This is a genomic window from Agrobacterium sp. (assembly GCF_032092815.1).
In the GTDB taxonomy this organism is placed as follows: domain Bacteria; phylum Pseudomonadota; class Alphaproteobacteria; order Rhizobiales; family Rhizobiaceae; genus Agrobacterium.
Map to the genome: position 1 here is coordinate 33,551 of NZ_DAMDBP010000010.1, position 56,441 is coordinate 89,991.

The 56,441-nt window shown below is 55.9% G+C and carries 48 protein-coding genes and 3 tRNA genes; 14 read left to right on the forward strand and 37 right to left on the reverse strand.

Annotated features, from left to right (window positions below; all coding sequences use genetic code 11):
* Window positions 1–360: 360 nt before the first annotated feature.
* From RT613_RS07945 to RT613_RS08015, 15 genes are all read right to left on the reverse strand, one after another.
* Window positions 361–1,299 (reverse strand): EamA family transporter, encoded by a 939-nt coding sequence (locus tag RT613_RS07945; protein ID WP_313614366.1) that lies wholly within the window; start codon window positions 1,297–1,299, stop codon window positions 361–363.
* On the reverse strand, window positions 1,296–1,886 hold the full coding sequence (locus RT613_RS07950) for a helix-turn-helix domain-containing protein (RefSeq protein ID WP_313614368.1): 591 nt from the start codon (window positions 1,884–1,886) through the stop codon (window positions 1,296–1,298). Before RT613_RS07950 ends, RT613_RS07945 begins: the two co-directional genes overlap by 4 nt.
* A 117-nt stretch (window positions 1,887–2,003) precedes the next feature.
* Window positions 2,004–2,801: an EamA family transporter gene (locus RT613_RS07955; RefSeq protein ID WP_313614370.1), complete on the reverse strand. Its 798-nt coding sequence runs from the start codon at window positions 2,799–2,801 to the stop codon at window positions 2,004–2,006.
* A 215-nt stretch (window positions 2,802–3,016) separates the two neighbouring features.
* Complete coding sequence (locus RT613_RS07960; protein ID WP_313614372.1) at window positions 3,017–3,943, reverse strand: carbohydrate kinase; 927 nt, start codon at window positions 3,941–3,943, stop codon at window positions 3,017–3,019.
* A gap of 87 nt (window positions 3,944–4,030) precedes the next feature.
* A complete protein-coding gene (locus RT613_RS07965; protein ID WP_313614374.1) occupies window positions 4,031–4,729 on the reverse strand; it encodes an orotate phosphoribosyltransferase in 699 nt (232 codons plus the stop codon).
* A gap of 56 nt (window positions 4,730–4,785) precedes the next feature.
* Window positions 4,786–5,823, reverse strand: coding sequence for a dihydroorotase (pyrC, locus tag RT613_RS07970; RefSeq protein WP_313614376.1), 1,038 nt, complete (start codon window positions 5,821–5,823; stop codon window positions 4,786–4,788).
* Window positions 5,824–5,956: 133 nt separating this feature from the next.
* On the reverse strand, window positions 5,957–6,994 hold the full coding sequence (locus RT613_RS07975) for a 4-hydroxyproline epimerase (protein ID WP_313614377.1): 1,038 nt from the start codon (window positions 6,992–6,994) through the stop codon (window positions 5,957–5,959).
* A 128-nt stretch (window positions 6,995–7,122) separates the two neighbouring features.
* Window positions 7,123–8,445, reverse strand: a complete 1,323-nt coding sequence (locus tag RT613_RS07980; protein WP_313614555.1) for an alpha/beta hydrolase — start codon at window positions 8,443–8,445, stop codon at window positions 7,123–7,125.
* 127 nt (window positions 8,446–8,572) lie between these two features.
* The gene (locus RT613_RS07985; RefSeq protein WP_313614378.1) at window positions 8,573–10,069 is read right to left on the reverse strand and encodes an acetyl-CoA hydrolase/transferase family protein; all 1,497 of its coding nucleotides are present in this window, start codon (window positions 10,067–10,069) and stop codon (window positions 8,573–8,575) included.
* A 219-nt stretch (window positions 10,070–10,288) separates the two neighbouring features.
* Window positions 10,289–12,370 (reverse strand): penicillin-binding protein 1C, encoded by a 2,082-nt coding sequence (gene pbpC / locus RT613_RS07990; RefSeq protein WP_313614556.1) that lies wholly within the window; start codon window positions 12,368–12,370, stop codon window positions 10,289–10,291.
* 25 nt (window positions 12,371–12,395) lie between these two features.
* On the reverse strand, window positions 12,396–17,849 hold the full coding sequence (locus tag RT613_RS07995) for an alpha-2-macroglobulin family protein (RefSeq protein ID WP_313614380.1): 5,454 nt from the start codon (window positions 17,847–17,849) through the stop codon (window positions 12,396–12,398).
* 139 nt (window positions 17,850–17,988) lie between these two features.
* Window positions 17,989–18,177, reverse strand: a complete 189-nt coding sequence (locus RT613_RS08000; protein WP_313614381.1) for a Trm112 family protein — start codon at window positions 18,175–18,177, stop codon at window positions 17,989–17,991.
* Window positions 18,178–18,192: 15 nt separating this feature from the next.
* Window positions 18,193–18,867, reverse strand: coding sequence for an LON peptidase substrate-binding domain-containing protein (locus RT613_RS08005; protein ID WP_313614383.1), 675 nt, complete (start codon window positions 18,865–18,867; stop codon window positions 18,193–18,195).
* 105 nt (window positions 18,868–18,972) lie between these two features.
* On the reverse strand, window positions 18,973–19,941 hold the full coding sequence (trxA, locus tag RT613_RS08010) for a thioredoxin (RefSeq protein WP_313614385.1): 969 nt from the start codon (window positions 19,939–19,941) through the stop codon (window positions 18,973–18,975).
* Window positions 19,942–20,017: 76 nt separating this feature from the next.
* Entirely contained in the window at window positions 20,018–20,527 is a 510-nt protein-coding gene (locus tag RT613_RS08015; RefSeq protein WP_313614387.1) for a prolyl-tRNA synthetase associated domain-containing protein, read from the reverse strand.
* Between the two features lie 262 nt (window positions 20,528–20,789).
* Between RT613_RS08015 and RT613_RS08020 the strand changes: the two genes are divergently transcribed.
* A tRNA-Gly gene (locus RT613_RS08020) sits at window positions 20,790–20,864 on the forward strand.
* Window positions 20,865–21,106: 242 nt separating this feature from the next.
* Window positions 21,107–21,181: transfer RNA gene (locus tag RT613_RS08025), tRNA-Gly, on the forward strand.
* 60 nt (window positions 21,182–21,241) lie between these two features.
* Here the strand turns inward: RT613_RS08025 and RT613_RS08030 are convergent.
* From RT613_RS08030 to RT613_RS08040, 3 genes are all read right to left on the reverse strand, one after another.
* Entirely contained in the window at window positions 21,242–22,024 is a 783-nt protein-coding gene (locus RT613_RS08030) for an endonuclease/exonuclease/phosphatase family protein (RefSeq protein WP_313614558.1), read from the reverse strand.
* A 71-nt stretch (window positions 22,025–22,095) separates the two neighbouring features.
* The gene (gene cls, locus RT613_RS08035; RefSeq protein WP_313614389.1) at window positions 22,096–23,556 is read right to left on the reverse strand and encodes a cardiolipin synthase; all 1,461 of its coding nucleotides are present in this window, start codon (window positions 23,554–23,556) and stop codon (window positions 22,096–22,098) included.
* Between the two features lie 96 nt (window positions 23,557–23,652).
* The gene (locus RT613_RS08040) at window positions 23,653–25,086 is read right to left on the reverse strand and encodes a M20 family metallopeptidase (protein WP_313614391.1); all 1,434 of its coding nucleotides are present in this window, start codon (window positions 25,084–25,086) and stop codon (window positions 23,653–23,655) included.
* A 215-nt stretch (window positions 25,087–25,301) separates the two neighbouring features.
* Here RT613_RS08040 and pdxY point away from each other — a divergent pair, with 215 nt between their 5' ends.
* Both pdxY and RT613_RS08050 read left to right on the forward strand, forming a co-directional pair.
* Window positions 25,302–26,177 (forward strand): pyridoxal kinase PdxY, encoded by an 876-nt coding sequence (gene pdxY, locus RT613_RS08045; RefSeq protein ID WP_313614392.1) that lies wholly within the window; start codon window positions 25,302–25,304, stop codon window positions 26,175–26,177.
* Between the two features lie 161 nt (window positions 26,178–26,338).
* Window positions 26,339–26,980, forward strand: a complete 642-nt coding sequence (locus RT613_RS08050; protein WP_313614393.1) for a carbonic anhydrase — start codon at window positions 26,339–26,341, stop codon at window positions 26,978–26,980.
* A gap of 24 nt (window positions 26,981–27,004) precedes the next feature.
* Here RT613_RS08050 and RT613_RS08055 read toward each other — a convergent pair whose 3' ends face one another.
* Both RT613_RS08055 and RT613_RS08060 read right to left on the reverse strand, forming a co-directional pair.
* Window positions 27,005–27,820, reverse strand: coding sequence for a lytic transglycosylase domain-containing protein (locus tag RT613_RS08055; RefSeq protein ID WP_313614394.1), 816 nt, complete (start codon window positions 27,818–27,820; stop codon window positions 27,005–27,007).
* A gap of 195 nt (window positions 27,821–28,015) precedes the next feature.
* Window positions 28,016–29,050 (reverse strand): aspartate-semialdehyde dehydrogenase, encoded by a 1,035-nt coding sequence (locus RT613_RS08060; RefSeq protein ID WP_313614396.1) that lies wholly within the window; start codon window positions 29,048–29,050, stop codon window positions 28,016–28,018.
* Between the two features lie 499 nt (window positions 29,051–29,549).
* On the opposite strand from RT613_RS08060, the gene RT613_RS08065 reads away from it, so the two are divergent.
* A complete protein-coding gene (locus RT613_RS08065) occupies window positions 29,550–31,436 on the forward strand; it encodes an MFS transporter (protein ID WP_313614398.1) in 1,887 nt (628 codons plus the stop codon).
* A gap of 102 nt (window positions 31,437–31,538) precedes the next feature.
* Here the strand turns inward: RT613_RS08065 and RT613_RS08070 are convergent, their stop codons facing one another.
* Complete coding sequence (locus tag RT613_RS08070) at window positions 31,539–32,534, reverse strand: nucleoside recognition domain-containing protein (RefSeq protein ID WP_313614400.1); 996 nt, start codon at window positions 32,532–32,534, stop codon at window positions 31,539–31,541.
* 121 nt (window positions 32,535–32,655) lie between these two features.
* Here RT613_RS08070 and RT613_RS08075 point away from each other — a divergent pair, with 121 nt between their 5' ends.
* The gene (locus RT613_RS08075) at window positions 32,656–33,108 is read left to right on the forward strand and encodes an Lrp/AsnC family transcriptional regulator (RefSeq protein ID WP_313614402.1); all 453 of its coding nucleotides are present in this window, start codon (window positions 32,656–32,658) and stop codon (window positions 33,106–33,108) included.
* A gap of 12 nt (window positions 33,109–33,120) precedes the next feature.
* Here RT613_RS08075 and RT613_RS08080 read toward each other — a convergent pair whose 3' ends face one another.
* From RT613_RS08080 to rutA, 6 genes are all read right to left on the reverse strand, one after another.
* Window positions 33,121–33,645, reverse strand: a complete 525-nt coding sequence (locus RT613_RS08080; protein WP_313614404.1) for a flavin reductase — start codon at window positions 33,643–33,645, stop codon at window positions 33,121–33,123.
* Between the two features lie 117 nt (window positions 33,646–33,762).
* On the reverse strand, window positions 33,763–34,353 hold the full coding sequence (locus tag RT613_RS08085; RefSeq protein ID WP_313614406.1) for a malonic semialdehyde reductase: 591 nt from the start codon (window positions 34,351–34,353) through the stop codon (window positions 33,763–33,765).
* The gene (gene rutD, locus RT613_RS08090; protein ID WP_313614407.1) at window positions 34,337–35,158 is read right to left on the reverse strand and encodes a pyrimidine utilization protein D; all 822 of its coding nucleotides are present in this window, start codon (window positions 35,156–35,158) and stop codon (window positions 34,337–34,339) included. The genes RT613_RS08085 and rutD overlap by 17 nt, the downstream gene beginning before the upstream one ends.
* Before the next feature lie 5 nt (window positions 35,159–35,163).
* The gene (rutC, locus tag RT613_RS08095; RefSeq protein ID WP_313614409.1) at window positions 35,164–35,553 is read right to left on the reverse strand and encodes a pyrimidine utilization protein C; all 390 of its coding nucleotides are present in this window, start codon (window positions 35,551–35,553) and stop codon (window positions 35,164–35,166) included.
* Between the two features lie 35 nt (window positions 35,554–35,588).
* Window positions 35,589–36,329, reverse strand: coding sequence for a pyrimidine utilization protein B (gene rutB, locus RT613_RS08100; protein ID WP_313614411.1), 741 nt, complete (start codon window positions 36,327–36,329; stop codon window positions 35,589–35,591).
* Window positions 36,326–37,417, reverse strand: coding sequence for a pyrimidine utilization protein A (rutA, locus tag RT613_RS08105; protein WP_313614413.1), 1,092 nt, complete (start codon window positions 37,415–37,417; stop codon window positions 36,326–36,328). The genes rutB and rutA overlap by 4 nt, the downstream gene beginning before the upstream one ends.
* 464 nt (window positions 37,418–37,881) lie before the next feature.
* Between rutA and RT613_RS08110 the strand changes: the two genes are divergently transcribed.
* The gene (locus RT613_RS08110) at window positions 37,882–38,331 is read left to right on the forward strand and encodes a hypothetical protein (protein ID WP_313614415.1); all 450 of its coding nucleotides are present in this window, start codon (window positions 37,882–37,884) and stop codon (window positions 38,329–38,331) included.
* Between the two features lie 64 nt (window positions 38,332–38,395).
* Here RT613_RS08110 and RT613_RS08115 read toward each other — a convergent pair whose 3' ends face one another.
* From RT613_RS08115 to RT613_RS08125, 3 genes are all read right to left on the reverse strand, one after another.
* Complete coding sequence (locus tag RT613_RS08115) at window positions 38,396–39,010, reverse strand: biliverdin-producing heme oxygenase (RefSeq protein WP_313614417.1); 615 nt, start codon at window positions 39,008–39,010, stop codon at window positions 38,396–38,398.
* 442 nt (window positions 39,011–39,452) lie between these two features.
* A tRNA-Ala gene (locus tag RT613_RS08120) sits at window positions 39,453–39,528 on the reverse strand.
* Between the two features lie 151 nt (window positions 39,529–39,679).
* Window positions 39,680–40,063: a TIGR02300 family protein gene (locus RT613_RS08125; RefSeq protein ID WP_313614418.1), complete on the reverse strand. Its 384-nt coding sequence runs from the start codon at window positions 40,061–40,063 to the stop codon at window positions 39,680–39,682.
* A 227-nt stretch (window positions 40,064–40,290) separates the two neighbouring features.
* Here RT613_RS08125 and cmk point away from each other — a divergent pair, with 227 nt between their 5' ends.
* Window positions 40,291–40,926, forward strand: a complete 636-nt coding sequence (cmk, locus tag RT613_RS08130; protein ID WP_313614419.1) for a (d)CMP kinase — start codon at window positions 40,291–40,293, stop codon at window positions 40,924–40,926.
* Window positions 40,927–41,092: 166 nt separating this feature from the next.
* Window positions 41,093–42,793: a 30S ribosomal protein S1 gene (gene rpsA / locus RT613_RS08135; RefSeq protein WP_313614420.1), complete on the forward strand. Its 1,701-nt coding sequence runs from the start codon at window positions 41,093–41,095 to the stop codon at window positions 42,791–42,793.
* 110 nt (window positions 42,794–42,903) lie between these two features.
* Here rpsA and RT613_RS08140 read toward each other — a convergent pair whose 3' ends face one another.
* From RT613_RS08140 to RT613_RS08155, 4 genes are all read right to left on the reverse strand, one after another.
* Entirely contained in the window at window positions 42,904–44,514 is a 1,611-nt protein-coding gene (locus tag RT613_RS08140) for a hypothetical protein (protein WP_313614422.1), read from the reverse strand.
* Window positions 44,515–44,833: 319 nt separating this feature from the next.
* On the reverse strand, window positions 44,834–45,145 hold the full coding sequence (locus RT613_RS08145) for a hypothetical protein (protein ID WP_313614424.1): 312 nt from the start codon (window positions 45,143–45,145) through the stop codon (window positions 44,834–44,836).
* Window positions 45,146–45,193: 48 nt separating this feature from the next.
* Window positions 45,194–46,405, reverse strand: coding sequence for a hypothetical protein (locus tag RT613_RS08150; RefSeq protein ID WP_313614426.1), 1,212 nt, complete (start codon window positions 46,403–46,405; stop codon window positions 45,194–45,196).
* 195 nt (window positions 46,406–46,600) lie between these two features.
* Window positions 46,601–47,227, reverse strand: a complete 627-nt coding sequence (locus RT613_RS08155) for a ribonuclease D (RefSeq protein ID WP_313614428.1) — start codon at window positions 47,225–47,227, stop codon at window positions 46,601–46,603.
* A gap of 176 nt (window positions 47,228–47,403) precedes the next feature.
* On the opposite strand from RT613_RS08155, the gene RT613_RS08160 reads away from it, so the two are divergent.
* Window positions 47,404–47,973: a nucleoside 2-deoxyribosyltransferase gene (locus RT613_RS08160; RefSeq protein WP_313614430.1), complete on the forward strand. Its 570-nt coding sequence runs from the start codon at window positions 47,404–47,406 to the stop codon at window positions 47,971–47,973.
* 62 nt (window positions 47,974–48,035) lie between these two features.
* On the forward strand, window positions 48,036–48,788 hold the full coding sequence (locus tag RT613_RS08165) for an SDR family oxidoreductase (protein ID WP_313614432.1): 753 nt from the start codon (window positions 48,036–48,038) through the stop codon (window positions 48,786–48,788).
* A 411-nt stretch (window positions 48,789–49,199) separates the two neighbouring features.
* Here RT613_RS08165 and RT613_RS08170 read toward each other — a convergent pair whose 3' ends face one another.
* Together RT613_RS08170 and RT613_RS08175 are read right to left on the reverse strand one after the other, a co-directional pair.
* A complete protein-coding gene (locus RT613_RS08170) occupies window positions 49,200–49,499 on the reverse strand; it encodes a hypothetical protein (RefSeq protein WP_313614434.1) in 300 nt (99 codons plus the stop codon).
* A gap of 592 nt (window positions 49,500–50,091) precedes the next feature.
* Window positions 50,092–51,255: a M20 aminoacylase family protein gene (locus RT613_RS08175; RefSeq protein WP_313614436.1), complete on the reverse strand. Its 1,164-nt coding sequence runs from the start codon at window positions 51,253–51,255 to the stop codon at window positions 50,092–50,094.
* A 111-nt stretch (window positions 51,256–51,366) separates the two neighbouring features.
* On the opposite strand from RT613_RS08175, the gene RT613_RS08180 reads away from it, so the two are divergent.
* From RT613_RS08180 to RT613_RS08190, 3 genes are all read left to right on the forward strand, one after another.
* The gene (locus RT613_RS08180; protein WP_409558784.1) at window positions 51,367–52,527 is read left to right on the forward strand and encodes a D-alanyl-D-alanine carboxypeptidase family protein; all 1,161 of its coding nucleotides are present in this window, start codon (window positions 51,367–51,369) and stop codon (window positions 52,525–52,527) included.
* A 26-nt stretch (window positions 52,528–52,553) separates the two neighbouring features.
* Window positions 52,554–53,714, forward strand: a complete 1,161-nt coding sequence (locus RT613_RS08185; protein WP_313614438.1) for a GTP-binding protein — start codon at window positions 52,554–52,556, stop codon at window positions 53,712–53,714.
* Window positions 53,715–53,873: 159 nt separating this feature from the next.
* Window positions 53,874–55,019 (forward strand): GNAT family N-acetyltransferase, encoded by a 1,146-nt coding sequence (locus RT613_RS08190; RefSeq protein WP_313614439.1) that lies wholly within the window; start codon window positions 53,874–53,876, stop codon window positions 55,017–55,019.
* Window positions 55,020–55,068: 49 nt separating this feature from the next.
* On the opposite strand, the gene RT613_RS08195 is transcribed toward RT613_RS08190, so the two are convergent.
* The coding region (locus tag RT613_RS08195) for an ABC transporter ATP-binding protein (protein ID WP_313614440.1) at window positions 55,069–56,441 on the reverse strand (1,373 nt) is incomplete at its 5' end.

Genomic DNA, 56,441 nt, shown 5'->3' on the forward strand with positions numbered 1-56,441 from the left:
TCTGTACGAGCCAATTCGGACCGGCCTCTGTCGGGCCGATCTGGCGCGCGATGTAGCCAAGAACCAGGCCCACGGCCATGGCGACGAACACCTGAAAGCCGAACGAGGCGTAAAACGGCCTCTGCGCCCGCGAAGCGGATGTTGAACTAGACATGTTGCATTCCATTTGAAGGAGATAAGAAGAAAAGTGGCAGCGGGCAAAGAAGGCCACGCCGCGATCTGCCCATATATTTGGCATTTCGCCTTAAATTTCAACAGATACAATTGCGCGGAACAGGCACATCGCGAAAATTCATTCCTCCTTTCGCGATATCAACAACAGGTTTTGGCGTCAGCGCCGAAAGTGCTGGCGCTCAACCCTCATGGCTGGCCCGACATGACACTGCTTTGCCGCCTGGAAAACTTCAATGGCACGGTAATCACCACAAGGCAGCAGATGATCAGCGTCACGCCAAACCATCCCAGCAACGGTAAGCGTTCACCGATGATGGCAACAGCCAACATCGCCGCCACAACGGGTTCGATGAGGGTAATGGTTGTTGCCATGCTGGCAGGTATGCGCGCCAGCCCCATGCCAAAGCAGATGTAACCCAAAAACATCGGCACCAGAGCCATGTAGATGCCAACCGCTGCATTGTTCCAGGAGGCGAGAAACGGCCCACCGGTGATAACAAGCACTGGCATCAGCAACAGACCGCCAATGCCGAAGGTTGCGCCCATCGCCGCAGAAGATCGAATGCCCTGCAACATCAAACCACGTGCCGTCCAGGAATAAAGCGCATAGGTCAGACCACCGATCAGGCCGAGCGCAATACCGGCAACCGTGGAGTGACCACCTGAAAACACCTCCGTCGAGGAACTTTCTGCGATACACAGCAGCAACATGCCAATAAGACCAAGCAGCGCTCCGCCCAGCCAGCGTTTCGACAGTCGCGCGCCATCAAACATATTCTCGATCAATGCAGACAAAAGAGGTGCCGAACCAATGGTCACCACGGTGCCGATGGTCACACCAGCCAGCCGCATGGAACCATAAAAGGCCAGCGGATAAAGAGCGACCGCCAGTCCACCCAACACAAGTTTGCGCCAATGTAGAGCAAGATCAGGCACAGCCCGGCGAATGTTTTTGGCGGCAATCGCTGCCTGCAACAGCCCGCCAATGCCCATGGCGGCTGCGCCAATGGCCGCCGCGCTGACATCAGGTGCAAAACTTGCAGCCGTGCCCGTCGTACCCCAAACCACTGAAGCAAATAGAACGGCTGCCACGCCAATTCTGAAATCCCTTGGCGCCGTGCTCATAATGTCTCCAGTAGATCAGATGCCATGCCGCGCGCCTCGACAACGAGGCCACTGTTGCCTTCCAGTCCGGCTCGGGTAATTGCGCCCTCAAGAAGGAACGCCAGTTGTCTTGCGATCTTGACTGAACGTGACCCATCACCACCGATCAGATCACTGACATGATCGACAAGAATGCGCTCCACCTCTTCCTTGTGAACACGCACCGCCTGCCGTCCGATATCGCCAACCGTCAGTTCAGCCGCTGCATTCAACAGGCCACAGCCGCGAAATCCGCGTTCATAGGCATATTCGGCATGGTCCTGATAGGCATCAAAGACCGCCATGATCCGGTCTTTCGGCGAATGCGCCTTGGCCAACCGGACATCATATAGGGCAAGCCATTCGGCATGGCGGACCTGCAGATACTGGTTCACCAGATCGGCCTTGGAGGCAAAATTGTTGTAGAGGCTTTTCTTGGCAACGCCAGCCCGCGCCACAATGGCATCGATGCCGGTTCCGGCAATGCCGTTTTCATAAAACAGCACGGCTGCCGCCCGCAAAAGACGATCACGTGCACTTTCAGGCACGGTTATCTGCGCATCGCTCATCGGTTACCTCATCAGTAGGTAGATCGGTCTACCTACTGATTATAGAAACGTCAAGTCTGCTGCGGTTGCTGCCAGCTATCGCCGACACACCGTTGCCGCCTCAAAACGAGGCATTCGTCAGGAGCGTTTGGCTATTACATCGATCAACTGAAACAGGGTGACCACGCCGATCCCGGCCGCCGTCAGCCACGACCAGGCATAGAGCGGCGAAAAACCTTCAATAATGAAGGTCAAAACAGGCAGCGCTGCCATCGTCAACATCACGGTATAGGCATCGCAACGTCCGATACCAACCTGCAAAAGATAAAGCGGCGCCAGAACCCCGATCACTGTCACGGCCAGCAGAGCCGCAACCAGATAGACGGACCACTCAATGGCCGGCAGGCCTGTGCTGATCGTCATGACAAGTGAAATCGGGATGATGAGATAAAACCGATGCGCCAGCACCGACTCGAATTTCCAGCCACGGGTAATCAGTGTCTTGGAGGCCATGGTGATCAGCACTGCACCGACACCAGCAACCACACTTGCAGCCAGACCAAGCCAGGCATTTTCTCCAATGGAAGCAAGACCGCTGCCACTCACCGCAGCAAGCGCGAGAATGCCACATCCGGCAAGCACCCCTAGACACACAACGGCGCGGATCAGTGACGGACGTTCACCGGTCATTACAAAGGTCAGGATAACGGCGAGAACCGGTCCGATGCCGATATCAACCGCGCCGACGATGGCCGGCTCGATCAGCTTGAGTGCATAAAAGAAACTGAGGAATGTCAAAGCCGTACTGGCATTCAGCAGGATGATCGGACCCCAGGTTTTTTGCCCAACACTGCGACGTGACAGAAGCAGGAAAAACACTGAAGTGAGCGTGAAACTGACGAACAAAAAAAATGCGACGGCACGGCCGTCAGCCATGTGCCGAACATCACCTTGCCGACCGCTTGAAACAACACGGCCAGAAAAATCATCAACCGGCCAAAGCCGACACCTGCCACGGACCCCAATGCCTCCTCCACCTGCCCTTACATCAGGGCAGCCCCCTACCCCTAGAACGCGCACATATGATCTGCGTGCCTCCAGACAGTCTCCGTAGGCACGCTGCACATTGCAAAAAGCATCAAAAACTTGTTTTAAAGGCCGATTTCCTTGGCCCATGGCGGGTTCGCACCCGCGCGGGAAACCGTGACAGCCGCAGCCTTGGAGCCGAGCGCCAATGCCTTGGTAATGGCCTCTTCGCTCAGCGTCGCAACGTGCGCCTTGGTCAGCAATCCCTGGAGTTTGAGCGAGGCCAGAATACCGGCATCAAATGTATCGCCGGCACCGACCGTATCGACGACCTCAACCTTCTGGCTTGGCACGAAAACCTTGCGATCTCTCGTGTAACCGACAGCACCTTCGGCACCCTTGGTCACCACCACCAGCTTGGTATCATCCTTTAGCCAATGCGTGGCCATGGCATCAAGGTCACCATCCAGACCAAACCACTCAAGGTCTTCATCCGAAAACTTGAGGATATCCGACATCGCCGCCATACGGGTGATACGGGCCAGATGTTTTTCCTTGTCCTTGATGAATCCCGGACGGATATTCGGGTCGAGCGAGATGACGCGACTGGCATGTTCGCGCTTCATCAGCGCTTCATAGGTGCTGCCGCATGGTTCAGGAATGAGGCTGATGGCACCAAAATGCATGGCCTCGCAGTCATCACCCAGCACTGGCAGATCATCCTGCGACAACATTCTGAGCGCAGTGCCTTCGTCATAAAAAGCGTAGGTCGCATGGCCGTTGACCAGCTTCACAAAGGCAACGGTGGACGGACGATCCGAAAAAGCGCAGAAGCTGTAATCGACATTGGCAGCCTTGAGGCTTTCAATCAGCACATCGCCCAGCATGTCCTTGGCAATGCCACAGAAAAAGCCGGAGGGAACACCAAGCCTTCCGAGCGCGATGGCCGTATTGAACACTGCACCACCGGCATAGGGGGCATAACCTGCCTCCCCTTGCGTCGTTTGACGTGGCAGCATGTCGATCAGAGCTTCGCCGCAGCACAGGATCATTCGGTCCTCCTCACCCATATGAAAAATGAATCTGAAAATTCTTTGCGCTTTAAATCGATTTAACCGATGTAAAGCAGAAAAACCAGATCAAGACGTTGGCAATTCGCTGACACCACCATTGCGGCCAGACCAGGCCAGTGGCGCATCCAGAAACGCTTCGACCTCAGCCAAAGTCTTGTCATCGAACAGCTTGTCAGCCTTGGCAACAGCCAGCACATCGCGCCATGTGGCGATGTAGTGCAGCTTGACATTACCGGCTGCAAAACGCTGCTCCGCTTCCGGGAAGATGCCGTAATAAAACAGCGCAATGCCATGATCGACAATGCCGCCGGCCGCACGGATCGCATCGATGAAAGTGAACATCGAACCACCGGCGGTCGTCAGATCTTCAATGACCAAAACACGCGAACCCTCAGGCATGTTGCCCTCGATCTGGGCGTTGCGGCCATGGCCCTTCGGCTTCTTGCGGCAATAGATCATTGGCAAGGAAAGACGCTCGGACAGGAAAGCGGCAAAGGGAATACCAGCCGTTTCACCACCGGCCACACAGTCGAACTTTTCAAAACCCGCGTCGCGCATCACCGTTGCCGCGGCAAAATCCATGGCCGTTGAGCGAATGCGCGGGTAGGAGATCAGCTTGCGCATGTCGATATAAACAGGGCTCGCCATGCCGGACGCGAACTTGTACGGCTGATCGGCAGAAAAATGCACAGCCTTGATTTCCCAGAGCATCTTGGCGACGATTTCTGCCATGACGGCGCGATCTGTAAAGTTGGCATGGATCATCTGGCTCTCCTTGGGCGTCTTTGGCTTTTCAAAATTCAGTGAATGGGTGTTGCGGCTCAGGCCACATCCCAATGCAACGGGAACATCGGGTCAAACACCGTCACGATGCCGGCTCCGGTTTCCCGCTTGGTCGGGAAGGCCACAGGCTCATCACGCTTGACCAGCGTGATTGTCTCATCATTCGGGGCAAGGCCATACCATGCCGGACCGTTGAGAGACGTGAAGGCTTCCAGCTTGTCGAGTGCATTGTCCTGTTCAAACACATGGGCAAGGCAGCTCATGGTGTTGATCGAGGTGTAAACGCCAGCGCAACCACAGGCGCATTCTTTCAGCGGATCGATATGCGGCGCGGAATCCGTGCCAAGGAAGAAACGTGCATCACCGGATGTTGCCGCAGCACGCAGCGCAAGACGGTGTTCTTCACGCTTGGCAACCGGCAGGCAGTAATAATGCGGCTTGATACCGCCGACCAGAATGGCGTTGCGATTGATGATCAGGTGGTGTGTGGTGATCGAACCGGCCAGATTGGCCTTGGAGGACTTGATGTAATCCACGCCATCTTTTGTGGTGACGTGTTCCATCGTGACTTTGAGTTCTGGCAAACGCTTGCGCAGCGGCTCAAGAACCGTTTCGATAAACACGGCCTCGCGGTCGAAAATATCGACTTCCGGCGTTGTCACTTCACCATGCACACAAAGCGGCAGACCGATCTTGGCCATACGCTCCAGAACCGGCATGGCCTTGTCCATATCGCGCACACCGCCGTGAGAATTGGTGGTGGCACCGGCTGGATAAAGCTTTACGGCGGTGATCAGGCCGCTGTTCTTGCCAGCCTCAACATCATCCGCCTCGGTGTGCTCGGTCAGATACAATGTCATCAGTGGCTGGAAATTATGGCCAGCCGGAATAGCCTTGACGATGCGGTCCTTATAGGCCTGCGCATCCGTGGTCGTGACAACTGGCGGCACGAGGTTCGGCATGATGATCGCACGGGCGAAATCTTTCGACGTATCACCAATCACGCCTTCGAGCATGGCGCCATCGCGCAAATGCAGGTGCCAGTCATCAGGGCGGCGAAGGGTGATCGAATTCATCGTGCGGACCTCGGGTGCTGTATGGAATGCGGCAACCGCTTAGCACCTTTTGCACCGGGGATACAGCCGCTGAACGGGTTTCCGCGGCTGTAAATGCATTTTTTCGACAGGGGTCGTATTTATGCGACCGGTGTTAGATGCCGCCTGCTTCTGGCCCCCAGACATCGGTCATCGCGAAACCCTCTGCCAGCGGATCAAACGGGTCCAGACCCACCTGATGCAAGCCGAAGGTAAAACCGCGACCGGCAATGGTCGGGATGACAGCCGGGCGACCGGCAACTTCAGTCAGGGCAGACAAGCCCACCTCGAATTCCGAGCCAATGATCGAACGCGATATGTATTCATCCCCGAGCTTGACCTTGCCGCGTGCATAAAGCGTCGCGAGATTGGCCGAGTTGCCCGTGCCGCAGGGTGAGCGGTCTGCGCGGCCCGGCCACATAGTGGTGCAGGTGCGGATCGATCCGTCTGCATCGACATCGCGGAACATCACATAGGCAACACCGGAGATTGCCGGGATTTCCGGATGCACAACCGGCACCGCCCGGTTGACGATATCTTTCAGCACCATGCCAGCCGCAACCAGCTTGGCCGCATTGGCCTTTTCGATGGTCAAACCGATCTGGCGCACATCCACCAGCGCGTAGAAAATACCGCCATAGGCGATATCCATCGTCACGCGACCCCAATCCGGCGTGTCGACGCTGACGTCAAGCTCGTGCACGAAGGACGGCACCATGGTCAGCTTCACCTTTTCACAGCGCCCGTCACGGCAGGTTGCAGTGGCCTTGACCAGGCCCGCCGCAGTTTCCAGAATAACCACCGTTTCCGGCTCTTTGATCTCCACCATGCCGCTTTCCAACAGTGCGGTTGTGGCGCAGATGGAATTCGAACCGGAACTGGCATGGGCCTGATCCGGCTGGAGAATAACAAATGCGGCATGGGCATCCGGGTGTTTCGGTGGCAACAGCAGGTTGACCGAGCCCATAGGCGTGCCACGAGGCTCAAGCGTCAGGAAACGACGAAGCTCCTCACCCTTCGGGTCGGTGTTCATCCAGTGCAACTGTTCTGCAATGCTGTTGCCAGGGATTTTCGGCGCGCCGCCCACAACGACACGGCCGATTTCGCCTTCACAATGGACATCGAGAAGTTGAAGTGTGCGCTTCCAACGCATGGCATTTCTCCGAAAATCAAACGGGCGGACAGACCGCTCTTCACAACACGCAAACTACACTAAGCAATAGCGATCTGCATGCAATTTGTATATTTAATAATTGCCGTTCGACTTTCCGTTTGACGGGATCAGCGGCGGTTACAAACCGCTCGATCCCGGTTAACGGAAAGATCACAATTCACGCCGGAAGAACTCATACCCGAGGTGTCCACCACGCTACCGGCCGTATCTCCGACAGAACCAATGGTATTGCCAAGCGAACGACCGAAACGTTCGACCTGCTGACCGTAATTGTCACGGGTGCGGGGATCAAACACCGCAATCGGCGCACTGACCACCACGCTGGCTGCCGTACCAACGGTTTGAGCAGCACCGATACCGACAGCACCCAATGCCTCACCCAGACCAACATCGGAATCCGTCACAGTCTGCCCGGCAATCAACCGATCGCCAATCAGCCGCACCACTTCGGGACTTTCAGCAAACTTGCCGTGGTTGAGACTGTCACCCGATTTCAGTTTGGTGAGGTCAAGAACGGTAATGCCAGCCTTTTCAAGCTGTGAAGCATAGGGTTCAACCGTCGGGTCAATCTGCCCGAGGCGATCCACATTGCCGGATATACGACGGGAAAGGGTCAAGGCGCGGTCGTCCTGCGACACGAACAGTGTGAACTTCGGTGGCATCGTGCCAAGCGCCGTGTACTGACGGCTGAACACATCCACATCCAGATCCGGTGCAGCAAGGATGACGTTGGAAATTTTCGGATTAACGCGACCATGGCGAATGGCCATCTGCCGCAACGATTCCACCGCAAGCCATGTACCCATGGAGTGCGCCATCACAGTGATTTCGCTAACCGACTTGTCCTTGGCAAGGCGGGTCAGCATCTCCTCCAGCGCATCGCGGGAATAGTTGGTGCTTTCCTTGTCGTAATTATAATCAAAGATGCTGGCACGGGATGGCCATGTAAACACAACAGGCACCACGTCAGTACCGGAATCATGCACGATTTGCGCAAAACGATAGACCGATTCTTCGTAGCGGTTGTTGAAACCATGCACAAAGACCAGCACTCTTCGATCCTTGGACAGGTGCTTCTTCACCCAGGAAAACCCGGCTGCCTCACCGATCACAGGCTCAACTGAAACCGTGGTAAAATCCTTGAGCGGGTTGGGAGGTAATTTCTTTGGCCACTGCACCTGCCCGACCTTGCGGTTTGCCTCAGGTGGGATGGACACGGTCACGGCATCGACCTTGAGGCCGGTGCCACGCTCACCGCCAAACAGGATTGCGGTATTTTCCGAAGGGGCGCGGGTTGTCGCAACGAGAAGATTGACTTCAGACGTGCCCGGTACTGTCGTTCCTGTCGGGGTCATCACGCCGATTGGGCGCCCACCGCATCCGCTCAACACGGCCAATACCATAAACACTGCCGCACATTTTGTGCGCATTCCAAAGGGCATAGATTCATTCTCCCCGAACCATGGAGCCTTCGTCAAAACAGCATCCGGCCGGGTCCCTTCTATAGCAAAGCCAAAAGAAGCGGAATTGCTTTTTACAATCCCGCATTTTTGGTGATCAGGTTGAAGGCAACATGGTGCCCTTTTCCCGCAGTGCCGTGTGCCAGGAGAAGGCCTCTTCGAGGATATGTGGTGTATGTCCGCCACGTTTGACGGCCCGCTCATAATAATCCGCCAACTGGTCGCGGTAGAGCGGATGCACGCAATTGCGGATAATGACCGGTGCGCGCTCACGCGGCGCAAGACCACGCAGGTCGGCAATGCCCACTTCCGTCACCAGAATATCCACATCATGTTCGGTATGGTCGACATGGCTTACCATCGGCACAACGCTGGAAATCGAACCGTTTTTGGCAATCGACTTGGTGACAAAGATCGACATGTACGCGTTGCGGGCAAAGTCTCCCGAACCACCAATGCCGTTCATCATGTTCGTGCCACCAACATGGGTGGAATTCACATTGCCGTAGAGGTCAAACTCCAATGCGGTGTTGATTCCAATAATGCCCAGGCGACGAATGACCTCGGGATGATTGCTCACTTCCTGCGGGCGCAAGATCAGCCGGGACTTATAGTCCATCAGACGCGGCATGACCTTTTCATTCATCTCTCCCGAGAGAGTGATCGATGAGCCGGATGCAAAAGTCAGCTTGCCACTGTCGAACAGCTCAAAGGTCGAATCCTGCAACACTTCCGAATACATTTTCAGGTCATGGAACGGCGTATCGATAAAACCATGCATCACCGCATTGGCAATGGTGCCGATGCCGGCCTGCAACGGCTGCAGCTCATACCCCATGCGGCCCTGTTTCACCTCGTTCAGCAGGAAGTCGGAGAGATGGGAGGCAATCGCCTTGGTCTCGTCATCTGGAGGCAGAACGGTCGAGAAGCTGTCTTCCTTTTCTGTGACCACGATTGCAGCGATCTTTTCCGGCGGCACCGGAATATAGGGCAGACCAACGCGGCTATCCGGCGTCACCACCGGAATAGGCATGCGGGTAGGCCGACGCGCCGGAATGAAAATGTCATGCAGCCCCTCCAGAATGACGGACTGCGAGAGGTTGATTTCAACGATGATCTTGTCGGCCAGAATGGCAAAACTTGCCGAGTTGCCGACGGAGGTGGTTGGAACGATGCCACCTTCCGAGGTGATTGCCACCGCCTCAACAATGGCAACATCAACGCCGTGGATCTGGCCCGAACGCAGCTGCTCCACCGTTTCCGACAGGTGTTGATCGATGAACATCACCTCGCCGGCATTGATGGCCTTGCGCAGTGCCGGATCGGACTGGAACGGCATGCGCCGCGCCAGCATGTGGGCTTCGACCATGGTTTTATCGAGATCATTGCCAAGCGATGCGCCGGTCATCAATGTAATGGAGAGTGGGCTTTTTTTCGCACGTTCCGCCAGCGCCAGCGGCACGGCCTTGGCCTCGCCAGCACGGGTAAAACCGCTCATACCAACGGTCATGCCGTCCTTGATGAGCAAAGCAGCCTCGTCCGCACTGACCACCCTATCGAGTAGGGCGGTGTTGCGAATACGATCCTGAAGCATGAAACTCTCCTAAAAAACGCACCTATGCCATCGTCAAGATGACAATATATTGCACTGCAGCAGACATCGCGCATAGTTCGCACCAGCGCAACTTGGCAATAAGTATGGGGTAGTTTTGGTCACTCAGAACTGATCCATGTCAAAAAGAAGCAAGTTCACAGACGATAGTCGCATCATTAAAACAACGCTAAAATGTGGTGCGAGATTTCAGACATCGTCCTAATCGACAAACACACGTACACTGGACGCCCGCCCATCCGCATCAATCACGGTCAGCGTCGAATATCCGGCACCGTCAGGCAGCCATTGGCTGGTGCGTTTGCGCGACAGGTCACGAATGGGTTTGCCATTTGCCAGCCAGCGAAATGGTGCGCGCCCACCCTGCATTTTCAAAACCAGCGGCGACATGTCCCCACCCTGCCCAGACAGTTCCACCTTTGCCCCTTCGGGCGGGTAAACGATGTGCGGTGCAGCTTCACGCGTGGAAGCGGTCACGAGCCCAGTTGATGTCACGCTGAAACGACGTTGCGCAGCAGGCAAATCCTGCGCCGCCAGCCGCACCGCACCTGTGGGTGCTGAAGGCAAAGGTGTGATCGCCACACCGGATTTTTCAAATGCTTCAAACAGAATGGGGGCAGCAGAGGCATAACCGGCAATACCGGGCACTGCACCATTATCGGCACGACCGACCCAGACCCCAATCACATGACGGCCGTCATATCCCACCGACCACGCATCACGGTAACCGTAGCTCGTACCGGTTTTATAGGCGATGCCGCGTTGCTTCATGCCAAGCGGCGGCAATACGCTGGCGAGAACATCGCTGACATTCCACACCGCAACCGTTTCCAGCATGGCGGAAGTCTGCTGCACCTGTGGCTCAGATCGAACACCATCACCCAGCACAACGGGTACACCACGATTGGCAAGTGCTGCATAAAGCTGCACCAGATCAACCAGCGAAATCCCGGCGCCCCCCAAAGCAATGGCCAGTCCAGGCGCCTCGCCTGCTGGCAGCGACATGGAAACACCCGCCCGGCGGAAACGCACCATCAGCGCAGCGGGGCTGACTGCGTCCAGCAGTTTCACAGCCGGAACATTGAGAGAAAGCTGCAATGCCTGGCGGATGCTGACATCGCCCTGATAGCTCATGTCAAAATTGCGCGGACGATAACCGTAAAAATCGGAAGGCCGATCTTCAATCAGCGTTTCCTGCGCCACCAGCCCGTCTTCAAAGGCAAGGCCGTAGATAAATGGTTTGAGTGTCGAGCCGGGTGAGCGAATTGCCCGCGTCATATCCACCCAGCCGCGTCGTGCCGAGTCGGTATAATCGGATGACCCGATTTCCGCGAGAATGTCTCCGGTCCGGCTATCGGCCATCACGATGGCAACGGAGACTTTGGGCCCGAGCTTTTCGGCAGCACGTCTGGCCAGCGCTTCGAGTTCTTTTTGAACCGGTAGAGACAGGGTGGTTGAGATCTCGCCAACATCAGCGGCCTTGCGGCGGGCGATTTCTGCCAGATGTGGCGCAAAGGCGGGCAGTTCCAGCCTCCGTGATGGCACCATCGCCAGGGATGCACGAGCAGCTTCCCCGTCACCGACCACATCGGAAACAGCAAGGCGCAACAACACCCGTTCACGTGCAGCCTTGGCTGCCTCGGGAAAACGGTCCGGCCGTCGCCGTTCCGGCAATTGAGGCAATGACACCAGAAGTGCTGCCTCTGCCGTCGAAAGACGTTTCGGCTCCTTGCCAAACCACGCAAGACTTGCCGCCCGTACCCCTTCGAGATTGCCGCCATAGGGTGCGAGGTTGAGATAAAGGTCGAGAATGTCCGCCTTGTCGAGACGCCGCTCGATCTGCACCGCACGGGCTGCCTGCAAGAATTTTGCCGAAAAGGAGCGGTCGGTACGTGGTTCGATCAATCGCGCCACCTGCATCGACAATGTCGAGGCACCCGACACGATCCGACCATTGGAGACCAGCTGCCAACCTGCCCGCATCAGCGCCCAGGGATCGATACCAGCATGTTGCCAGAACCGCTGATCTTCATAGGCAACCAGCATTTTCAGAAACTGCGGATCGACCTTATCCGCCGTGACCTTTAACCGCCAGCGCCCGTCTGCCGTGGCAAAAGCGCGAAGCAGCTGCCCATTGGCGTCCTTCACCTCAAAGGAGCGGCTTAACGCAGCATCGATTGGCGGCGGATAGGCCTTATCCAGCGCATCAAGGGCAAAGGCACCGCCGGTGGCCAGAATGCCAGCCACCGCAACAGTGATCCCCGCCTTTTTCCACCACGCCATTGCAGACCGCCCCATGGTGAAGGCCTTACTCGGCTTTCACCACCGACATGCGGCCGGTTGCCGTTCGGGCGGAAAACTGCGGACGATACATGTCTTCCACATTGGCGGCCGGATGATCATAGGTGCCGGGTGTAACGGCACGAACGACATAGGCCAGGGTGATGTCCGAACTGTCACCGGCCGAGCGATCGAAGGCGGCAACAAACCGGTCACTGCGGAACTCGGTATGGGCAGCTTCCACATCGCCAATCCATTCGAAGTTGGACAGCTGTGCGCTGTCCACCAGGCTTGGATTGTCGATCTCAAAACCGGCTGGCAGCAGATCGGTGATCAGAATACGCGACTGCCAGTCATGCTGCGGTGTGACACTTAGCACCACCACATACCGTTCATTCTGCACGGCCTCGCTGACGTTCACTTCCTCACCATCCAGCGAGTAATAGGCCCGCGAAATTGCAAAGCCGTCACCACCAGCTGCCAGTGGTTGGGCGGGAGCCGCAACCGTGGTGACCGTTGCCGTGACCGGGTCGGAGGACGCGTTGGAAATGGTCAGTGGTTGTTGCAGCAACTCATCACCGCTCATCTGTTTGCCAAAACCACCGGTGACCATCTCACCGTTGACATCGAGGCGAATGTCCTTGTCTTCGCCCCTCAAGGCACGGGCCGCCAGCAGCATCCAGGCCTGTTCCTGTGTGCTGGTATAGCTCTTTTTGTCCCATTCCTTTGAAACGGCACTGGCCAGCTGCGGAACAACCGGCGGCACTGGACGGCTTTCAGCGGCAAGGGCAAGCGAGGCTGCGCCATCTCGCAGCGCCGAACCGTAATCAGCACGTGCGAGGCTGACATCGGCCGAACTTGCAGCCATGCCGAGCGACGACGCAAACACTGACTGCGAACGGTTATTGTCACCGTATAGCGAAAGTGCCGCGCCAATCTGCGCCTTGGCCAGAGGTGTCGGGAATTCGGCAAGGGCGGTATCTGCAAAATAGCGCAGATCGTTGATTGCCGCCTTCTTGTTGCGGGCCAGCACGTAAAGGGCATAGGCAATTTCATTGCCACGATCGCGGACATTGTTGTCCATTGCCAGCCCGTTTTGCAGGTTGGTCAAAGCCTGCACCATCGCCTGCTCTGGAACCTCATAGGACTGTTCGCGGGCGCGGGTCAGGAAGTCGGTGATATAGGCATCCAGCCACAGGTCACCATATCCCGGAGACCACAGACCAAAGCTGCCCGAGCTCGACTGGAAGGACAGCACACGATAAATCGCGTCCTGCACCCGCTTCTTGATGTCAGGGTCTTGCGCCAGACTGCTATCGCTCGACATTTCCGAGAGATAGAGCAACGGCAACGCACGGCTGGTTGTCTGTTCGGCACATCCATACGGATATTTGTCTAGCATCATCACCAGTGCCGGAACATCAAAGGCCGCCGAGCGGCTGACATTGACGGCAACCGATGCACCAAGCAGCATGCTGTCGGCCAACAGATCACCATTCACCGTAAGGCTGCTGTTGGGCGCAATACGAATGTTCTGGCGGGTGGTGACCGGCAGCGCAGCCGGGCGAACCGGAATGATCAACTCCTGCTCAAGGGCAGACCCGGTTGCATCGGCCAAGCGGATCGTCACCTCGGCATTGCCGGGCATTTCACCCGTCAATGGCAAGGCAAGATCCGCCTTGCCGTCCGTTTGCAAGGTCAGCGTCTGGCGCACAAGCCCCTCACCCACCGTAGCAGCCGTATTGCTGGATACTGTCAGCGTGTAGTCGCCAGCGCGACCGTCGGTATTGGCAATGTCCAGACGCAACTGCGCCTCGTCACCGGGGCTCAGGAATTTCGGCGCGCTGGCGGTAAGCACCACCGGATCACGGATCACGACATCGGACACCGCATGCCCGACACCGGTTTTGGAATAGGCCACAGCCATGACACGTGCCGTGCCGTTGAACTGCGGAATATCAAAGGTGATAACGGCCTTGCCTTCATCATCCAGCTTTACCGGACCGGCAAAAAACGCCACCAGCTGTTCTGTCGGAGGGCTGCCCTGCAGGGCAACCTGGCCACCATCACCACCGGTGCGCAACCGGCCGGTCGCCCCCAGCGAACCGTCAATCAGCCGGCCGTAAATATCGCGAATTTCAAGCCCCAGCCTGCGCTGGCCAAAATACCATTCATCCGGTTTTGGTGGCTGGTAACGCGTAAGGTTCAAGATGCCGACGTCAACCGCAGCAACCATCACATAAGCGTCTTCATTGGCGCCGGCGCCAGTGACCTGCACCGGAATTTCCAGTGGCTGACGGGGCAGTGTCTTTTCCGGCAGTGTCAGCGACACATTCAGTTTGCGCTCAGCCGGGTCAACGGCCAGCCATTTGATACCGATGGCACGCATCGGCATGCGGCTTTCCTGCGCATCACCCGGACGGAACAGCGTGGCCGTGACATAGGCACCGGCTCCCCAGTCCTCGGTTACGGGGATTTCCACCTCGCCACCGTTTTCACCAATCGTCACCTGCTGCACAGCGATCAGCGCTTCCGAACCGGCAGTGACCATCAACTCGCCGGCAAATTTGGAAGACACCTGCAGCTTGGCGGTTTCGCCAACCGTGTAATGTTCCTTGTCCAGCGCGATTTCCAGGCCGTCAGGCGTTTCGGTCGAGCTTGCCTCCACGAACCAGCCGGCATCGAACTCCACACTGGAGGTCGGGCCGTCATTTTGAGCTGTTTCGACTTCCAGGCGATAACGGCCCCAGTTCACCGGAACCGAAATCTGGCCGCCATTGTCATCAACGGAAACCGTTCCGGTCTCCATCTGGCGGGTATAGACCACAGGTTCATAACGCCAGGAATTGCCCTGACGATACCACTGGTAGTTCCGTTCGACCTTGATCAGTTTCCAGGTCAGGCCACTCATTGCCTGTTTGGCACCATCTGCCGAAACGCCGATGATGTGGAACCGGCCAACAGAGTTTTCGGCAAGATCGCCAGAAAATTCTGGCTTGATGCCGATCATCGGTCCTTCCGCCTTCAGCGGCAATGTCAGGCTGCGCTCGACAGCACGGCCACCGCTCTCCCGCATGCGAACAGTGATATTGGCATCCAGCATCTGCGTGGTGGAGGGGATTTCAGTCAGGCTGACCGGGAAGGTTGCCTTGCCGTCATCGTCCAGAACAGGCAGGTCTTCCAGCGGCATACGGCTTTCTTCCTGGCTTTCTTCGTCAGCAAGACCGAAGAAGTAACCGGGGAAAGCATCGCGGGTGCGCGTCGGCTTAAGCGCAACGTCGCCTTCAAGCTCAAGACCTGCGGCCGGTGCGCCGTAGAGATAACGACCATCCACGGTCACATCAGTTTCGGCACCGGGCACGATTTCCTTGACGGAACTGGACAGATCAAACTCGGTGCGATCAGGTACGAAATCATCGACAAGGAAAGACGTTTCGCTGAGAGAAGCCGCTTTCGGATCGGTATAGACCCGCATCGTCCAGGTGCCGCGCATCGCGGTTGCCTGCGTTGCAAACTGCAGTGCATGTCCGCCAAGCGCACGGCCATCACTGACCATACGGCGGTCTTCCACACCGTCCGGACGCGAGAATATAAAGGTCAAAGGCAGGTTTTCGATGGCGTTGCCTTCAATGTCACGAGCAAGCGCAACGGCATTCACCGTTTCGCCGGCGCGGTAGATGCCGCGCTCCGTCCAGCTCATGACATCGATGGCACCGGGGGCTGCACGCCCTGTCACACCACGATCGGAAAGATCAAAACCGGCACGTGTCATGTCGAGGAAGACATAATCGCCATCGCCATTCCGTGCTGTGATGACCGCGGGCGCCTGTGCCGCCGTTCCACGGATCAGGCCAGCGGCAAAGGTTGCCCGGCCGTCGGCATCACTGGTTGCCGTTGCCAGAACTTCATTGTTCTTGGCCAGCAGTTGCAGCTCAACCCCTTCGAGCGGTTTGGCCGTGCTGAGCGCACGCACAAACACATCAAGACCATTGGTACCGGCATAGGTGGTGATGCCAGTGTCCGATACGAGGAACCATTGCGTTGCACGCGAATCCCAGTTTTCTGGAGCGGTGCCAGGTGGCACGGCTGTCAGCACGTAGATGCCGGGCTTGCGCTCGGGCAGCGCCTCATCCACCGGGAAGCTGGTGACCACGTCCTTGTTGAGTTCCGGCTGGATGGTAATGTCACCCTGCCACACCAGTTCACCGATCTCGTTTTCAATACGGTCGGAACTGTAACCATCCATCTGTGTCAAAAACTGCGAATTGGCAAGCAACGGTGCAATGTTGCGGTCACCAACGCGGTAGAGCTTCAGAGATGCGCTTTCGATATTGACGGATACCAGCGGCACGCCGCGACGGGCGGTGCCTGGCAGCACGAAATTGTCGCCGGTAAACCGCACCGATGCAGACCGGTCACGTACATAGATGTCGAGATCAACCTGCTTTTCCAGCGGCTCTTCAACGGAAGATGGCAGGCCAGCCCGCAGGGCAAGCTTGTAACGCTGGCCGTGGGTCAGACCCTCGACGCAAATTTCGCTGCCCTTGGCTTCCATGGCCTTGGGCGAGGTACCGTCCAGCGTCACGAATGGCGCGTAATCAACACCGTTTTTCACCAGAGGTTCGGAAAACTGCACGCAGGCGCGAGGCGTCGCGCTGTCGGTATCAACCGTGTTGCCGATAACCCGGAAACCCTGGCGGGTGCGAAGATCGGCATAGGCCGCACGCACGGCCGCGTCATCAGACAGCGCAAGGCTTGCCTTGTAGGAATTCAGCGCAGCGCGATAATTCTGGGTCTTTTCAAAGGCGCGGGCAAGAGCAACCAGCGCCTGCGTTCTGCTACCCGTTGTCCGGCTCAGTTCATAAGCGTTGAGAGCAGCGGATGCGGCCTGGCCAGCAATCGAATAATTATTGTCCACACGTGCCGCAGCGGCAGAAAACTGTGTCCATACGGCGCCATTGTCCGGCTCAAGCGACAGTGCAGCCTTGAACAGATCAACCGCCTCGGAAATATTGCCGGCACCGGCCTGCATGTTGGCAGAACCAACCAACGCATCAAAGCCCATGGCCTGCTGTTCGTCGGTTGCAATCAGGTTGGACTTGAGGCGACGTGCCTCCTGAACCAGATCGTCGGAGATAAAGGGCAGACGTTTGGCAACGCCGATCTCCGGCTCGTTGGCAACTTCCACCACCTTGCCGGCAACTGCACCGGGAAATGCATTGAGCTGATTGAAGTCAGATTTCAGGAAGCACCATTGCACCTTGGGATTGTAGGTGAAGGCCTTACAGGACGCGTCATCGAGGCAGGTCGCTTCGCATTCATCCAGCGAAACATTTTGCTCGGTTCGCAGATCAAAGCCGAAATAGTCACCATTTTGCGTGGTGACAATCTTGCGACTGGCCTGTTGTGCATTGGAGGGCAGCGTTGCAAAAACCGTGGCGGCAACAATGAAGGAACCGCGAAGCAAGGCGCGCAAGGACATCTGTTCTCTCCCCGACAGATTGCATATTCGATTGTGTTCAAATTCCTTTTGGCTTGTCAACGCAGCCGAAACAAGCCCCTAGAATTTATGGCTGAAATCAATAACGCGGACATGACGAGGCAAAAAGGCAAGCGAAAGATCAGTCTTCCAGCTTGCGCGCCTCGGAAACCAGCATGATGGGAATGCCGTCGCGGATGGGATAGGCCACGCGACCACTTTCGGAAACAAGCTCGTTCCTGTCACGGTTGTAGGTCAGCGTGCCCTTGGTCAGCGGGCAGACGAGAAGCTCGAGCATCTTGGGATCAACCCGGCTCATTTTTTCATGCATGGCGCACAACTTTCCTCACTGCAACACATTGCCGCCATCGCTGCGCCCCTGCGCCAGAACGATTTCGGTGATGGCTATCAGCGTTTCTGCGCGGGAGCGTAGATCAGGCGCCTCCAGCAGTGCCTGTTTTTCCGCAGGCCCGAACGGCGACATCATCGAAAGGGAATTGACCAGAATGCGATTTCCGGCGCGCTCCACACTGTCCCAATCGGCTTCAAGCTGGTTGGCATCGAGAAAATCACGGAATACCCGCAGCAGGCCCTCACGATCAACGGCACTCTCGTCATCGTCGCCGGTCAGGTCAGTCAGCAAAGGCGCGTGTTTGAAAATCCTATAAGGCTTGGCGCAGGACACCTCATCGATCAGCCGGAACCGGCATACGCCCGTCAGCGTCACCAGGTAACGACCATCGCCGCTTTCGGTAAAAGAGGTGATACGCCCAAGGCAACCGATCTGGCTCAGAACGGGTACATCAATATCGTAATTATTGGCTTCGGTCAGCGATGGCTGCACCATGCCAATCAGCCGTTCAGCGGCCATCGCAGCGTCAAACATCGTCAGATAGCGCGGCTCGAAGATGTTCAGCGGAAGATTGCCACCGGGTAACAGAAGCGCTCCGGACAACGGAAAAACCGGAACGGTGGCGGGCAGATCACTGCCCTTCACATATCTCGCATTTCCCACTTGCATCAGGATCATCCCTCAGCGTGAAAGCCACAATGGGCTACATGTCAAAGCGTTAAATGTGGTGCTTTTGCGTAAAAACGCAAGTCTTTCCAGACGGACTGCCTCCACTCAGGAGAACAAAACCGCGGAAAGTTTGCGCCTTGCAGCCACGGTTGCGGGATCCTTGAAACCCCATGCATCAAAAAATTCCAACAGCAGACGGCGTGCGCCATCATCATCGAACGTGCGGTCCTTGCGCATCACCAGCAACAGCTGATCGGCTGCCTCGTCGCGCTTGCCCTGAACGTTGAGGATCTTGGCCAGCTTGATGCGTGCCTCGTGATTATCGGCGTTCAATGCCAGCTCCTGTTCCAGCGCGGCCGGATCACCCAGCTTGCGTGCTTCTTCATACTGAGACAGCTTTTTCTGCACGGCCTGGACGGCAGCATCTTCAGCAATTTCCGGCGGCAGGGAGGACAGCAACTGGCTGGCGCGGTCCTGCTGACCGACAGCAATCATGCATTCGGCGATACCGGCAACAGCGCCTGGATTTTCCGGTGCAGCCTGCATCACCGCACCAAAAAGCTGCGCGGCCTGATCGTACTGACCATCAGCCAGCAACTGCCGTGCCTCGGTCAAAGCGGCCTCGATTTCCGCAGCTGGATCATTGCCAGCAGGTCCGGCGATCTTGTCGATAAATTCGCGGATCTGGCTTTCCGGCACAGCACCCATGAAACCATCCACCGGGCGACCATCGGCAAAGGCAACGATGGCTGGAATGGACTGGATGCCAAGCTGGCCAGGGATGGACGGGTGATCATCAATGTTCAGCTTGACCAGCTTCACGCGGCCAGCAGAGTCGTTGAGGACCTTTTCCAGCACCGGTGTCAGCTGTTTGCACGGTCCGCACCATGGCGCCCAGAAATCCACCAGAACCGGCTGGCGGCGCGATTCTTCAAGCACATCCTTTGTGAAACCTGCCGTGGTCGTATCCTTGATGAAACCGCCCTCACCGGCCCCGGTCGCGGCACCATATTGGGCCGATGCGCTCATCTGCGCGCCAAAAGAACCGCCGTAGGGGTTGTCCATTCCGCTCATCATCGTCTCCAGTTCTTCAAGCCAGCCACGGCCGCATTGTCATGCGCCAAAGCTTTATAGTGGCAAAGATCGTATGTCACTCGCTCACTTTCAAGACAAGCGGAGTATGACCCGTTGCTTCGAGAAAGCGCAGGACATCTTTTGACGCCACCGTTGTGGTCGCATCATTGGAAAGTGGATGGCCGTTCAGGAGTTCGTTTTCCATCAGGGCTTCGTCCAGCACGAAGGTGACGGCATTGCCACCATCATTGATGGCACCGAACACCGTAACCGAACCGGGCACCACGCCCAAATACTCCAGCATCTTTTCCGGCTTGCCAAAGGAAACCTTGCTGGCAGCACCAATCACCTTGTGCACATTCTTCAAATCAACCACCGCATTTTCCTCAACGGTCAACACGAAGTACTGATCCTTCTTGTCCTTCACGAACAGGTTCTTGGTGTGGCCACCGGGAATAAGGTCACGCAGAGACTGCGATTCGGACACGGTAAACACCGGTTCATGGGTCGTTGTCTTATGGGAAATTCCCAGATTATCGAAGAATTCGAACAGGGCTTCAGGCGTTTTAGGGGCCGGATTTGTCATGTCATCGCTTCTCTGCTGTCACTTGATCTGAAATAGCCGTGACAGCGTTTTAAGCGGCAAAATCAAGTCATGCAATGGCATTCACAAAACACATCTTTAAAATTTCCATTTATTTTCAATAGCTTGAAAGGAGATCACATTTTTTCTCACTCTTTTTGTCATTTCCCTGTTGCATTTGAAAATCGATTGAGCGATATAGCCCCCGTCGCCGCAACGCAGCGACCCACGGCTCAGCGAACTACCCCGGGCCTTGGATTTTTGAGCGGGTGTAGCTCAGGGGTAGAGCACAACCTTGCCAAGGTTGGGGTCGAGGGTTCAAATCCCTTCGCCCGCTCCAAATCTCTCAAAAAGAGATAAATGCTCAAAACCGCCGCAAGGCGGTTTTTGCATTTCTGGCCTATGCCTTTCCATTTTCCTTACCGCCGTCCCACTGAATATGCGCCTTCAACGGCAAAAAATTAAATGCATCACGGAATGTATTGAGTATTGCATTTGAAAATCGATTGAGCGATATAGCCTCCGTCGCCGCAATGCAGCGACCCACGGCTCAGCGAACTACCCCGGGCCCTGGATTTTTGAGCGGGTGTAGCTCAGGGGTAGAGCACAACCTTGCCAAGGTTGGGGTCGAGGGTTCAAATCCCTTCGCCCGCTCCAAATCTCCCAAAAGGAGAGAACTGCTCAAAACCGCCGCAAGGCGGTTTTTGCATGTCTGGCCTATGGTTTTTCAGTCTCTATGACGCCATCCCACTGAATATGTGCCTTCAATGGCAAGTGGTCGGATGCGACACGCGCCAGCGCAGAATCATGCACCGTAACCGAGCCAATCAATTCTTTGCGGTTGGCAATGATTCGATCCAACGCCAGCACTGGCAGGTTGGACGGAAAGCTCGGCACCGCCGGCGGCAGAAAACCAAATGCATCCCGAAATGTATTGAGTGACGACCCTTTGCCCAGCCGCCACTCATTGAGATCGCCCATCAAAATGGTTGGCAGCCCCTCACGTTCGCCCAAAAGCTCCAGCAATGCCCGCGCCTGTTGCGCTCTCGAATGCCGCAACAACCCGAAATGCGCTGCAATTACCCGAAGCATGCCACCACGCTTCAACTCCAACTCAGTGACCAGGGCGCCACGCGGCTCAAGCCCCGGCAATTTTACCGTATGGACGTCACGAACGGTGCCCTCCCTGAACAGAAGCACATTGCCATGCCAACCATGCGCCTTGCCGGCTGGCGCTATCGGCACCGCCACAAGACCGTTTTCACGTTCCAGTCGCGCCAGATCGAGCAGGCCACGGCGTTCACCGAAGCGGGTATCGGCCTCCTGCAGCGCAATGATGTCAGCGCCGATTTCCTGAATGACACGGCTGGTTCTTTCAGGATCAAACCGACCATCCCGGCCAACGCATTTATGCACATTATAAGAGGCGATCACCGGCTGTGACGTATCCATCAACACGCCATGTTCCTGGCGTTGGCGGCGGTTCTTGATCGAGGCCATCAGCGCCGCTTGCAGGCTTTCAGTTTTGGTCTTTTCCCTGGTACGCTTCACGAGATCAGGTGCTCCTGCAATTACAGATAGGGCGACGCCAGCCACAGAACCCGCTCGATGAAGCGAACAAGAAACGGACGTGCACGTAACGCATCAAGGCTAACAGCGGTTGCGTTCTGGCGCGCGGTTTCCATCCGCTGGGCAATCTTGCGGGCAAAAGTTTCATCCAGCACTTCGATATCGATTTCGAAGTTCAATCGCAGTGAACGCGGGTCAAGGTTCGATGAGCCGACATAGGACCAGCGATCATCGATCACCATCAGCTTGGAGTGGTTGAATGCCCCTTCGGCCCGCCAGATACGGCAATAGTTTTTCAAGAGTTGGTCGAACTGTGCCGTCATGGCGTGATCCACCAGCTTGAGGTTGTTGCTGGCCGGTACAATGATATCCACCTGAACGCCACGCCGCGCCGCCGTGATAATGGACGAGATCAATTCCCGGTCAGGCAGAAAATAGGGCGACATGATCAGGATGGATGAGCGCGCCACGGAAAAGGCGCCCATCAGCATCTTGTGGCTCGTTTCAATGCTTTTGTCCGGGCCCGAGGATGCAATACGCGCCATCAACGGCGAACCCGGTTCAGCCTGCGGCAGTTCAATATCCCATACGGGGCTATCAAGGAGTTCGTCGGTGGTGAAACGCCAGTCCTCGGCAGCAATGGTAAAAAGATCGGCGACAACAGGCCCGGTGACCTTGAAATGAGTGTCGAGCGCGAAATCCTTGCCTGCAAACTCCTTGGTGAACCCTTCGCGGATATTCATGCCACCGGTGAAAGCCAGCCGCCCATCCACCACCAAAATTTTGCGGTGGGTTCTGAGGTTGGCGTAGGGCAATCGCAGGCCCATCACCACCTGACCATTAAAGACGTCAGTGGTCACGCCTTCACGTTGCAGATGACCCACAATGCTGGGCACGGAATAACGGGCACCGACCGCATCCACCAGCACGCGCACTTCCACGCCGCGCTTCTTGGCCTGCGACAAGGCCTCCACAAACCGCAAACCAATGCGGTCATGGTCGAAAATATAGGTTTCGAGAATGATGCAGCGCTTTGCCGAATTGATCGCCTCCAGCATCGCGGCGTAAGCAGCGTCGCCAGTTTCCAGCGGCGTTATGCGGTTGCCGGAGGTCATGGCGTGGCGGGTCACACGATCGGCCAGCGTCTTCATCGCAGCAAAACGACGACCGAACAGCCGGGCCACGGTTTCGCCATCGACATCGAATTGCACGACACGATCCATGATACCGCCCTGAACCAAAGAGCGATGCTGAATGATGGAGCTGCGCCGGATGCGATTGATTCCGACGATAAAATAGATCACTGCACCGACAATGGGTGACAACACGATCACGCCAACCCAGCCAACGGCGGAGCGGACCTCTTCTTTTGTCATTGTGGCGTGGACGGCAGCAATGGTTCCCAATACCACAGAAAGAGCGGCAAGAATATGCGGCCAGTACGTCACGAACAGATCGAGCATACATTGAATATAATACAGTTGTTTTGGCGCGCAATGCGTGCCGCAATCAAAGGCTGTAGAATTGCCAACGCCTGCCCGACCGGTTTTCAGGCCATATCAGCGGGATGACATTTCCCGGATCGGCGGCTCGGAACCTTCCGGCAACGGGCTGATATAGGGCTTGCCTTTACGGCGCCGTACCAGATCGGCTCGGGCCGCTTCGCGCAACTGTTCGCTTTCCAGTGCAGCCAGTCCCGTGGCGGCCATCACCTTGGCAACAGCCACCATGCCCTTGTGGGCGGCCGCACTTTTGCCCTGCGCCACAAGCTGCCAGGTATGGAACTGCGTGCCAATGGCGCAAGTTGGTCCATCCGCCTGAACGGTTGGCACCACCCAACTGACATCACCGACATCGGTGGAGCCGGTGCTCAAGGTCGCGCGATCATGCGAAGGCAAGACAAAATCGGCAAGCGGGATATCGCGCTCCGGCAGGCTGAATGCACGCCAGCTTGCCGCAATATCGTCGGACGACAGCGCCTTCCGGATATCTGTGGCAAAAGCCCGGTCCTGATCATCAAAATCAGGCACGCCGAGCTGCTCCCACACATCCTGCATCACGTCCATCAAAGGCGTATTCGGCAACAGATTGGAAACGGCACTGATCACCCGGCTCTCGACTGCGGTTTCCGTCATCAGTGTTGCACCTTTTGCAACATTCTTAACCCGCTCGATCAGCGACAGCATTCCGTCGAGTTCAGGCGCACGCACCACGTAACGCACCTTGGCCCGTGCCTGCACGACATTGGGAGAAATGCCACCGGTATCCAGAACCGCATAATGGATACGGCAATCGGACGGCATATGTTCGCGCAGATAGTTGACGCCGACATTCATCAGCTCAACAGCATCCAGCGCGCTGCGGCCCAGATGCGGATTGGCCCCTGCATGGGCAGCGCGACCTTTAAAGGTGAAATCGACGCGGGCATTGGCCAATGTGGTGTTGCGCTGCACGCCTGCAAAATCACTGGGGTGCCAGCAAATCGCCACATCGACATCATCGAATACACCAGCCCGCACCATGAAGGCCTTGGCAGCGCCGCCTTCTTCTGCCGGGCAACCATAATAACGCACACGTCCCGCAATGCCCTTGTCCGCCAGCCAGTCCTTCAGCGCCGTGGCGGCCAGAAGCGAGGCTGAGCCGAGCAGATTGTGGCCACAGCCATGACCGTTCGCGCCTTCGGTTTCAGGATCGAAGGTGGCGACACCGGCTTTCTGGCTGAGACCAGCCAGTGCATCATATTCACCCAGAAATGCGATGACAGGTCCACCCTCGCCGGCCTCGCCCATCAGAGCCGTTGGGATACCCGCGAGATCACTGGTGACATTAAAACCCTGTTTTTCCAGCATGGCACGATGGGCATCAGCCGATTGCGTTTCCATGTAACAGGTTTCCGGTGTGCCCCACACGGTGTCACTCAGTTCAATGAAGTCCTGCTTTTTATCCTCCACGATCTGCCAGATGCGTGGACGGTTGGAATCTTGCTGCGTCATGCTGGAATACTTTCGTGCCAATGCCGGAATGGATGCAAGGCGCGACCATAACCCTTCGCAACGAAATGAAAAGTGCCCGCTTCAGCCCTGCCATGCGCAAACAACGGTGGAATATAACGATTTGCTATGCCATGAGAGGCGGCAATGAATGCTAAGGCCTGAGCAGCAAAGGCGCATCGTCGTCTCCGCCAGGCTTCGATTGGAATGTGAGTGTCATGTCTGAAACCGTAAACGGCAGCGTCATCGCCATATCCAGCCAGGTCATGCGCGGCTCCGTCGGCAACCGCGCTGCCGCATTTGCCTTGGAAACGCTGGGCTTCCCGGTCTGGTCTGTTCCCACCATCGTCATGCCATGGCATCCCGGTCAGGGGCCATCCACCCGGCTGCGTTTTCCCGACGCTGATTTCGACAAGGCCATGGACGATCTTGCCAATGCCCCCTGGACCGGTGAAGTCAAAGCCGTGCTGACGGGATATTTCGGCAGCGCCGCACAGGTTCATTCCGTTGCACGCATGATCAAGACGCTGCGTGAAAAGAACCCTGATCTGATCTATGCCTGTGACCCAGTGATGGGTGACAAGGGCGGGCTTTACGTGCCGGTGGAAACTGCCCAGGCCATTCGCGACGAACTTATCCCGCTTGCCTCCATTGCCACGCCCAACCGGTATGAACTGGCATGGATGAGCGGCGCCGATCTCGACACCAACACGGCCATCATGGATGCAGCGCTGGCACTGGGGCCTTCGCGCATGCTGGTAACCTCAGCCGTGCCGATGATGGCGGGCGGCATTGGCAACTTGTTCCTGAGCGGCAAGGCCGCATTGCTTGCCGAACATCGCTCCATAGACAATGTGCCCAACGGCCTTGGTGATTTGCTCGGAGCATTGTTCCTGGCGCGCGTACTGCAGGGAATGACCGACGAAAAGGCACTGCAACTGGCAACGGCCAGCGTGTTTGAAATACTGGCGCGCACCATGAAGCGTGGCATGAACGAACTGACGCTGGAAACCGATGCCTCAAGTCTTTCTACACCCATGGCCATGGTGCAGATGCGCCACCTGATGCATCCCGGCCGGACGAAACAAAAATAACAGCTACTCGATCTGCCAAAAAGGTGTAGATCGAGCTCATACAGAAAATGCGAAAATACAAAATCATGCGCATTTTCCGCAATCGGGCCTGTCCGCTGGTACTTTGGGACAGACCTCACGAACTGATTGATATTCAGTCAAAGGAAGGACAATTCGGACCCATGCAGAATTTCCCCCAGTCTCTTCTGTCCGGTTACAGAAATTTCATGAGCGGTCGTTACAAAGACGAGAGCGAACGCTATCGCGCTTTGGCTGAAACGGGCCAGAAACCCCAAACTCTGTTCATTGCCTGTTGTGACTCCCGCGCCGCGCCCGAAACCATTTTCGACTGCGGTCCGGGAGAGCTGTTCGTGATGCGCAACGTGGCCAACATGGTCCCGCCGTTTGAACCGGATGGGCAATATCACGGCACATCATCGGCCATCGAATATGCCGTTCAGGTGCTGAAGGTAAAAGACATCGTGGTGATGGGTCACGGCCGTTGCGGCGGCATTCAGGCCGCTCTCGACCCCAATCTGGCACCGCTTTCTCCAGGTGATTTCATCGGTCGCTGGATGGGCCTTCTCAAACCGGCCGCTGAACAGATCCAGAGCAACGACGTCATGACAGCTGGAGAGCGCCAGACGGCGCTGGAGCGCGTATCTATCCGCAACTCCATCAACAATCTCATGACCTTCCCATTCCTCAAAACTCAGGTTGAAGCTGGAAAGATCAAGGTTCACGGCGCCTGGTTCGATATCTCGACCGGCGAATTGTGGATCATGGACAGCAAAACGGGCGACTTTCGCCGCCCGGATGTTTGATTGACGAGATGCCGACGGCCAGACTTACTGGCCGTCGATCGCCCGACCGATATGGGCAATCGCCTGCTGGTAAACGCTGGCTGCATTCCAGCCCTGAATGGCGCCGTAGTTCGGCTGGCCGGGCTGATAACCGGCACCGCGTGTCCAGCCATGCCCCTTGAGGAAGTTGGCCGTTGAGGCCAGAGCGTCTGCACGCGAACCAACCAGATCCACACGACCATCGCGATCGGCATCAACGCCATAACGTACAACATTGAGCGGCAGGAACTGTGTCTGGCCGATTTCACCATGCGCGGCCCCCTTTGCATTGGTCGACAGCGAACCTTTGCCAACAAGCTGCAGTGCGGCATAAAGCTGCTCGGTGAAATATTCCGAACGGCGGCAGTCATAAGACAGTGTCGCAACCGCAGACAGCGTATGCTGATTGCCCATGAAGCCACCAAAACCGGTTTCCATGCCCCAGATGGCGATCAGCGGGCCGGCAGGAACGCCATATGTCTTTTCAATCGAGGCAAAGAGCGCCGCATTGTTGCGCTTCATTGTCTTGCCACGTGAAATGATCGTCGCGCCGCCACGCTTCTGCATGAACTGGTCGAAAGACAGTTTGAAGCTGTGCTGGCCACGGTCGGCACGAATGGTTGCAGTGTTATATTTAACATTGGCAAAGGCGCGGTCGATAACGGATTTGCTCACGCCATTTGCAGCAGCTTCGTTCTTGAAGGCATCAACCCACTGCGGAAAACCAGCAGACGTATTGCCACATTGCGCAGCCATTACAGGCGCAGCTACCAAACCGGCAAACATCGCCACACCAATGGAAAGTACCTTCATTGCCCGCATCAGAATTTCGTCCTCAATTGTTACTTCAGGGGAGCTTGCCCCTGACAGCGCACGGCCTTGTCGCCGCTTATAAACTGTAAAATGCATGTCTGTGAAAGAAGCAGCAAATAAACTGGCCGTGATGCGGCCAATTTAAAACCCGCCTCTTCTTAACTGAACAGGCGGGTTATATTCAACGTTTCTTACGAAAAAGTATCAGGCAGCGGCTTTGCGCGGCTTGATGAGACCACGGTTGACGAGCAGCTCGGCAATCTGGATGGCATTGAGTGCTGCACCCTTGCGCAGGTTGTCGGAAACAACCCAGATGTTCAGGCCGTTTTCTACCGTTGCATCTTCGCGGATGCGCGAAATATAGGTTGCATCTTCGCCAGCACTTTCAACAGGCGTGATGTAACCGCCATTTTCATGCTTGTCGATGACGAGGCAACCCGGTGCTTCGCGCAGGATATCACGAGCCTGATCGGCAGTGATCTCGTTTTCGAACTCAATGTTGACGGATTCGGAGTGACCGATGAACACCGGAACGCGAACAGCCGTGCAAGTGACCTTGATCTTCGGATCAAGCATCTTCTTGGTTTCGGCCAGAACCTTCCACTCTTCCTTCGTGTAACCATCTTCCATGAACACATCGATGTGCGGGATGACGTTGAAGGCAATGCGCTTGGTGAACTTCTTGTTCTCAACCGGATCGGCAACAAATACGGCACGGGTCTGCTGGAACAGCTCGTCCATGCCTTCCTTGCCAGCACCGGAAACGGACTGGTAGGTGGACACGACAACGCGCTTGATCTTGGCAAAGTCATGCAGCGGCTTCAGCGCCACAACCAGCTGTGCTGTCGAGCAATTCGGATTGGCAATGATGTTCTTCTTGCCAAAGGAGTCGATAGCATCAGGGTTCACTTCCGGCACGATCAACGGAACTTCCTGATCATAACGCCATGCGGAAGAGTTATCGATGACAACGCAACCCTGCGCACCGATCTTCGGCGACCACTTCTTGGAGATATCGCCACCAGCCGACATCAAGCAAATGTCGGTGTCGGAGAAATCGTAGTTCTCGAGGTTGGAAACCTTCAGCGTGCGGTCACCGTAAGAAACTTCGGTGCCCTGGCTACGTGCCGAAGCCAAAGCCACGACTTCATCTGCTGGAAACCCGCGTTCTGCGAGGATATTGAGCATCTCGCGACCGACATTGCCGGTGGCGCCTGCGATTGCAACTTTGAAACCCATAATCAAGCTCTCTTTCTTCTCTCCTCTTTTTGGTGAGGGGGAACCGCATTGCTGCGATTTCCTGTTCCCCAGCCAAACCGGGGAGAGAGCGGTGGCCAGAGACGTCAGACGGTTTTAATCGTCGTTTTGGCCATAATTCGGATAGAATGAGAAAAGCGTGGTAAAGCCCCGGCTTCATCAGCCGGTCTGTTGCATGCAGCAATGTCACAGACATTCAAATGCAAGGTCGCTCTCCCTTTCGAGGCAAGCTATTAGATGGTTTAGCAGTTCTGTCAAGGCTGCATAGGTTGAAAATCGGTCGCAAAACACTCGGCAACACGTAAAACATACGGCACTTTTGCACAAGCAAGTTAGACTAAAGTCATAATGCGAAAGCATCGCTCTTCCTCTCGTCAATTTTCTGTCAATCTATTCACTGGTGCATCGTGCCTTGTCAGGCAACCCGGAGGAGAGTTGGGTTCATACGGTGCGACCATTGGACATCTGTGGAGGACAGAAAATGGCAAACGCAGCAGCCGTAAGCGGCTCGTCCCGTCCGATGACGGGAGAGGAGAAGAAGGTGATTTTCGCTTCTTCCCTCGGAACAGTTTTTGAGTGGTACGACTTTTACCTGTACGGTTCGCTGGCCATCTATATCGGCGCGACCTTCTTCAGCCAATACCCGGAAACCACGCGCAACATCTTCGCGCTTCTGGCCTTTGCCGCCGGCTTCCTCGTTCGCCCGTTTGGTGCGCTGGTGTTTGGCCGCTTGGGCGATCTCGTCGGCCGTAAGTATACCTTCCTCGTCACCATCCTCATCATGGGTGCTTCCACCTTCCTCGTTGGCGTTCTGCCTGGCGCAGACACCATCGGCATCGCGGCCCCAATCATCCTGATCGTCCTGCGCATGCTGCAGGGTCTTGCACTGGGCGGCGAGTATGGCGGTGCTGCAACTTATGTGGCCGAACACGCACCACACGGGCGCCGCGGATACTTCACCTCTTGGATCCAGACAACAGCCACGCTTGGTCTGTTCCTGTCGCTGATCGTCATCCTGGGCGTACAGTTTGCCGTTGGCAAGGAAGCTTTTTCGGCCTGGGGTTGGCGCATCCCGTTCCTTCTGTCCGTCGCACTGCTAGGTGTTTCGGTCTGGATTCGTATGAAAATGAACGAATCTCCAGCCTTCAAGAAAATGAAGGAAGAAGGAAAGCAATCCAAGGCACCGCTGACAGAAGCATTCGGTCAGTGGAAGAATGCAAAGATCGCCATTCTGGCACTGATCGGTGCGGTTATCGGTCAGGCTGTGGTCTGGTACACTGGCCAGTTCTACGCCCTGTTCTTCCTTCAGAGCATCCTGAAAATCGATGGACAGTCCGCAAACCTCATGGTGGCAGCGTCGCTGATCATCGGCACCGGCTTCTTCGTGTTTTTCGGTTGGCTTTCCGACAAGATCGGTCGCAAGCCAATCATCATGGTCGGTCTTCTTATGGCCATCCTCACCTACTTCCCGCTGTTCAAAACCCTGACATGGGCCGGCAACCCGGCACTGGCACAGGCACAGCAGGATGTCCGCGCAACAGTGACTGCTGCACCGGGCGACTGCAAATTCCAGTTCAACCCGACAGGCACAGCCAAGTTCACCACCTCTTGCGACATCGCAACGGCTTTCCTCACGCGTAACTCCGTACCTTACGATGTTGTCACGACAGCCCCTGCCGGTACACCTGCAACAGTTGCCGTCGGTGGTGCCACCATCAACAGCTATGATGCTGTTGCGGCAGGCGACCAGGCAACAGCCATGGGCGGCACCTTCCAGAAGCAGGTCAACATCGCGCTGCACGACGCCGGTTATCCACTGGTCCGAGGCCCTGCAAAGGTGGCTGATGCCAAGCTGGATGCCTTCATTGCAGCCAACCCGGAATTGGGTCTGAATGCGGAAGCGGTTCGTGCTGGTGAAAAGGCCATGGTTCCGGCCGACAAGCTGGTGGCTGACAAGCTGGCAACGACGGCAGAACTAAACGGCGCATCGGAAATGGCGGTCTACACCATTGCCGGCGGCGGTGGCTTCACTATGGTGTCCGACCCCGCCGCTGTAAACTGGACAGTCATCATAGCCGTGCTGACGGTTCTGGTGATCTACGTGACCATGGTTTATGGCCCAATTGCCGCCTTGCTGGTCGAGTTGTTCCCGACCCGCATTCGCTACACCGGCATGTCGCTGCCATACCATATCGGCAACGGTTGGTTCGGTGGTCTGCTTCCGGCAACGGCCTTCGCGATGAGCGCGGCCAAGGGCGATATCTATTATGGCCTCTGGTACCCGATCATCTTTGCGGCAATCACGCTGGTCATCGGCCTGCTGTTCCTGCCGGAAACCAAGGACCGCGATATCCACGCAATGGATTGATCACCTGACACGACCAAAAGAAAACCCGGCGCCAGACGCCGGGTTTTTCAAATCTGCCTTTTGCTCTACACTTCGTCGGGCACACAGTCCTTGAGCGACAATTCATTGTGTTGGCAGCGATCGACTTTGCACCTCAACGCCTTGCAGTCTGAACATCTGCGCAAAAAACTTCTCGTCAGACAGTCGACGAAGCACCGCCGCAATCATCGCCGTTACCACCACCGCAAACACCACGCGCCCGGCAAGAATTCCGTAGACGTCAGCGCCGAGCGAAATCATGATCAGCGTGTCCTCGATCACGCTATGCGCAAATCCCATGAAAACGCAGGACAAGAAGATCTGGCGCGGCGATACGGTCCCCGACCGGGCCTCACGGATCAGCAGACCGGCACCGTAGGAAATCCCCAGGAACAGACCGACAGCCGTCAGGTGCCCTGCCTCGCCTCTGATTCCGGCAAGCCTCAACACCGGTTCAAGGGCTTTCATCATCCATGCCATTACCCCCGTCACTTTCAGGACCTCCAGCGCCCAGAACAGGGCAAAAAGGATGGTGAACATCAAGACCATGGTTTCGCCAAGGCTCCAGAAATATTCACTCCACTGCGGCGTGACGCTGAGTGGGATCCAGGCCGGATTGACTGGAGCTGACAGCCAGTTCATGGCCTGCAGAACATGATGCAGGATAAAGGCATAGAGCAAACCGCCTGCAACGCGCAGCACGGTGGTGACAACCATGCCTGGGCCAGCCTTCTGGATAATCTTCTGTTCGATAGGAAGACCATGCGCAAACAGGATCAGCGCTGAAAAGACGGTGATATCTGCAACCGTCAATGATGACGCCGGGACAAGAGCAAAGATAAGCGGCACCGCTCCCCAGATGCCCACCAGCATTGCCGTCAGCCATGCCAGACCAAGCTCATTGGGCAGGCCAACCAGGCTCATTACAGGGGCAAAGGCCGGTGCAACCGCTTCGATCACGCCCATGCGTGACAGAAGCTCCGTCAGAATGGCGATCGGGACGGTAATCCGGACAAGCACCCAATAAATATCGATGGTGTCGCGCGTTTTTAGCATGAATTTTGATAGCAGCGGCTGCATCAGAGGCTCCTTTGACTGTGCTCTGATCTGCTACCTCAAGCCCGTTCGAATTTTTGGTCAAAGATTGCATCTATGTGCAATTTTATTGCAAATCCATTTTAACGAGCCTTATGCTGACCGCATGGACAAGATCGATCAGAAACTTCTCAACCTCATGCAACGCGATGCATCCCGCACCAATGTCGAAATGGCCGACGAGGTGGGTCTTTCACCGTCCAGTTGCCTCAGGCGAGTGCAGCGCCTCCACAAATCGGGGATCATCGATCGCATCGTGGCGATCCTCAATCCCTCGAAAGCCGGACGTGGCATCAAGGCATGGGTAACGGTGGAGTTGAAACTGCATGGCGAGCAGCATATGCGCCGGTTTCTGGACCTCGCATCTGCTGAAGCGGCCGTGACACAGGCCTATGCCGTTACCGGTGAAGCGGATGTCGTGCTGATGTTGCGATTGCGCAACATGGAAGAGTTCGATGCGCTTTGTGAGCGGTTGTTTCGGGACCAAACCAATGTCGCCAGGTTCTTCACCATGGTCGTCATCCGCACCGCCAAAGAAGAAACCGCCATCCGTCTCTAGAGGACGCTGGGATTACAGCGTTCGGTAACTGCGGTTGAAATAAAGCAGCGCTTCGCCCTGCCCGTCATGCCGGATGCACTGCACATCGCAGATCAATATGTCGTGGGTGCCACCATCATGTATGTCACGCACCACGCAGTCCAGTGACACCATGGCACCGTCAAGCGCTGGCGATCCGGTTTCAAGCTTTGACCATGTGCCGGCTGCGAACCGTTCTGCCACCGGTGTTTTACCACCAAACAATGCACTCAAGGTCTGGTGCTCGGACGTCAACGTATTGATGCACACAACACGGTTTTTAATGACCGATGGATGGGCGGACGAGGCACGGTTGATGCAGACCAGCATGGTTGGCGGATTGTCTGAAACGCTGCACACCGCCGTTGCGGCAAAGCCGGCCATGCCGCCCGGACCGTCTGTTGTCACGATGTTAACCGCAGCCGCCAGATGCGACATGGCATTGCGAAATGCCAGACTGTGATCACCCGAGGATGGCTTCGTCTCTTGCACGGGCATGGTTACAGTTTGTACCTGCATCTATTCAGTCCTGCCTTCATATGACCGGTCCGAAACAAGGTTTCGAAAGCCTGATCTCTCGTTTCAAAACTGCTGGCCATGCGCCCCTCACCAAGAAGAGCGCATGGCGCAATCACATCACGCCAGCACACAAGCCTCATCAAAGGGCAAACGTGGCAAACGTCCGAACAGCTTGGCAGGATCGCCATGGCCGATATTGATCAGGAAGTTGGATTTCCAGCTTGTACCTGCAAAAAATGCCTGATCGACCTTTGCCTTGTCGAAGCCGGACATCGGCCCCGTATCCAGTCCCAGGCTACGGGCTGCCAGAATGAGATAACCGGCCTGCAAGGTGGCGTTGCGGAATGCGGTTTCCTCTGCAACGGCCGGGCTTGAGGTGAACCAGGACTTTGCATCCGCATGCGGGAAAAGCTCCGGAAGCTTTTCAAAGAACTGCGCATCGATTGCGGCGATTACCGTAACCGGTGCAGCCATGGTCTTTTCCAGGTTGCCCGAAGACAAGGCGGGACGCAGTTTTTCCTTCGCCTCAGCCGAACGCACGAACACAAAGCGTGCAGGCGAGCAATTGGCCGATGTCGGGCCCATGCGGGTCAGTTCGTAAATTTTCTGCAATTCTGCATCGGTCACCGGCTGATCGCTCCAGCCATTATGGGTCCGTGCTTCGGTAAACAGCGCAGCCAGCGCCTTGTCATCAAGTGGCAATGTCATGACGTTCCATTTCCGTTTTGATCGCCGCTTTGTCCTGCAGGAGGAAAGCGAGCATATCTCTATTGAAGCGTGTCACTTCAGTGATGTTGACCGCATGGGCACCAAAGTCGGTCAGTAGAAGCTCTGCATTGGGCAAACCATCCGCAAGCCTTACCGAGCGCGTGTAGGGCACCAGCAGGTCATCTTTTGTTGCGGTCACCCAGGTCTCATTGTCGATCGCACCAAGACGGTCATCGACATCAAATGCTCGCAGTGCCGCAATGCGCCGCAACACATTGGTCTTGCCCTGGAAGTGGGTGATGCCATGCACTTCATCCGCTGCCATGCGCTCCGGATGCTCACTCATCCACACGGCTGGATAAAGAAACAGCGGCTGCGCTTTTACAAACGCCTCGACCCCGGAATTTTCCAAAAGCGAAATACGCGCATCGAAACACCGGCCCGAATGCGGATCCGCCTTGCTCCACGCATTGATCAGCAGCAGCTTGTCAATCATGCCAGGCTGACGCAGGGCCAGTTCAAGTCCGATCAGGCCGCCGAGCGCATGCCCCATGAAATGAAACTGTGTCAGCTTCAACGCATCGACAATCTGCAGCACATCATCGGCCATGGCAGAAATGCCGCCCTGTTCAGGCACCTCTCCGCCGGTGCGACCCGTTCCGCGATGGTCATAGGTCACAACACGGAAATGTTCGGCAAGTGCGGGTATCTGTGGTGCCCAGTAGCTTCCCGATCCCCCCAGTCCGGAAGACAGGAGGATCGTTTGTGCATCAGCGCCCTGTTGGCCGTGAACCTCGAAAAACATCGGGCCTATTTCCCCCCAATATGCGCAACGGTTGCAATTTCCACCAGCGCATCCGGTTTGACCAGGCCGCACTGAATGCAATAGCGAGCCGGTTTGTCACCCGGAAAATATTCGGCATAGACCTTGTTGACGGCCTGATAATTTGCCCAGTCGGTGATGAAGATATGGTTCATCGTCACATCCTCCATGGTGCCACCGGCCGTCTCAATCACCGACTTGATGGTTTCCAGCACATGGCGGGTCTGCGCGCCGGCATCGCCCACATGCACGACATCATTGTTCTTGTCGAAAGGCAGAGTGCCGGACACATAAACAACGCCATCAGCAAGGGTGCCGGGGGAATAGGGAGCGATCGGCTTCTGGGTGCCTTCCGGGACAATAATCGATTTCGGCATTTCAATTCTCCTCTTGGAACAGGTGATGACGACGTTTAGGCGTTTTCCGGTGCAGCCTGCGAAATGACGGCGCAAAAATCATTGACCGTCGCGACCCAGCCGAAAAACTTCTCGATGTTGTAGACGGTGGCCTGCTGAATGAAGTCAGGGCCGAGATGATGTGTGGCGTCTTCCAGCATCACCCCGAAATATTCGAGGTGGAACGCGTCTCTGAGTGACGATTCCACACAGACATTGGTGGCAATCCCGACAAAAACCAGATTGCGAATGCCCCTCGCCCTCAACACGCTGTCCATATTTGTATTGAAGAACCCGCTGTAACGGGTCTTTGGCACAAGGATGTCGCCCGGCTGCGGTTGCAGCTCATCGACAATGGCATAATCCCATGTGCCTTTGGCCAGTAGCTTGCCCTGCAAATCCGGACGTGCCCGCATGGTCTTCAGGGCATTTGATTTGTGCCAATTGGGTGAACCTGGGCCACCCGCCTCGACATAATCCTTGTCCCAGCCATTCTGGAAATAGATGACCTGCACACCGGCGGCCCGCGCCGCACCCAGTGTCTTGCCAATATTGGCAATGGTGGATTTTGCGCCCGAAATATCAAAACCGGCCAGATCGACATAACCGCCCTCGGTGGAATAGGCATTTTGCATATCCACCACCACAACAGCCGTTTCCGATGGCTTGAGTGTGATCGGTTCTGGTCGCGCAGGCAGCGTTACACTTTGTGTGCGGCTCGTCGGGGCGACATATCCTGCAACAACGGGCTCGCTCATTCTGCAGCCTCCAGTGCAGGCTTGATGTGCTGGCGGCATTTCATCAGCGGCTGTATTTTTGTGCCGAAATCCTCAACGCCCTTCACAAAATCATCGAAGGTCAGCAGCACGCCACCGGTCCCTGGAACGGTCGGAACCTCATCCAGCAACCTGGCTACGGTCTCGTAGGACCCGACCAGCGTGCCCATATTGATGTTCACGGCAGAAACCGGATCGGCCATCTGACGGATATTGGTATCGGAACCGGATTTGGTATCGGCAGCTCCCTGCAGACCAAGCCAGGAAATGGCCTCCTGGTCGGCGCCGGCCTTATAATGTTCCCACTTTTCGCGGGCAGCCTCATCTGTTTCATCGGCAATCACCATGAACAGCACGAAGGACGACACATCACGGCCTGTCTTCGCAGTCGCCTCCTGCAAGCGCTCGGCAGCTGGCGCGAAGGCAGTTGGCGTATTGACGCCGACACCAAAGCAGAAATTATAATCGGCATATTTCGCGGAAAATTCCATACCGGCATTCGACGAACCGGCACAGATCACCTTCATGTCGGCCTGCGGACGCGGGCTGAGACGGCAATCCTCCATCTTGAAGTAGTCGCCCTTGAAGTCACTCTGACCGTTTTCCCACAGCTCGCGAAGAACAGTGGCGTATTCGCCAAGATAGTCATAGCGTTTGGAGAAATATTCATCACCCGGCCACATGCCCATCTGGGAATATTCCGGCCGCTGCCAGCCCGTAACCAGATTGAGACCAAAACGACCATTGGAAATGCTATCGATGGTCGAGGCCATACGCGCGACGATGGCCGGCGGCATGACCAGCGTGGCGGCCGTTGCAAACAGTTTGATCTTGGTTGTAACCGCCGCAAGACCGGACATCAGCGTAAAGGATTCCAGATTGTGATCCCAGAATTCCGTCTTGCCGCCAAAGCCACGCAGCTTGATCATCGACAGCACAAAATCGAGGCCATATTTTTCGGCCTTGAGCGTGATTTCCTTGTTCAGTTCAAAAGTCGGTTTGTACTGCGGCGCATTTTCAGAAAGCAGCCAGCCATTGTTACCGATAGGAATGAAAACGCCGATTTCCATGTCAATACTCTCCTGTGCCAATGCCTCAAGGGCGAGAATTCTTGACAAAAGAGAAGCAGGTTCCGTGCCAAATTATAAAATCATTTCATTTCAACAAGTTACACTAAATTCAATGATTGCACTTTTACTGAAAGATAAAATTTTTATCATTCGGTAAAAATTATCGCTCAATAAATAACCTGAGCCCATTAATTAGGCTACGCAATCGCATCCTCGAGAGGCCGAAATAACATGCCAGCCAATATCAAAGCAGAGTCGTCTTCGGCCACAACAGCAACCAAAGCAGACTTGCTTGCGTTGCCACGTGCCTCCAGATACCCACTACATTCACAACGCATGTGAGTATTAATGAACGACGCGACTTTTCTACCCATGCAGACCGAGCGCTTTACCCTGCGTAAATTCCTGGCCACAGCCATCCTGAAGTCCGAATGGCAAACCGCCGAAAATGTCAGGAGCAACACATGAACCTCATCGAAGAACGGGTGGTCATGGCGCGCGCCGGCACAAACCCCTTTGTCATTTCACGCCTGTCGTCCGGCTGGCTGGTTATTGGCGATGTTCAGCCCCTGCCAGGATATTGCCTTTTGTTGGCCGATCCGGTGGTGCCAAGCTTGAATGCGCTCGACACCAACCAGCGGACAGAATTTCTCTGTGACATGGCTCTTGTCGGTGATGCGTTGCTCGCAGTGACAGGCTGCGACCGCGTTAATTATGAAATTTGGGGCAATACCGAACCCGCCCTGCACGCCCATATCATGCCACGTTATGCTTCAGAGCCTGATGGCAAACGCCAGCGCCCAGCCTGCATGGGATACTCATGGAGCGAAGCGCCAAAATCTTCCGGCGATGAATTTAAAAACTTCAAGGACAAGCTGCGAGCCTATCTTCAACAGCAATATCAGCCCATCTGAGACCATGACAGCAAAAAGGACGGGAAATCCCGCCCTTTCAAACATAAAAAATCTTCAGCCTAAATCAGTCAAGCTTTTCGACAGCATAAGCATGCACGGCGCGGAAAGCGTCTGACGCTGCAGCAACTGCACGCTCTTCTTCTTCCTCGGTCAGCGCGATCTCATCAAGCGCTGCGGTGAATGTACGCCAATGCAAGCCACGGCCCTCTGGTGCACCGGCCAAATGACGGGCACCAAATTCTTCATTGAGACCAAGCTTGGCTGCATCCTTCAGCAGGAACGCGGCACCCAGGTTGGAACCTTCAACCACATAGAGCCAGCCCATGGCTTCCGGCAGGTCAAATGCACCACCCCTTGTGAAACGTGGCTCGGCAGATGGTGCTGGCACTTCAAGGCCGAGATCTGCCAGATCCTGCTTGATGAATTCAAGGCGGCGGCGACCAAGCAGATCAGGCAACATGCCATCCAGCGTTTCATTGTAGAAAAACGCATCCAGATCGCGGTGGAAGAGATATTGCGTCTGCACAAACTTGCCGAAATTCTCGCGGCTGGCAAAAGGTGCGGCAGCCATGATGAACGTGTCGAGAACCTCATGCGCCTCGCGGGTCGCAGCCTTCATGCGCTTGGTGCGGCTTGCTTCTTTTTCCTGTTCGGCCGCAGGCGCCTGTGTGATATCCATCGGGTGTCCCTCTCAAATGCTCGCATTGCGCAACGCAATAAATCATGAGCGTCTTACTCCAATTACAATAAAAGGCAAACCCGCATACGGTTGCAGAGGTGTTTCTCACCCGTTTTTGGCGTTCATCCTGCATTCACATTATAAATCGCACAGTCCCGCCCGGTCACACCGCCTATGTGGCCTTGCGAGACCCGGTCGGGGGACCAATGCTGATTGGGTCTCGCAGAAGATAGCATGCCGTCACACCAATAAATATAAGGGAGGACGCTTGTGACGTATGAATGGGACACGCGGAAGGCCCGCAAAAACCTCGCACTGCGAATCTGTACAAAAATGCTGGCCGCTATCGTCATCACAGCCATGCCGCTTGGCATCATGCTGTACACGATTGTGCACTGATTTTCTTTACATGGAGAAGTTTTGAAATTCGCCTGGGAAGATTTGGTGGAGCTAAGCGGGATCGAACCGCTGACCTCTTGCATGCCATGCAAGCGCTCTCCCAGCTGAGCTATAGCCCCATCAAGGGTTCCGGTTTTTCATCCGGTTCCGGGAAACCGAAGCGGTTTGTTTCCGTTCGGTGGCGGCTTATTACTTCCGCTGTTGGAAGATGGCAAGCCAAAAAATTCACCCGATGACATTTTTCTGTCATCGGGTGATTTATCAACAGGATCAGACTTCTTCGTCGTCGCCAGTCACACCGATGATGCCGGACATATCGTCATCGTCATCATCTTCGTCAGCTTCGAGGAATGTGTCGTCGTCATCGTCCAACTCGACGTCGTCATCGCCCATGTCAGGAATGTCGTCGCCGCTGTTGTCGCCGTCGGCATCTTCCAGCGACACGAGTTCGACTTCCGTGTTTTCGGTATCGACTTCTGCCACATCCTCTTCTTCTGCCTGCTCCAGCTTGGCTGCTGCTGTGCTTTCTTCGAAGAAAGACAGCGGCCAGGACTTGCCGGTGTAAGGAGAAACGATCGGGTCACGGTTGAGGTCGTAGAACTTCTTGCCGGTATCCGGGTCTACGCGCTTGGTTCCAAGTTCCGCTTTTGCCACTGTCAAAGCCTCAATTTTTTTGAATGAGTTCGGTCTGTACGCCGTGGTTCCGGCAGTAGACGGTAAAATTTCTAGCCGGTCCCCATAATCGTTGCGGTGTTTCGTGTCAAAGATAAACTTCAATAACCGCATCATCGACAAGTTTTCGGCACGAACGGGATGAATGCAAGACTTCTTTATGATATCGCCGCCCTGAACAGACAAAATGCCATCGGGATGACTGCAGCATGACCTTTACCATTGCCATCGACGGACCGGCCGCAGCCGGCAAGGGCACTCTTTCGCGCCGCATTGCCGAGACCTATGGGTTCCACCATCTCGATACCGGCCTCACCTACCGCGCCACGGCAAAGGCACTGCTCGATGCAAACCTGCCGCTGGATGACGAAGCGGTGGCGGAAAAGGTGGCGTTGAACCTCGACCTTGGCGGCCTTGATCGCTCGGTGCTGTCGCGCCATGAAATTGGAGAGGCAGCTTCAAAGGTGGCGGTCATGCCGGCAGTCCGGCGTGCGCTTGTTGAAGCCCAGCGGAATTTTGCAAAAAAACAGCCCGGCACCGTGCTCGATGGCCGCGATATCGGCACCGTTGTCTGCCCGGCTGCACCGGTGAAGATTTATGTAACCGCTTCGGCAGAGATCCGGGCAAAACGTCGTTACGACGAAATTTTGGCCAATGGCGCGACGGCAGATTACGACGCCATTTTTGACGATGTGAAAAAGCGCGACGAACGCGATATGGGTCGTGCCGACAGCCCTTTGAAACCAGCTGAAGACGCGCACTTGCTTGATACGACAGAAATGAGTATAGAAGCCGCGTTTGAGGCCGCAAAAACCATTATAGATGCAGCCTTGAAAAACAATTGACGTGAAGGCGGAACCGGACCATCCGGTTTTACATTTCACGGGAATGGCCCGAAACACATCCCCGCGCCGGACAGCCTTCATGGAAGGCGGATGTGATTTTCGGGTGTGATCAACACCAACCACCGGCGCTCATGTGTCCGTAAAACGGGCACTTTCAGGAGATTTCATGTCAGTAGCAAACCCAACGCGGGAGGATTTCGCAGCCCTCCTCGAAGAATCCTTCGCTTCCAACGATCTCGCCGAAGGCTATGTTGCCAAGGGTATCGTAACGGCCATTGAAAAGGACGTTGCAATCGTTGACGTTGGCCTCAAGGTTGAAGGCCGCGTACCGCTGAAGGAATTCGGCGCCAAGTCCAAGGACGGCTCGCTCAAGGTCGGCGACGAAGTCGAAGTTTACGTTGAGCGCATTGAAAACGCTCTGGGCGAAGCAGTTCTGTCGCGCGAGAAGGCTCGCCGCGAAGAGAGCTGGGTCAAGCTCGAAGCCAAGTTCGAAGCTGGCGAGCGCGTCGAAGGCGTTATCTTCAACCAGGTCAAGGGTGGTTTCACCGTCGATCTGGACGGCGCTGTTGCCTTCCTTCCACGTTCGCAGGTCGACATTCGTCCGATCCGCGACGTTACTCCGCTGATGCACAACCCACAGCCCTTCGAAATCCTCAAGATGGACAAGCGCCGTGGCAACATCGTTGTTTCGCGTCGTACGGTTCTCGAAGAGTCCCGCGCCGAGCAGCGTTCTGAAATCGTTCAGAACCTCGAAGAAGGCCAGGTTGTTGACGGCGTCGTCAAGAACATCACCGATTACGGTGCGTTCGTTGACCTCGGCGGCATCGACGGCCTGCTGCACGTCACCGACATGGCATGGCGCCGCGTCAACCATCCTTCGGAAATCCTCAACATTGGCCAGCAGGTCAAGGTTCAGATCATCCGTATCAACCAGGAAACCCACCGTATCTCGCTCGGCATGAAGCAGCTCGAGTCGGATCCATGGGATGGCATCTCCGCCAAGTACCCAGTTGGTAAGAAGATCTCCGGTACCGTCACCAACATCACCGACTACGGTGCATTTGTTGAGCTGGAGCCGGGCATCGAAGGCCTGATCCACATTTCCGAAATGTCCTGGACCAAGAAGAACGTACATCCCGGCAAGATCCTGTCCACAAGCCAGGAAGTTGACGTTGTCGTTCTCGAAGTTGATCCATCCAAGCGCCGTATCTCGCTCGGTCTCAAGCAGACCCTCGAGAACCCATGGCAGGCATTTGCCTACAACCACCCAGCTGGCACTGAAGTCGAAGGCGAAGTCAAGAACAAGACCGAATTCGGCCTGTTCATCGGCCTCGAAGGCGACGTTGATGGCATGGTGCACCTGTCTGACCTCGACTGGAACCGTCCAGGCGAACAGGTTATCGAAGAATACAACAAGGGCGATGTCGTCAAGGCTGTCGTTCTGGATGTAGACGTCGAGAAGGAGCGTATTTCGCTCGGCATCAAGCAGCTCGGCAAGGACTCTGTTGGCGAAGCTGCTTCGTCCGGCGACCTGCGCAAGAACGCTGTCGTTTCGGCTGAAATCACTGCCGTTAACGAAGGTGGCATCGAAGTGAAGCTGGTCAACCACGAAGACCTGACCTCCTTCATCCGCCGTGCAGACCTCGCTCGCGACCGTGACGATCAGCGCCCTGAGCGTTTCTCGGTTGGCCAGGTTGTCGACGCTCGCGTTGTCAACTTCTCGAAGAAGGACCGCAAGGTCATGCTTTCGATCAAGGCTCTGGAAATCGCAGAAGAGAAGGAAGCTGTTGCACAGTTCGGTTCGTCCGACAGCGGCGCTTCGCTCGGCGACATCCTCGGCGCAGCTCTGAAGAACCGCAGCGAGTAATCGCGACGGCTTTCGACGGAAAGCGTTAGAAACAAAGAACCCGCCGAACCATTCGGCGGGTTTTTTATTGGCTATGACATAACAGGATCATTTCGAAGGTTGGCTGATGATCAGGCGAACCCGCCCATGCGGAGATAATAGGCCTGCGCACTCTCCATGTCCTCGTCCGCCATTTCGTCTGCCTGATGCACTTCATCATCAGGTTGATCCTGACGGGCCTGCTCGTCCTGTTGCTGCTGATCATCGGCCTGTGCATCCTGCTCCTCCTCCCCTCCATCACTGGAGGAAGGCCAGCGGCCACGATGCGGAGACGACGAATCGGCCTCATCCTTGGCCTGCGGGTTGGCGATAAATGGCATGCCCAAACCTTCCTTGGTCAGGCTGGCAAGCGCCGATTGCAACAGCGGCTGCTCAAAGGCGGCCTTTGCCTCTGCAGACAATGTGCCCTGCCCTGCGGTTTCGACCGCATTTCGCGGCACCGGCAAGGGCGTTTCCGGTTCACTGTTTGCAGCAGCGCCATGCCCGGCTGCGTTGGCGGCACCCCCTTGTTTCATCACCTCAGCCTGGGTATTTTCCAGCATTTGTGAAATGGCGTTCAAATACGCCGACGCAACTTCAGCGCGTTGTGGCAATTTCTGCCCCGCAAGTGATGTCAACAGCAGGTTTTCCAGATCCGTTTTGGTCAGCGTGCCCTTCGGCTCCAGCCGTCCGCCTGCTTCGCCATTTTTGGCAGTCTCAATCGCGCGAGCATCGGCATGCGGCCGCGGCAGAACACGTTCTTCACGGGAAGTCGGTGTCTCTGGTGACGACCTATCGACCTTGACCGTACTGGCTTCATTCGGGTTGCGAGCCGGTGTCTGCGTATGGCTGTCGTCAGCAGCATCGTCCTGTTGCAAGGCGTGCGCAGTCGTGTTGACCACATCCTGTTTGGTACCACCCGATGACGACATGGCTTCCTGTCTCGTCGGCGCAGTCGCAGCATTCGTTGATGCCGTTGCGATACCAGCCTGTCGTCCGGCGGTCTTTGCATCATCAACAGCATCTTCTGGCGAGACCGCAGCCGCAGGCAGGGATACCTTTTGCGCCTGCTCCGCCGCTTTCGCTCCAGCAGCCTCCGCCTGTGCCGGTGGCCCTTGCATGGCAGCAGAGCGAGATTGAGCAGCCTGTTGTGTTTGCCCGGCCGCTTGATCCTTGGCCGGTAATGCTGCAACAAGATCATTGCCGGTATTTTGATGATAGGAGGAAACAACTGCCTTGGCCGCCAAATCACCCTTGTAGTGGGTCATCTCCAGAAGAACGGCAAGCCGCGCGGCATCCGGACCCGCTGGATTTTTCAAAACCTCGGCAATCATCTTTAAGGTCAAGCCCTGCAGAACCTTGGAAAGCTGCTGGTTCAGCGCTTCGCGTTCGCTGGAAGACAGGCCACGAATGGTTTGCACGAGGCGATTGACGTAATCATCGACACTCTCTGCGTCCTTGCGCGGAATATTCAGCATACGTCCCAGCGCCTCGGCCAAAACCGTAACACTTTGCGACAGTTGCAACTGACCGGACAGGGCCAGCACGCTGGCGCGACCAAGATTGGTATTTCCCTCTGGGGTGGGATTGGTGGAGGCGCCGTTATTGGGCACTGTTGTGCTGGCCGCACCGCCCTGCTGCTGGCTGGTGTAGTTGTTGAACGAGATATCCGTATTCGAAACTGCACGGACAGGCGTAAGCATGACGCGCTCCATTCAGGTTGAAAGACCACCCGCTACAAATGACCTGACGTCTGCGCTTGCTGAATGAGCGTATCGATGGTCACTTCCCATCGAAACCAAGCCGCACGGACGGTAAAATTCATGACCGCTCATGCGGGTGTCCCGGCCAGTACCGCCTTTTCCAGATGAAAAAGCCGAACCATTTCCAACCATGGGACACGCCTGCGAATCCACAACAGGCGCTTTGTGAATATAAAGAATCACTGATGTAAGAATGCGTTGAAAAACTTAATAATTCGCTAACCATAAACCACTGGCTGTGGTTGGTGAGCCGCCACTCTTAAGGCGAGACGCCGACAAACATTCGGTAAAGGCCGTTATCGTCTGAGTTGACGGAGGAAATGCTGGCCTTTGGCGGCTCTACGCTGTCAGCTCTCAAAACCTGCTGCGGCAACAACGCATCGAGCCAGCTCGCCTTGGGGTGAAGGCGAACCCGCGCCTTGGGGCGCATGTCTTCCATTTCATCGAGCGGGGTGATGGAATATTCGTCGACCGAAAACGGGTCGGCCGCCATTGACGGAGCCACGACATCCCTCATGTCGCCGGTGGCCGGGCTGTTATCAGCTTGAAGCATATCCAGAATGTCAGGCATTACAGAACTCACATCATGTTTCATTCATGGCATCTGCGAATGGCCCCATCACGCTGCATTGCGCTTGAGCAATTCGTATAATCCGTTGTCATCCACGCTGACCCAGAAAGGCGCGTCGTTTTTTCCGTCCTGCACGGCATCGAGAGCGTCAGCATAATCAGCCGCCTGCTCATCCAGACCCGTCTTGTCAGCATCATGATTGTCCGAGGAGCCCGATGGCTGGTCTTCCGCGGCATCCGCCTCATTGTCATTATCGGCGGTGGTTGTTTTCTCAACCGACAATCCGGCGGACAACAGCTGGATCATCTGGGCGGCAGCGGCAGCCTCGGCATTACCCGTATCGTCACCGTCCTTGCCATTCTCTGCCTGTTCCAGACCCTCACGAACGGCTTCATGCATGTCGATCACATCATCCAGCTTTTGCGCGTGCTGGCGCTGCTCGATGTCGGCCTCACGCTCCAGCTGCACTTCGGCGTCATTCACCTCCGTCGGGTCGCGTTTGGTTTTTTCCTGTTGTAATTCTTCAAGCGACTTCGGATCAGCAACATCTTCCAGACGTTGGATCACCTTGCGCATTTCAAGGGTCATGCCTTTGGCGAGCTCATTTTGCTCGTCCAAGATGCCCTTTATCTTCTGCGCGGCTTCGCCATAGGGACTGGCAACGGCAGAGATCAGTTCATTGATCGAAACACCCATAGCTTTAAGCCCGGTCATTTCTTCGAGCTTTCGGCTGTTTTCCGGCAAACCGGCCCGCATGGTCGTCAGGTAGCCGGTAAGCTGTTCATTAAAGGCGGCGGGATCCTCGGTGGAGAGGCTACCCTCCTTCGCCAGTCGCGCAATAAGCTGCGTTGCGGCATCCGGCTTCAGACCCTTTTCCTGGGCCGTGCCGTCCATCACCGAAATAATATTGGACACATCAAGGTTGAGAGATGCAGCGCTAACTACAGTTGCCTGACCGAGCGTGTCAGCCTTTGGCACCATATCCATGAAGGAAACGGCATCCTGCAAACGGCGTGCAAAGGCAAAACCGCTTTCGTCGGCACCTTGCGTGACACCGAGCGCGGACGCCACACGGCCGATCAGCGCTGCCATCGGGTTGGCTTCCTGCTGCAAGCTACCAAAGAAATAGGCGTTGATCTTTTCGTTGGCGGCGGCGGTCACCGGATCATGTGTGATCTTCTGCTCGGCAGCTTCGTCCTTTTTCAGGCCTTTCAGCTCATCCTCGCGCTGCTGACGCCGCTCCTCTGCTTCTTCAAGCATCGAGCGCATCAAATCGGACGCAATAATCCCGGATCCTGACTGTAATGCTGGCAGCATGCGAAAAACCCGACTGCATCCTGAAGAGAATACAGCCGAAGATAGGCACCAATCGTAAACCAAGATTTAAAAGCCGGGCCTCAGAAATACCCGGTTTACAAGAGATTTCGCGCGCTCAGAGCAGAGTGCACTTCGTGCTTAGCTGTGTGCGAAAATATCCGTTTCGTCCCATCCCAGGAGATCGAGTTTTGCCCGGGTTGGCAGGAACGCGAAACAGGCCGTTGCGTGGTCTTCGCGACCATCACGCACCAGTCGTTCGTTCAATTTGTCGCGCAACGCATGCAAGTAAAGAACATCCGAAGCTGCATATTCGAGCTGAGCCTGGGAAAGCTTTTCCGCTGCCCAATCGGACTGTTGCTGCGCCTTCGATACATCGACCTCGAGCATTTCCTTGAGATTGTCTTTCAGGCCATGCCGGTCCGTATAGGTGCGGGTCAGGCGGGAGGCAATCTTGGTGCAGAACACCGGCGTCGTCGTCACCCCGAAGGTGTGGAACAGCACGGCAATATCAAAACGGCCATAATGAAAGATCTTCTGGCGCGCCGGATCAGCCAGCATCGCCACAAGGTTAGGCGCCTCTTTCTGCCCTGCAGCAATGCGGATCACATCGGCAGAACCATCGCCGGGGGACAGCTGCACGACGCACAGACGATCACGACGTGGAATGAGGCCAAGCGTTTCCGTATCAATCGCGATGGCGCCCGTGTAACGCGCTGCATCCTCGGCACTGATATCACCTTCGTGATAACGGATCGTCGTCGCCATTTTACGCTCCAAACCTGATCTTTTCATCGTTTCGCCTATAAACGAAAGCGAAAGACGACGATACCGTTTTTATACATTCTTACCACAGCATCTATTCATCGCCCGGCTTGGGCTTGCCTTCGTGCTCTGTCACACGATAGGTTGCCATTCTTCCCTCAATTGCGACGAAAAACTTCATGACAAAAAAGATTTATCTTGCCGGACCGGAGGTATTTCTCTCCAACGCGCGCGAAATGCTGGACAGAAAAGCAGCCCTGGCCCGTGAGGCCGGTTTCATACCTCTGTCGCCCGGTGACCTGGCCATTCCGCCAGCCGCGACGAAACTGGAACATGGCTGCAACATCAACGCCATCGACGAGCAGATGATGCTGGAAGCAGATGGCGTGATTGCCAATCTTACCCCGTTCCGTGGCATCGCGGCCGATACCGGCACGACCTACGAGCTGGGTTTCATGTGCGCACTCGGCAAACACGTCTTTGCCTATACCAACGTGGCGGACAATCACTTCACCCGCATCATGAACCATTACCACGGCATCGCCGCACCGGATGACGAAGGTCGTTATCGCGGTCCCGATGGGCTGTCGGTGGAAAACTTCGATATGGCGGACAATCTGATGCTGCATGGCGGCGTCCTGCGCCGTGGCGGTTCATTCATCGTCGGCGACGCCAAGCCGGATGAAATCTACACCGACCTTTCCGCCTTCAAGGAATGCCTGAAGGTCGCGGCTGAAAAACTTCTGTAAAAACGGAACCGGATAACGGGGCTTGTGTTGGAAACGACAAGGCCCGGCATGGAGACAACAGCATGAATGGAACAATCCTCATCACTGGCGCAACGGCTGGTTTCGGCCGCGCAACGGCGAAACTTTTCATCGCCAATGGCTGGAAAGTCATCGGCACCGGACGTCGCGCGGAACGCCTTGAGACGCTGCGACAGGAATTGGGCGACAACTTCTACGGAACGGTTTTCGATATCACCGATGAAGCCGCAATGCGCGCCGCACTCGACGCATTACCGGAAGGCTTCCGCGACATTGATGTTCTCGTCAACAATGCCGGTCTTGCACTCGGCACCGCAACGGCACCGCTGGTTCCGCTGAAAGACTGGCACACCATGATCGATACCAACATTACCGGTCTGGTGAACATCACCCACAGCATTCTCCCAACCCTGATCGAACGGCGCGGTATCATCATCAATCTGGCATCGGTTGCGGCAAACTGGCCCTATACCGGTGGCAATGTCTATGGTGCAACCAAAGCCTTCCTGCGGCAGTTTTCGTTGGGCCTGCGTTCGGACATGCACGGCAAGGGCGTGCGCGTCACGTCAATTGAGCCTGGCATGTGTGAAACCGAGTTCACGCTTGTGCGCACCGGCGGCAACCAGGATGCGTCGGACAACCTCTACAAGGGCGTCAATCCGCTGACGGCAGACGATATTGCCAACACAATTCACTGGATTGCCACACAGCCGAAGCACATCAACATCAACAGCATCGAGATCATGCCGGTCAACCAGTCCTTCGCTGGCTTCCAGGTTCACCGGGATACCCAGTAAAACAAGGCTTTTTGAGATGCAGTGATCAAAAACAATGCAGCAAATATAGACCTATGCAAAAATGCATTGCTGCGTTGCGAGACTTGCGCTGTTCATCCACGGAGATTGGTTTATATATCTAAACATCGAAGCGACGCACTCCTCCTCCCAGCGTCGCGAGATGTGGATCGGCAATACTCCTCCTCCCAATTGCCGATCAAGTTTAAAGCCTGCCGCACCTCCTCCCGCGGCAGGCTTTTTCCGTTTCAGGGCCTTTGGAAATCACCCTGCAATCCACAAGACGCCTGTCAAACGCCTATTGCAGCTTCGCAAGCTGCTCTCACTCACGTCTTCATGATTTGATGACAAGCAGCCTGATCCGCCGGGCACACCATGGCGGCCGCCCGAACGACAGAGAAAAAGCGACGCGAATTATTGGGCGACGTCGAGTGAATATCGCTCGACACGACGCTGGAGCGCCACCACGACAGCAGACAGGAATTCACGACGGCGAGGATCGCTGACTGCCTCCAACGTTGCCTTCAACCTGTCGGCAATTCTGGTCATGAACCCGACATGGTCAAAGCTGTCCGCTTTGATGTTGACCTCAACCTCGTCCATGTAATGGGCAAGGTGCGGTTCAAACTCCAGGTTTGCGTCCATCTGGTAGTGAGTGGCCATCTGCTCGGCGAGCGTCCCCATCTGCACGTATGGTCCGAATTCGTGTCTCATCAAGTCTCCTCTTTTATATCTGGCGACTTAGATAGGTGTTGCATACGACAGGTGCGAGATTACCGGGGCGAACATAATGCCGCAGGCGTCAGGATCACAGATTTGTGATCACGTGTGGGTCGTGCGTGAGTTGGATTGGTCATCCAGCCCGCACTCCCGAAGTTTTTCGGAACATCGATTGGCATAAAATTGGTGTCCACGAGAGGATTCGAACCTCCGACCCCAGGATTCATACCACTTCGGCTTTAGCCGCCGTCATCAGACGTTCGTGGTCTGGACTGTCCCTTCACCATGGGCCGTTAAGCCTTTAGGTGCTGCCCATCCAGTCTCTACACCTTCACCGGATTTCTCCGGAGCTTGGCTCGGGATTGGCATGCTGGAAGCCCAGCGAAGCGTTCCCCGACTTTGAGCAGATCGATTGTGCGGTTTCCCGGCACAACCCCCAATTTTGACTTAGGAATCCTGTGCTCTATCCTGCTGAGCTACGTGGACACTCAACGCCAGCTTCTTAACCCGCCAAAATGATTGGATCAACCGCCTTATTGGCATGCCCCGAGAAAATCGGAGGGGCATGCCCAACAGGGGATAGCACTCACTCCGCCAGCCTTTGCTCGGCAAGCCGCACCCAGTAAGAAACACCGTAAGGAATAACCTCGTCATTGAAGTCATAGGCCGGGTTGTGCAGGCCTGCGGTGTCGCCATTGCCAATGAAGATAAAGGCGCCGGGCCGTTCCTTCAGCATGTAGGAAAAATCCTCACCCGCCATCGAAGGATCGACCTCTGCATTGACATTGGTTTCGCCGACGATCTGCCGTGCGACATTGGCGGCATGGTCCGTTTCAGCCGCATGATTGAAGGTGACCGGGCAGGCGCGCTCATATTCAATATCTGCCGTTGCACCATGGGCAGCAACGAGACCTTCCACCACCTGATGAATGCGTTTTTCCGCAAGGTCCCGCACTGTCTCATCCAGCGTGCGCACTGTGCCAGCCAGAACCGCCTCATTGGGAATGATATTGAAACTGGACCCAGCCTGAAACTTGGTGACCGACACCACGATGGAGCGAACCGGATCGGCATTGCGCGAGGCGATCAGTTGAAGGCTGCCCACCATCTGGGCGGCAATGGCTATCGGGTCAATGGTGCTGTGTGGCTGCGCCGCATGGCCACCCTTGCCCTTGACCGTAATGAAGAACTTGTCGGGTGCCGCCATGATGCCGCCTTTGCGGATGGCAAATTCACCAAGCGCAATGCCCGGCATATTGTGCATCCCATAGACTTCATCAATGCCGAACTGGTCGATGAACCCGTCTTCGACCATGGCCAGCGCACCTGCCCCACCCTCTTCAGCCGGCTGGAAAATCACGGCAACCGAGCCGTTGAAATTGCGCGTCTCAGCCAGATATTTCGCAGCGCCCAGCAACATGGCCATGTGCCCGTCATGACCGCAGGCATGCATTTTACCTGATGTTTTTGACGCCCAGGATTTGCCGGTTTGCTCAATCACGGGCAGCGCATCCATATCGGCACGCAAGCCAATGACACGGCCATTTTCGCCCTTGCCACGGATGATACCAACTACCCCGGTGCGGCCAATACCGGTCACGATTTCGTCAACACCGAAAGATTTCAGCTTTTCTTCAACAAAAGCCGCCGTGTTGAAAACGTCATAGAGAATTTCCGGGTTTTCATGCAGATGATGCCGCCATCCGGTAATTTCTGCTTGCATTTCAGCGGCTCTGTTCAAAATCGGCATGATGAAAATTCCCGGCCTTTCAATATAAAATTGTGAATCGCGGCGATCCCGCGCGGATACTGCGCCGCAGTATTGACGTAATCAATGTACTTTGCCATCCCTAGGTCATATATGGTGAATATTGCCAATCCCGGATTGAATACGGGACCTCGAGGACACGCCTTGCCACACGCACACACATCACCTTTTACAGCGCACCGTTTGATAACGGCTCTGGTTGCCGCTTCCACGGGCCTTATGGCCCTTGCCACGACAGCGCAGGCCAACCCTAAAATGGTGGTGGACGTGAAAAGCGGCAAGGTCATCGCCCATGAAGAGGCATTCCGCAAGTGGTACCCGGCGTCGCTGACCAAGCTGATGACGGCCTATATTGCCTTCAGCGCCATGAAGTCGGGCAAGATCAGCCCCGAGACCGAAGTGGTGTTCAGCAAGTACGCCGCCGACCAACCCGCCAGCAAGATGTATTTCAAACCCGGCCAGAAACTGACCATGGACAGCGCACTCAAGCTGCTGCTGATCAAGTCTGCCAATGACGTGGCGGTCGCGATTGCCGAACGACTGGGTGGCACGACAGAAAACTTTGTCGCGCAGATGAACGCGCAGGCCGCACGGCTTGGCATGTCATCGACCCGTTTCGTCAATCCAAATGGCCTGCCCGGCAAGGGCCAATATACCACAGCACGCGACCTTGCCGTTCTGGCGCTGATCCTCAAACGCGAATTTCCGGAATATGCCGGATATTTTTCTTTGGAAGGTGTGACCACCGGGAAGAAGAATTATCCCAATTACAACATGTTGGTCGGTCGTTTTGACGGCGCAGACGGCATGAAAACCGGCTTTATCTGTGCCTCCGGTTTCAACCAGGTTTCATCTGCCACCCGCAACGGCCGTTCGGTCATATCAGTGGTGTTGGGTGCAGACAGCCTGGGTGGACGCACCGACGCCTCGGCAGACCTGTTGCAGATGGGCCTGACCGCAGCCCCTGCTGCCGGCACCTCGATTGCGTCGCTTGCCCCCTATGGCGTCGGGCAGGATGTGGTGACTGACATCAGCGCGCAAATCTGCAATCCCAAGGCTCAAAAGGTGCGCAGTGAAGGCCGTGATGAAGCTGGCCGCATGATCATTCACTCGCCTTATGTTCAGGAAATGACCCGGCCACCGCAATATTCCTTTGCCGGCCTCATTCCAGGCACTGAAACCGTTGCCGCCAATGATACCAAGTCTGCAACAATGGCCAATATTCCAATCCCGATCCCGCGTCCGTCTTTCTGACGCGGTCGCTCAAACAGCATCGCACCATGGCACAGACACGCATCCCAGTTTCGATCATCACCGGCTTCCTCGGAGCCGGTAAATCAACGTTGCTCAACCATCTCCTCAAAGATCCTGCCATGCAGGACGCGGCGATCATCATCAACGAGTTCGGTGATGTCAGCATCGACCACATGCTGGTGGAATCTTCGAGCGATGCGATCGTGGAACTGGCTGATGGCTGCCTGTGCTGCACCGTACGTGGCGAACTGGTCGATACGCTTGCCGAGCTGATAGATGGCATCCAGACCGGCAAGATCAAACCGGTCAAGCGTGTGGTCATTGAAACAACTGGGCTGGCAGATCCGGCACCAGTGATGCAGTCGGTCATGGGCAACCCAATCATCGCCCAGAATTTCGTGCTGAACGGTGTGATCACCGTTGTCGATGCCGCCAATGGCGAACAGACACTCGACAACCATATCGAAGCCGTAAAGCAGGCAGCTGTCGCAGACCGGCTGATCATTTCCAAAAAGACATTGGCCGAGCCGGCAAAGCTGGCACGACTGATGGAACGCTTGAAGGCGCTCAACCCACGCGCGCCGGTTCTGGATGCAGATGACAAGGCCAACCTGACCTCTGCCATTCTCGAAAACGGGCTTTACGACACGGCAAGCAAACATGCCGACGTAACTCGTTGGCTCGGTGAGGAAGACTACGCGCATCATGGTCATGACCACGGGCACGATCATGGCCATCACCACCATCATGAGCATGAGCATGAGCATGAGCATCACGGCCACCACCATCATCACGATGTAAACCGTCACGATGACAGCATTCGCTCTTTTTCGATCTTGCACGACAGACCGATTGAGCCTGCGGCCATCGAAATGTTCATCGATCTGCTGCGCTCCGCCCATTCCGAGCGGCTGCTGCGCATGAAGGCCATTGTCCAGCTGTCGGATAATCCGGACCGGCCATTGGTGTTGCATGGTGTGCAGAACATTTTCCATGCGCCGGAGCGTCTGGCCGCTTGGCCAGATCAAAACGATCAGCGCACCCGTATGGTGATGATCACCAAGGACCTGCCGGAAGCATTTGTGCAGGATCTGTTCGGTGCATTCGTCGGCAAACCGCGCATCGACAAGCCAGATGCTCAGGCTTTGAGCGACAATCCGCTCGCCATTCCTGGCATGCGCATGTGACGCGCCGACTGCCTCATTCAGGATCGTAATTGCAGCTATACTCACCCAACCGGGTGAGTATTTTTTTACTTTCCAACCCTATGCTCAACATTCGAATAATCACCTATTCGAAGATAATGCGATGAACGCATACGATGCACTCGATCGGTAATCGCGCATATGACGACAACGGGCTTGAAGACCGTCACATCACAGTCGACAGTCACCGCAGCTGATGCGGCAGCGGGTGTCCGCGCCATGCGCAAAGGCGATATCGATGCGGCAGAGACATTATTCAGTGCCGCATTTCGCAAAAAAACGCCCCCAGCCGGCTCGGAACTGCGCGCATACATTGCCAGCCTGTTTTTTAACAGCCCTTCCTATACAACAGACAATGGCAGCATCGTTCATGACGATGGCAACGGTAACATCGACAGCGCCATCTTTGCCCTGCCCATGACATTTTACACCGTGAACCGCACCACGGTGGCACGCCTGTTATGCGCCTTTGTCTCCAGCGGTACCAAAGGGGCACTGGGTGCTGCACGTCTGGCCCGCAACGTGCGCGCCACACAACAGGACATGTGTTTTTCCGACACGTCATCGGCCACCAGTGCGGACCACTGCATTGCCGCCGGCGGCATTATCCTGCCAATACAAAGCCTTGACTGGCACCGGGTGTTCAAGCCGGTCACCGCGCTGGCTTTGCGGCTACAAAAGCGGATAAACCTGCCCGGCATCGACCTGATGTTACCGCTCTGCCGTGTGCTCGATGCGGCACTGGCCAAATGGAAGCCCGGTTTCACACCGGTCGGTGAATTCGGTTTTCAATGCAAACTTGAGGAACCATCGACCTTTTTTGAACATATCGCCCCAATGACCCGCCGTTTTGCCATTCGCCCTGAATGGACGAAAACCGAATTTGATTGGCTGATTGAAAAGGCAAAATTGAACCGTAAACTTGGCAAGCTGCAATGCGGCATCGTAGACCGCCAAGGCACTGTTGTCGGCGCCTTCCTGTTTTTCGGCAATAAAAAGCGGGTCGCTACGGTTTTGAACATTCTGTGCCAACCGGGCAAGGAACTGGACGTGACGCGGGAAATGTTCGCGTTTCTCAATATCGCCGGTTACGCAACCTCGCATGGCATGGCGCAACCCTTCCTGATGAATGCGCTTGGCCGACAGCGCTTGATGAGTATCCGGCACCGCGGATATTTCTGCATCAGCACACGTCATGACGACCTGAAACAGGCAGCACTGCTAGGCGACATCTATATTGGTGGCTTGGCATCCGAACAATGGAGCCGGATGCTGACTGATTTCTAGCACCACCAACACGTCTGAACTCCGACAAGCAAACATGAGAGTCTCCTCCTCACGCTTGCTGCAAACGTTTTTCCCGACGTTGCGCCTGAATATGTGGATCAGGATCAAGCCCGGCATCCAGCAGCCGGCGCGTATAGTCTTCGCGCGGGTTCTCAAAGATCTGCCGCACCGTACCACTTTCCACCAATTCACCTGATTTCATCACCATCACATGGTCGGCAAAATCCCGCACCACAGGAAGATCGTGTGCAATGAAGATGAAGGCGATGCCCAGTTCACGGCGCAGCTTGTCCAAGAGGGCAATCACCTGCGCCTGGATCGACACATCAAGCGCCGACACCGCCTCATCGCATACGATGAGTTCCGGTTCGAGCGCCAATGCGCGGGCAATGGCAATACGCTGACGCTGACCACCGGAGAACTGATGCGGGTAACGATCCGCATGGGATGCGGACAGACCGACCTGCACCAGCAGTTCTTCTACGCGGGCGCGCCATTTGTTTTTTGTCAGTATTTCCGGATGGATGACCCAGGCCTCCGAAATGAGCTGGTAGACAGACATGCGCGGGTTGAGCGATTGTGTGGGGTCCTGAAACACCATCTGCAGCTGCCGACGAAGACCGTAAAGCTCCTTCTTCGGCATGGTCAGCAGATCGCGCCCTTTCCACAAAGCCTTGCCGGAATCCGCCTCTTCCAACCGCAGCAAAGCGCGTGCCAGCGTCGACTTGCCTGATCCACTTTCACCAACCACAGCCATGGTTTCACCCGGCATCAGGTTGAAGGAAACACCTTTCAGCGCATGGAAGGCACCATAGGTCTTGTTGAGGTTTTCGACCTTCAGCAGCGGTTCACCCTTGGCGACAGGTTCATGCATTTCACCCTGACCGGGCGCTGCGGAAATCAGCTTCTTGGTGTAGGGATGACGTGGGTTATGATAGACTTCATCCGGCGTTCCGGTCTCAACGATCTCACCGGAATTCATCACCACGACACGGTCTGCGATTTCAGCCACGACCCCAAGATCATGGGTAATCAGCAGCAGACCCATGCCGGTCTCTTTCTGCAATTCGCCCAGCAGTGCCAGAACTTCGGCCTGAACGGTCACATCAAGTGCCGTTGTCGGTTCATCAGCAATCACAATATCCGGCTTCATCGCCAGAGCCATGGCAATCATCAGGCGCTGCCGCTGGCCACCGGAAAACTGGTGCGGATATTTTCCCATCGCGGTTTCAGGAGACGGCAGACCAACACGCTGCAACAATTCCAGCGCCCGTGTCCGGGCCGCATCCGCGTCCACACCATGAATGCGCATGACTTCAAGAATTTGCCAGCCGACCGTGTAGACAGGATTGAGATGACTGAGCGGATCCTGAAACACCATGGCAATCCGTTTGCCATTGATACGCTTGCGCGCATCATCAC

Coding starts and splice junctions, on each gene's coding strand:
- RT613_RS07945 (WP_313614366.1), bottom strand. CDS start 1,299: ATGAGCACGGCGCCAAGGGATTTCAGAATTGGCGTGGCAGCCGTTCTA.
- RT613_RS07950 (WP_313614368.1), bottom strand. CDS start 1,886: ATGAGCGATGCGCAGATAACCGTGCCTGAAAGTGCACGTGATCGTCTT.
- RT613_RS07955 (WP_313614370.1), bottom strand. CDS start 2,801: ATGGCTGACGGCCGTGCCGTCGCATTTTTTTTGTTCGTCAGTTTCACG.
- RT613_RS07960 (WP_313614372.1), bottom strand. CDS start 3,943: ATGATCCTGTGCTGCGGCGAAGCTCTGATCGACATGCTGCCACGTCAA.
- RT613_RS07965 (WP_313614374.1), bottom strand. CDS start 4,729: ATGATCCATGCCAACTTTACAGATCGCGCCGTCATGGCAGAAATCGTC.
- pyrC (WP_313614376.1), bottom strand. CDS start 5,823: ATGAATTCGATCACCCTTCGCCGCCCTGATGACTGGCACCTGCATTTG.
- RT613_RS07975 (WP_313614377.1), bottom strand. CDS start 6,994: ATGCGTTGGAAGCGCACACTTCAACTTCTCGATGTCCATTGTGAAGGC.
- RT613_RS07980 (WP_313614555.1), bottom strand. CDS start 8,445: ATGCGCACAAAATGTGCGGCAGTGTTTATGGTATTGGCCGTGTTGAGC.
- RT613_RS07985 (WP_313614378.1), bottom strand. CDS start 10,069: ATGCTTCAGGATCGTATTCGCAACACCGCCCTACTCGATAGGGTGGTC.
- pbpC (WP_313614556.1), bottom strand. CDS start 12,370: ATGGCGTGGTGGAAAAAGGCGGGGATCACTGTTGCGGTGGCTGGCATT.
- RT613_RS07995 (WP_313614380.1), bottom strand. CDS start 17,849: ATGTCCTTGCGCGCCTTGCTTCGCGGTTCCTTCATTGTTGCCGCCACG.
- RT613_RS08000 (WP_313614381.1), bottom strand. CDS start 18,177: ATGCATGAAAAAATGAGCCGGGTTGATCCCAAGATGCTCGAGCTTCTC.
- RT613_RS08005 (WP_313614383.1), bottom strand. CDS start 18,867: ATGCAAGTGGGAAATGCGAGATATGTGAAGGGCAGTGATCTGCCCGCC.
- trxA (WP_313614385.1), bottom strand. CDS start 19,941: ATGAGCGGAATGGACAACCCCTACGGCGGTTCTTTTGGCGCGCAGATG.
- RT613_RS08015 (WP_313614387.1), bottom strand. CDS start 20,527: ATGACAAATCCGGCCCCTAAAACGCCTGAAGCCCTGTTCGAATTCTTC.
- RT613_RS08030 (WP_313614558.1), bottom strand. CDS start 22,024: ATGGCCTCGATCAAGAACCGCCGCCAACGCCAGGAACATGGCGTGTTG.
- cls (WP_313614389.1), bottom strand. CDS start 23,556: ATGCTCGATCTGTTCGTGACGTACTGGCCGCATATTCTTGCCGCTCTT.
- RT613_RS08040 (WP_313614391.1), bottom strand. CDS start 25,086: ATGACGCAGCAAGATTCCAACCGTCCACGCATCTGGCAGATCGTGGAG.
- pdxY (WP_313614392.1), top strand. CDS start 25,302: ATGTCTGAAACCGTAAACGGCAGCGTCATCGCCATATCCAGCCAGGTC.
- RT613_RS08050 (WP_313614393.1), top strand. CDS start 26,339: ATGCAGAATTTCCCCCAGTCTCTTCTGTCCGGTTACAGAAATTTCATG.
- RT613_RS08055 (WP_313614394.1), bottom strand. CDS start 27,820: ATGCGGGCAATGAAGGTACTTTCCATTGGTGTGGCGATGTTTGCCGGT.
- RT613_RS08060 (WP_313614396.1), bottom strand. CDS start 29,050: ATGGGTTTCAAAGTTGCAATCGCAGGCGCCACCGGCAATGTCGGTCGC.
- RT613_RS08065 (WP_313614398.1), top strand. CDS start 29,550: ATGGCAAACGCAGCAGCCGTAAGCGGCTCGTCCCGTCCGATGACGGGA.
- RT613_RS08070 (WP_313614400.1), bottom strand. CDS start 32,534: ATGCAGCCGCTGCTATCAAAATTCATGCTAAAAACGCGCGACACCATC.
- RT613_RS08075 (WP_313614402.1), top strand. CDS start 32,656: ATGGACAAGATCGATCAGAAACTTCTCAACCTCATGCAACGCGATGCA.
- RT613_RS08080 (WP_313614404.1), bottom strand. CDS start 33,645: ATGCAGGTACAAACTGTAACCATGCCCGTGCAAGAGACGAAGCCATCC.
- RT613_RS08085 (WP_313614406.1), bottom strand. CDS start 34,353: ATGACATTGCCACTTGATGACAAGGCGCTGGCTGCGCTGTTTACCGAA.
- rutD (WP_313614407.1), bottom strand. CDS start 35,158: ATGTTTTTCGAGGTTCACGGCCAACAGGGCGCTGATGCACAAACGATC.
- rutC (WP_313614409.1), bottom strand. CDS start 35,553: ATGCCGAAATCGATTATTGTCCCGGAAGGCACCCAGAAGCCGATCGCT.
- rutB (WP_313614411.1), bottom strand. CDS start 36,329: ATGAGCGAGCCCGTTGTTGCAGGATATGTCGCCCCGACGAGCCGCACA.
- rutA (WP_313614413.1), bottom strand. CDS start 37,417: ATGGAAATCGGCGTTTTCATTCCTATCGGTAACAATGGCTGGCTGCTT.
- RT613_RS08110 (WP_313614415.1), top strand. CDS start 37,882: ATGAACCTCATCGAAGAACGGGTGGTCATGGCGCGCGCCGGCACAAAC.
- RT613_RS08115 (WP_313614417.1), bottom strand. CDS start 39,010: ATGGATATCACACAGGCGCCTGCGGCCGAACAGGAAAAAGAAGCAAGC.
- cmk (WP_313614419.1), top strand. CDS start 40,291: ATGACCTTTACCATTGCCATCGACGGACCGGCCGCAGCCGGCAAGGGC.
- rpsA (WP_313614420.1), top strand. CDS start 41,093: ATGTCAGTAGCAAACCCAACGCGGGAGGATTTCGCAGCCCTCCTCGAA.
- RT613_RS08140 (WP_313614422.1), bottom strand. CDS start 44,514: ATGCTTACGCCTGTCCGTGCAGTTTCGAATACGGATATCTCGTTCAAC.
- RT613_RS08145 (WP_313614424.1), bottom strand. CDS start 45,145: ATGCCTGACATTCTGGATATGCTTCAAGCTGATAACAGCCCGGCCACC.
- RT613_RS08150 (WP_313614426.1), bottom strand. CDS start 46,405: ATGCTTGAAGAAGCAGAGGAGCGGCGTCAGCAGCGCGAGGATGAGCTG.
- RT613_RS08155 (WP_313614428.1), bottom strand. CDS start 47,227: ATGGCGACGACGATCCGTTATCACGAAGGTGATATCAGTGCCGAGGAT.
- RT613_RS08160 (WP_313614430.1), top strand. CDS start 47,404: ATGACAAAAAAGATTTATCTTGCCGGACCGGAGGTATTTCTCTCCAAC.
- RT613_RS08165 (WP_313614432.1), top strand. CDS start 48,036: ATGAATGGAACAATCCTCATCACTGGCGCAACGGCTGGTTTCGGCCGC.
- RT613_RS08170 (WP_313614434.1), bottom strand. CDS start 49,499: ATGAGACACGAATTCGGACCATACGTGCAGATGGGGACGCTCGCCGAG.
- RT613_RS08175 (WP_313614436.1), bottom strand. CDS start 51,255: ATGCCGATTTTGAACAGAGCCGCTGAAATGCAAGCAGAAATTACCGGA.
- RT613_RS08180 (WP_409558784.1), top strand. CDS start 51,367: ATGGTGAATATTGCCAATCCCGGATTGAATACGGGACCTCGAGGACAC.
- RT613_RS08185 (WP_313614438.1), top strand. CDS start 52,554: ATGGCACAGACACGCATCCCAGTTTCGATCATCACCGGCTTCCTCGGA.
- RT613_RS08190 (WP_313614439.1), top strand. CDS start 53,874: ATGACGACAACGGGCTTGAAGACCGTCACATCACAGTCGACAGTCACC.